Raw genomic sequence first — 57671 nt, 5'->3', positions numbered from 1 at the left:
AATCACCAAAAAGGCCTCCGCCAAATCGTCTGGGTCAAACCGCTTTTTCTTCCAAACGATCATCCCCCCCGCGGCCAACGCTTGAAGCTCCGGCTCCGCTTCAGGCGCAATCATCACGATTTCCGCCCCTGCCTCTAACAATCCATGAATTTTCCTTGCCGCCACCTTCCCGCCGCCGACAACGACCGCGCGGCGGCCGCGCACATGAAGAACAATCGGATACCCCACGGCGCAACCCTCCCATTCCAGCATCAGGCAGACTGAGTCGGTTTCTGCGCAAAAACAGGCGCAATCTTCCCGGACTGCCTGCCTTGGCAGACAACCAAAAGGCGTTTCCAACCAAAATGTAAAAAAAGAAGCCGTGCATTGAACACGGCCTTTTTCTTCATTATATCATCCTTGTTTCACTTCCTGAAGCCATTTCGCCAACCGTTCATTTTTCTTTTTCATATGCTCAAGCCATTGCGGAAGCAGCTTTTTCATCGCCTCCTGGTCGTTGTTCTCCATCGCTTGCCTCGTTTGTTCATGAAGCTGGTGAAGCTGTTGTTTTTCTTCTTTCGTCATCCACCGTTTCTTTTTATGCAACTGTTTCAGCTCTTGTTTAAACTGTTCTTTGGTGATTTTTTTATTGGCCAGCTGGTCGATGAGCCGGTCAAGCGCTGCTTCGCGCTCTTTTTTCATCTTTTTGCACTTTTCTTTGATGGCCTGTTTCACATTTTCATCGTTCAACTGCTGACGCAACGCGTTCCGCTCATCCAGCACTTTTTTCCATTCTTCTTCCTGCTCAGGCGTATATTTTTGGACCATCTCCATCCACTTTTGCTCGTCAAGTCCCTCATGCTTCCACATATGGCCGACCGGCAAATGCACATCGGCCCCCCCGCCTGCATGGCTTCGAGCAGACACCCATGACGGCATCGCCAGAACGAGCGAAGCAAAAAAGGCAACCCATAATTTTCTCATCATGTGCACTCCTTTTTTCATTTCGTTCACGATCCATCAACGACTAGACAGCTGGGATCAATCATTCTTTATTTTCCCTCCTTTGCGCTGCCTCCTTTCCGATCATTTACTCCTTCCTTATTTTCCCCGTTTTTTGGACATCTTTGCATAAAAAATGAGGAAACCCGCAAAACAATCGTGTTTCCTCAAGATATGAAGGAATCGTCTAGCGAAATTTCTCTTCAATGCGCCGCCCGTAGTCGCGCAATGCCTTCGAGTTTGTCTGCCCCCGTTTCTTCATCAGTTCCGCAAACCGAAGCTGTTTTTCCGTCCGCTTTTTCTCCAGCTCCCGTTTTTCCTCATCATCCTCGCAGCAACGAAGCAAGTCCTCGAGCGTCAAAAGTTCTTTGCGCAACTCCGCTTCTTCCCTCACATAGCCGGCGTTTTTCAGCAACAAATACCCGAGCCGCAGCTCCTCTGGAATGCGGGAAAGGTCTTCAATCTCAAGCGGTTTGCCGAAGCCGGGCAAGTTGTCGAACTCGCCGTTTTTCATCGCCTCGCGAATTTTCTCCTCGGCGATGCGCCAAAATCCGTCCATGTTACCTCAGCTCCTGCGCCTGCCGCCTCACGCGCTGCTCGTTTAAGAACCGGACGAGCTCGTCATACGGAAGCGGCGGGGAAAAATAATAGCCTTGCGCCTCATCGCACCGTTTTCCTTGCAAATAAGCCGCTTCGGTCTCCGTTTCGACCCCTTCAGCCAGCACCTTTACACCTATATTATGCCCGAGTCGGATGATCGCCGGCAAGATGACATCTTTTTTTCCTTGAATATGCTGAACAAACGAACGGTCGATCTTCAGCCGATCGATCGGCAAATCCGTCAAGTAGCTGAGCGAACTGTAACCAGTGCCGAAATCATCCATGCTGATCGTCACACCAAGCCCCTTCAGCTTTGACAAAATATCGAGCGCACGCTCCGTATCCATTGTCATTCGTTCCGTAATTTCCAGATCTAAATGGTGCGGCGGCAGCCCGGTGTCGGCGAGCAGGCCGGCGAGCTTATCCACAAATCGGCGGCTTTCAAACTCGTATGGCGACAAATTTACCGAGACAGACAAGTGCGGAAACCGGTCAAGCAGCTGTTTTGTTTGCCGGCAAGCCGTGCGGATGACCCATTCATTGATCGGAATGATCATGCCGGTCTGTTCGGCAACCGGGATAAACAATGACGGCGAAACCATCCCTTTTTCCGGATGGCGCCAGCGAATCAACGCCTCCATGCCGATCACTTGCCGGTCGTGAAGCCGAATTTGCGGCTGATAGTACAATTCAAATTCCTCATGTTCAAGCGCACGCCGCAAGTCGCGTTCCATCGCCATCTTTTCATTGAGACGAATCGCCATCGGCTCCGTGAAAAAGAGAAAATCGCTCGCCGCTTTTTTTCGCGCCTCGTAGCGGGCAATATCCGCCTTGCGAATCAACGTTTTTGCATCCTCCCCATCTTTTGGGTAGACGCTGATGCCGATGTTCACGGTCACATATAGCTCAAGGCCGTTGACAACGATCGGTTCGTCAGCAGCTTCAATCAACCGTTTCGCTGCTTCCTCCGCTTTTTCATTGGCGCTATCCGGCAGCACAGCGATAAATTCATTTCCGCTCCAACGTCCAACCATAATTCCTTTCTGTTCTCGCCAAAGGCGGGCCAGCTGGAGCAAGACCTCATCTCCAACAGCATAGCCGTAAAAATCGTTGATCGTCTTAATGCCGCTCACTTCCAAAAACATGACAGCCGCTTCTTGGCCATTCCGTTTAGCGCCGGCGAGGCATTGTTCGATCTGTTTATACATCGCTTCCTTGTTCGGGAGACCGGTCAGTTCATCATGGCTGGCAAAGTATTGCAGCCGCCTTTCGTTTTGCTTCTGCTCGGTCAAGTCGCGGACGGCAGCAACCATCACATTTTGCCATTCGTAATCGTAACGGCGCTGCAACACTTCCGCCGGAAACACCGTTCCATCCTTTCGGCGCAGTTCGATTTCAAACCGCTTGCGCTCCCCATCCGAGCGAGCTTCTGTCATCGACCCTTGAACTACAAGATCATCTACAGGCAAATGAACCAATTCACTTTCTGTATAACCAAGCAAGCGACACGCCGCCTCATTGACTTCGATAATTTTGCCGCCCGCATAGACGATCAAGCCTTCCATCGTCATTTCCGCCAGCCTCCGCAGTCGATGCTCGTTGGATGCGAGCGTTTTTTTATAGACAGCCAACGCCTTCCGTTCCATTTGTTGATGCAAAGCGAGCAAATAGGCAACCGCTGACGCCAAAAACATGGCCATCATCGTCCACAGGGCCTTTTTCCGTCCTCGTTGCAAATGTTGCTCATACGTTTTGGCATCAAAATCGATGCCAACAACCGCATCCACTGTCCCGTCCGATTGACGAATCGGCATAAACGCGCTGATGCTCCTTCCCCATTCATCCGTTATCGGATGCTGTTCCATCGCAAACCGGCCGTGGAACGCCTCTTCGATCTCTGGAAAATGGCGGCGGTAAACTGTCCCAGGTGGAACCGCTTGTTCCTTTTCGCCGTCGATGCGGCCGTTCCGATTGTAGTCAGTCGCTGGCGCTGCCACGAAATATAGCTCACCGTGTTCATTCTTTTTTAACGTATACACGCTCAACACGCGGCCATAATGTTGCCAACGCTCCAGCACCGCCATCACCGTGTGATACGCAGGCAGATGTTCCGCCCTTTCATCGAGCTGTTCGTGCCCCATGGCGGCCAAATCGCCGGCGATCATGCCGGCGATTTGCTTTGTGGCTTCCTCATATTCACGATGTTCTTGTTTTTCAGCATAATGGATATAGATCATCCCTGCCCCTAAAAAAAGCAAGGAAACGGTGGCAAACACAACAGTCAGTCTCGGCGCCGCCAGCCATGGGATGCCTCCCCAGTGCCGTTTTGCCATCCAATGGCCGTATACATAGACACCGCCGACCGTTAAAAAAAGGCCAAAAATATACAAGATATATTCCAGTTGATTCGACATCCTCCATCACCGTCATCGATTCTTCGACGCTTTGCTTTCATTATAAGACGACCATTCTTCGCTCTGCCTCCCTCCACCGTTCCTATTTGTTCGACAGCTTACGACATTCATCTACCGGTCATAGGACTCGGGTATGAGACACCGTTTCCACGCTTACGACCATAAAGCCAGGTCGGCCGAAACGAAAAGATCTATCTATTGGTATAAGCCTTTAGGACGAGGTGCTATATTTGTAACGGCGCTGTAACATTATTTAATCCAACTGTAAAAAACAAGTCTAGTTTCCTCTGCTATACTCTAGTTGAGAGACGTCGAATCGGAAAAGATTTTGTCGGGGGTTAGGGGAAATGAAAAAATGGTATTCTCTCCTGTTCGTATCCATGATCGTTCTATTTTCCTCCTTCTTTGTAAGCACTTCCAGTTCTGACGCAGCCGCCAACAAGACGAGGCTGATCGCCGAGGCCAAAAAACTGGTCGGCACTCCGTATCGGTATGGTGGCACAACGCCAAAAGGATTTGACTGCTCGGGATTTGTTTACTATACCCATAAAAAAGTCGGCGTCACGTTGCCTCGTACTTCGCGAGAAATGTACAAAGAAGGTGCATACGTACATAAGTCCCAATTGCAGCCGGGAGATTTAGTGTTTTTCGACACTTCCAAACAGACGAAAGGGGTCTCCCACGTCGCGATCTATATTGGCAACAACCAAGTGATTCATGCCGTTTCCCGCGGTGTCAAAATCGACAGCTTAAACAGCAGCTATTGGAAAACAAGATATGTCGGAGCCAAGCGTCTGTAGCGGTTCATTGCAAAAGCTCTCTGTCATATTAAGCGCGCTTAATAGGCAGGGGGTTTTTATTATGCAAAAAAAAAAAAAAAGCGGCCCTCCGAAACCGAAGGGCCCAATATATATTCATAGGGGATCGGGGGAATACTTGGAAAACGTTACGCTATTATTCATTTCCTCCCTTTTCGTCTTTTATACATGAAAACAAAAAAATTTTTTATGATCCCCAGCCGCAACAGCTTCTCCCTCTCGTTTCGACAATGTGGACATAAAACCGCCGTTCTTGTCGAATGGTATAGATGATGACTGGTTGTCCGTTCATCGATTTTTGACAAAGGCAGGTGTTTCCGTTGTTCGCTTCCTCACAGCTGGGCGTTGATTTAGGGACGATGAATGTCAGGCTGTTCAGCCAGACGAAAGGGCTTCTGTTTGACGAACCAGCAACAGTCGCCTATAACCGCCAGGCGGACAAGCTCATGGCAATCGGCCAAAAGGCAAAACAAATGATCGGCAAAACTCCGCCCCATGTTGAAGTGACGTATCCATTGCGAAACGGCGTGATCGCTGATTTTGACCGCGCCAAGGCGCTGTTGCAGCAAGTCTTTAAACAATCAAGCAAACAGCTCGGCCTCGCTTTCAAAAAACCAGACGTCGTCATGAGCGTCCCATTCCACGCCACCTCCGTCGAGCGCCGCTCTTTTTACGAAATCGCCAAACATTGCGGAGCAAAGCATATTCAGTTTATTGAGGAACCCGTCGCAGCCGCCATCGGCGCAGATTTGCCGGTCGGCGAGCCAGTCGCGAATGTCGTCGTCCATTTAGGGGCCGGCAAAACAGAAGCCGCGATTATCTCGTTTGGCGGCGTTGTTGCCTGCCGCTCGCTTCGCATCGGCGGCAACCAGCTTGACGAAGACATTATGCAATATGTCCGCCAGCACTACAGTTTGCTAATCGGCGAACAGACGGCCGAACAAGTGAAAATCGAAATCGGCAGCGCCCCGGGAACGGTCATGGAACAGTCGGTGACGATCCATGGCCGCGATTTTGTCACCGGCTTCCTCAAAGCGGTGTCCTTGGACCCAACCGAAGTGCAAACGGCCATCAAAGAATCGCTTTGGCAAATCGCCGAAGCCATTCGCGCTGTTCTTGAAGAATGCCCGGCCGAACTGAGCGGCGACATCATCGACCGCGGCGTCGTGCTCACCGGCGGAGGCGCCTTGCTGCATGGCATCGAGCAATGGCTGAGCACGGAACTGCACGTGCCCGTGCATGTCGCGCCCAATCCGGCTGAAGCGGTCGCCATCGGCACAGGGAAGGCGCTTCGGGCGATGCCAAAGCGCCTCGATGCAGCGCTGTAGCTTATTTCCAACTCCCAATCATGGAAGCAACTCAAAGCCCCCGCGTCATCGCGGGGGTTCTTGTTAGACCGGCTATGGACATCCCTGGCGCGCAAGAGGCCGCTCACTGTGGTGTTAGGACGTCTGCCAAATGCGCTCCTCCCCTTGCGCTGCCTGTGCTCCCTCGGCGGCCTCAAGCAGCAAGTCCACAATATGGACGGCGCGGACGCTTCCTGACAGCCCGGCCCGTTCAATGCCAAGTTTCATTTGCAGCAAGCAGCCTGGGTTCGCCGTCACGATCGTCGTCGCTTTCGTTTGTTTCGCCATTTCCATTTTGTAGTCTAAAATTTGCATTGACATCTCCGGTTCCACAAGGTTGTAAATGCCGGCCGATCCACAGCAGCGGTCAGCATCTTTCATCTCGCGGAACTCGACGCCGTCAATCGCCCGCAACAAACGGCGCGGGGCTGCCGCTGTTTTCATAACGTTGCGCAAATGGCACGAATCTTGGTAGGTGACCGTTTGCGGCGCCACGCGGAGCGGCCGTTGATGAAATCCCAGCTCGACAAGCACTTCGGAAATATCTTTCACTTTCGCCGCAAACGCCGCCGCCCGTCCGCGCCATTCGGGATCGTCTTTTAGCAAATGTTCATATTCCAACAAAAACGCCCCGCAGCCGCCGGCGTTCGTCACAATGTAGTCGACGTCGAGCTGCTCAAAAGCGGCAATGTTTCGCTTTGCCAGCTCTTTCGCCATCTCCTTCTCCCCGCCATGCCCATGCAATGCTCCGCAGCACCCTTGGGACGGCGGAATGATGACTTCGCAGCCGGCGAGCTGCAACAGACGCAGCGTCGCATCGTTTGTCGCCATAAACATCGTATCCATCAAGCAGCCGGCGAAAAAGGCGACCCGTTTTTTCACCGCATCATCTGGGTTGAAGCGATGCGGCCGGTTTTTCATCTCTTTTGCGGTCGGCACGTCCGGCAACACGCGCTCCATTTGCCGGAACGAGGCCGGAAGCAGGCGAAGCAGCCCGGTTTTGCGGGCAAGCGTCCGCAAGCCGGAGCGCTGATACCAACCGAGAAGCGCCGTCGCCTTCCGCATCCGTTCTTGATGCGGAAACAGTCCGGCAAACACAAGCTTGCGGATGAGGCGAACCGGAAGCGGCATTTTTTTATGCTGGGCGATAATGTCACGCGCCTCTTCCAACAGATGGCCGTAGCGGACGCCGGACGGACAGACTGGTTCGCACGCCCGGCATCCTAAACATAAGTGGAGCGCTCGTTCCACTTCCTCGTCCGGTTCAATCAAACCGTCCACGACCGCTTTCATCAACGCAATCCGCCCGCGCGGCGATTGGGCTTCTTGCCGCCCCGATTCGATGTACGTCGGACATGATGGCAGGCAAAAGCCACAGCGCATACAGTTCATCAGTTCATCCTCATCCATCCGTTCTTGAAACGCTTTCTGAATGAGCGCTCGTTCTATCTTCGTTGTCATCGTGTCACCACCACCCGTTTTCTCGTGCTTTTGGCGAACACTTTGCCCGGATTCATAATATTGTTCGGGTCGAGCGCCTGCTTGACCGCTTTCATGGCAGCGATGCCGGCCGGACCGAGCTTCCATTCCAAATACGGCGCTTTCATCACCCCGACGCCGTGTTCGCCGGTAATCGTGCCACCCAATTCAATCGCTTTGGCGAAAATTTCTTCAAACGCTCGTTCCACCTGCTCCATTTCTTCACGATTGCGGGCGTCGGTCGGACAGGTCGGGTGCAAGTTGCCGTCGCCGGCATGGCCGAACGTACAGATCTTTACTTGATACTTCTCGGCAATTTCGTTGATCGCTTTGACCATTTTGGCGATTTCCGAGCGCGGCACGGTTGCGTCCTCTAAAATCGTCGTCGGTTTCAAACGCGCCAGCGCCGACAGCGCCGCCCGCCGCGCCGTCCGCAGCGCCTCTGCTTCTTCCTCCGAGCGGGCGAGCTGAACGGACACCGCCTGCTCGGCCCGGCAAATATCGGCCATCTTTTTCATATCGCGCTCTACCACTTCCTTCGGTCCATCCTGCTCAATCAGCAGCACGGCCTTGACATTGGTCGGCAAGCCGATGCGGGCAAAATCTTCGACCACTTCCAATGTCGGCTGGTCCAAAAACTCGAGCGTCGCTGGAATGATCTTGTTGGCGATGATTTTCGACACCGAACGGGCGGCCGCCTCCAAATCTTGATAAAGAGCGAGCATCGTCTGCTTCGTCTCTGGCATCGGAATAAGTTTTAACGTCGCTTCGGTGACAATGCCAAGCGTTCCTTCCGATCCGACAAACAGACGGGTTAAGTCATAGCCAGCTACATCTTTTGCCAGCTTGCCACCGGTGCGGATGACATCGCCGTTCGCTAGGACGACTTCCAACCCGAGCACATAGTCGCGCGTCACCCCGTATTTCAGACCGCGCAAGCCGCCTGAGTTTTCGCTGATGTTGCCGCCAATCGTTGAAATTTTCATCGACCCCGGGTCCGGCGGATAAAACAATCCTTTTTCTTCAACGGCTTTCGCCAAATCAAGCGTCACCACTCCCGGCTGAACAGTCGCGGTTAAGTTTTCCTCATCAATTTCCAAAATGCGGTTCATATGGTTAAACAGAAGAACGATCCCGCCTTCGACCGGACACGTGCCGGCGCAAAGGTTCGTGCCCGACCCGCGCGGCACGATCGGGATGCGATACTCGTTGCAAATTTTCGCGATTTCCGCCACTTCCTGGGTAGTTCGCGGCGCAATGACCGCATCGGGGAGCGACTGAAACTGCGGCGTGGCATCATACGAATAGACGAGCCGCCCCGTTTTCGTGTCATCGTAGTTTTCAGCTCCCACGACTTGAATCAACCGTTTTTTCGCCTCATTTGGAATCAATGGTCTCACCCTTTCCACATCGTCTGCATTCGTCGACAGTGGAAAAGGGGCCGGGCTTGGCGCCCGTTTCCATCCCGGCCAAGCCTCGTCCCCCCTTCGTTGCCGTTACGGAATCATCCACGACAATACCGTCGATTGCAAGTAAACAAGAATGCCAATCAAGATGATTAAGAACACGCTATGTTTGACCGTGAAGCGGAACAAGTCGGATTCTTTGCCGGTCAAACCGACGGCCGCACAGGCGACCGCGATCGATTGCGGCGAAATCATTTTCCCGACAACGCCGCCTGATGAGTTGGCCGCCAACGCCAGCACCGGATCCATGCCGATCGATGCCGCCGTCACTTTTTGCAGGTTGCCGAACAACAAGTTCGACGACGTGTCGGAACCGGTGATAAACACGCCGAGCCAGCCTAAAATCGGCGAGAAGAACGGGAACAACGGGCCTGTTTTGGCCAACGCCATCCCAAGCGTCGTGCTCATGCCTGACGAGTTGGCAATGTAGGCAAAGCCGACGACCGAAGCGATCGTCACAATCGGATATTTCAATTCGTTAAGCGTTTCCACAAACGTGCGGCCCCACTCTTTCCACGAGATGCCGATGATGAACTTGGTGACGACCGCCGCCAGCAAAATCGCCGTCCCAGCCGCGCCGAGCAGCTCAAGCTTATACACCGCAGCGATCGGTTGGCCGCTTGGGTTCAAAATTTGGTTGTTGAGCCCCGGCACCGGCGGCATAAACGTCAAGTGGACGCCGATAGCGTTGACCAACTTCAACAAGCCGTTTGTCCCTTCATAATGGCCGGTGAGCGCCGCTTTCACTTGCGGGATGCCCCAAAGCGAGATCAAGGCCGTCAGCACAAGAAACGGCGACCAAGCGCGGAATACTTCCCCGCCGCGATGCGAAATGCGAGCCATTTGACCAGCGGCCGCCACTCCGACTCCGTTGCAAAGCGGAATGTGCTTTTCGGCTTCCAATATTTCAAAAAGACAGCCAACGCGACGATCGAAACGAGCGAGGACAAAATGTCCGGCAGCTCCGGTCCTAAAAAGTTCGAGGTGAAATATTGCGTCAGCGCAAACGAAACGCCGGAGACGATAATGGCCGGCAACACTTCGACTGTCTTTTTCCATCCTGCCATAATCAAAACGAGATAGAACGGAATGAACACCGATAAAAACGGCAGCTGCCGCCCGACCATTTTCGAAATTTCCATCGCCGGCACACCGGTCGGCCCTTCCATCGAGATGATCGGAATCCCGACCGCCCCGAACGCCACCGGCGCTGTGTTGGCGATCAAGCAAATGCCCGCGGCATACAGCGGGTTGAACCCCAACCCGGCAAGAAGCGCCGCTGAAATCGCCACCGGGGCGCCAAACCCAGCTGCTCCTTCCAAAAAGGCGCCAAACGAAAAGGCAATCAGCAGCGCCTGCAGCCGCCGGTCTTCGGTGAGCGAGACAACCGAATTGCGGATAATGTCAAAGTGGCCTGTTTTCACCGTCAGCTTGTATAAAAAGACAGAGGTGATGATGATCCAGCCGATCGGGAGCAGCCCGTACACCGCCCCTTGCGTCACCGACATGACCGCTTTGCCGGCCGGCATCCTGTAAGCGATTACAGCCAACACCAAAGCAAGCAGCAACGTCGTCAGCCCGGCGACATGCCCTTTCATCCGCTTGACAGCCAGCGCCCAAAAGAAATACAAAATCGGAATGAGTGCAACAATGGCCGATAACCAAAGCTGGTCGGCGATTGGCGTGAAGTCCTGCTTCCACATGCGGTTTTCTCCTCCCCTTTGCGCCTGACTTCGCGGCGTTTGCGAGATCGTCCGCCCATCCTTTTCATTCTAGTCTTCTAGTCATCAGATGACCGGATAAGAAACGCCGTCTGTCTCACATTATAAAAGTACTCAACAAAAAAGACAATAGTATTTTTTCATTTTTCTAACTTTTTCTCTTATCCCCTTCTCCTTTCCGTCCGCAAAAAAGCGCTTGTCCTTCCCCTTTATGCTGTATCATAATAGACAGTGCGGATGCATTGCTTTTGAAAACGGGAAATCCATTCTTCCGAACATTGAGGTGGAACCATTGGCATTTAAACGAATCAAAACGAAAAAAATCTATGAAGAAGTGGCCGAAGCGATTTTTGATATGATCAAAAACGGCGAGCTGAAACCCGGTGACAAACTTGATTCCGTCCAGCAGCTCGCTGAGCAATTTCAAGTTGGGCGCGCCGCCATTCGCGAGGCGCTCACTGCCTTGAAAGCAATGGGGTTGATCGAACTGCGGCAAGGAGAGGGGACGTACGTCCGTGAGTTCGATCCGACGATGATGACGTTTCCGTTATCCATGGCGGTCTTAATGAACAAAGAAGATATTTGGCATTTGCTTGAAGTGCGCAAGCTGCTTGAGGCAGGAGCCGCCTCGCTCGCCGCCTCCAAACGGACAGAGCGCGACCTTGAGGCGATGGCACAAGCGCTTCGGCAAATGAAAGAAGGCATCGGCAGCGGTGAGCTTGGGGAGAAGGCCGATTGGGCGTTTCATATGGCCATCGCCGAGGCGTCGCAAAATCCGATGCTCACAAGCATCATGAACAGCGTCTCCGGCATGATCGTTGAAACGATGCGGGAAACGCGCCGCATTTGGCTGTTTTCGAAACAAACGACGACCGAAAAGCTGCTTGCCGAACACCAAGCGATTTTCGAAGCCATTCGCGACCAAAATCCGGACGCCGCCCGGGCGCGCATGCTTGAACATTTGACCAATGTCGAAAACGTATTGCGCCGCTACATTCGCACTCAGCAGCCAAACTGAGTGCGTTTTTTGCAAAAAAGAGCTACGAATCTGAAAAAATGGTTTATAATAGACATATAGTCATCAGATGACCTGCTCACCCATCCCCAAAAAACAGGAGGGAGAAGAAGTGAAAGTATCGTTGTTTGTCACTTGCCTCATCGACCTCTTTTACACGAATGCCGGCAAAGCGACCGTCGAACTGCTCGAGCGGCTCGGCTGCGAGGTTGATTTTCCGGAGGCGCAAACGTGCTGCGGCCAGCCCGCGTATAACAGCGGTTATGTCAAAGAGTCAAAAGAAGCCATGAAACAGATGATGCGCGCGTTCGCCCACGCTGATTACGTCGTCACCCCATCCGGCTCGTGCGCGGCGATGTTAAAAGAATATCCGCACATTTTCCACGGCGACCCGGAATGGGAAGCGGAGGCGAAACGGCTCGCAGCGAAAACGTACGAGCTGACGCAATTTCTCGTTGACGTCCTGAAAGTCGAAGATGTCGGCGCCTCGCTTCACGGGCGGGCGACGTACCATACGTCTTGCCATATGACCCGCCTTCTTGGCGTGAAAGACGCACCGCTCCGGCTGTTGGAACATGTCAAAGGGCTTGAGCTCGTTCCGCTGCCGAACGCCCACCAGTGCTGCGGGTTTGGCGGCACATTTTCTGTCAAAATGGGGCCGATTTCCGAACAAATGGTCGATGAAAAGATCGGGCATATCGAAGAGGTGGAAGCAGACTATTTAATCGGCGCCGACTGCGGCTGTTTAATGAACATCGGCGGCCGCATCGGGCGGCTTGGCAAACCGATTCGCGTCATGCATATCGCCGAAGTGCTCAATCAACAAAAGTAAGAGAGGGGGACTCGGACATGCCGATGAAAATTGAAAACGGTCCGTTTTGGAAGCGGGTCGAGGAAAACTTGCAAAATGATTTTATGCGCGGGGCGGTCGCCGGCATGCAAGACCGCGGCTATGTGCGGCGGCTTGGCGTCATCGAAGAGCTCGGCCATTGGGAGGAGTGGCGCTCGCTCGCCGAACAAATCCGAAAGCATACGCTGGAAAACTTGGACTATTATTTAATGCAGCTCAGTGAAAACGTTGCCAAACGAGGCGGCCACGTTTTTTTCGCCCAGACGGCCGAAGAAGCGAACGACTACATCCGCCGCATCGCCTTGGAAAAACAGGCGAAAAAAATCGTCAAATCGAAATCAATGGTGACAGAAGAAATCAACTTAAACCCGGTGCTCGAAGCCATCGGCTGCCAAGTGGTCGAAACGGACCTTGGCGAATACATTTTGCAAATCGATGACCATGACCCGCCGTCGCATATCGTCGGTCCGGCGCTCCATAAAAACAAGGAGCAAATCCGCGACGTCTTCCGCCGCAAGCTCGGCTATACGAAGTCGTCCGATCCGGTTGAACTCGCCCGCCATGCCCGTGAGATGCTGCGGCGCGACTATTTGACCGCTGACATCGGCATCACCGGGTGCAACTTCGCCATCGCCGAATCGGGCTCGATCACGCTCGTCACGAACGAAGGCAACGCCGACTTGGTGACCGCATTGCCGAAAACGCAAATTACCGTCATGGGGATGGAGCGGATCGTTCCGACGTTTGAGGAGATGGAAGTGCTTGTGAGCATGCTGACACGCAGCGCCGTCGGGCAAAAACTGACGAGCTACATCACCGTTCTCACCGGTCCGCGCGACGAAGGAGACGCTGACGGTCCGGAAGAATTCCATCTCGTCATCGTTGACAACGGACGCTCCTCGATTTTAGGGACGGAATTCCAGCCCATATTGCAATGCATCCGCTGCGCGGCTTGCGTCAACGTTTGTCCAGTATATCGCCATATCGGCGGCCATTCGTACGGCTCGATTTACTCCGGCCCAATCGGAGCGGTCTTGTCGCCGCTGTTGGGCGGCTACGACGACTACAAGGAGCTTCCGTACGCCTCCTCGCTGTGCGCCGCCTGTACCGAGGCGTGCCCGGTGAAAATCCCGCTTCACGAGCTGCTCATCAAGCATCGCCAAATCATCGTCGAGCGGGAAGGAAAAGCGCCGGTCGCAGAAAAACTGGCGATGAAAGCGTTCCGCCTCGGGACAGCCTCATCGTCGCTGTACCGCTTCGGCACGAAATTCGCACCGAGCGCCTTCGCTCCGTTTGTAGAGGACGGGCGCGTCACAAAAGGACCCGGGCCGCTGAAAGCATGGACGGAAAGCCGCGAATTTCCGGCGCCGAGCAAAGAACGGTTCCGTGACTGGTTCCAAACACGCCAAAAAGGAGGGAATCCATCATGACGCGTGGCACCATTCAAAACCGCGATGCGTTTTTGCAAACCATCGCCGAGCGCCTTGGGAGAAGCCCGCGCCTGTCCGGCGTCTCCCGGCCGCAATGGGACTGTGCGCCGCAATGGACGGTGTTTGCCGGCTATAGCCAAGACGACTTGCTGAACGTGCTGCAAAAACAATGCGGATTGATCCATACCGATTACATCGAGACGACAAGCGCCGAACTTGCCGGCGCACTGAGGCGGCAAGTGGCCGCCTACGGCGGCGGTCCGGTCATCGTGCCGGATGACCCGCGCTTTGCCGAGTACGGGCTGTCCGCCTTGCTTCGCGACGAATGGCCCGCGGAACAAACGACCGTCCATATTTGGAATCCGGCGCTTGGACGCCAAAACATTGACGCCGCCGAGCAGGCGAACGTCGGCATCGCCTTCAGCGACATCACGCTCGCGGAATCAGGGACAGTCGTGTTGTTTTCGCGCAATGAACAAGGGCGGGCCATTCACTTTTTGCCGAAAACATATATCGCCATCGTCCCGAAAAGCACGGTCGTGCCGCGCATGACGCAAGCGGCGGCGGTCATTCACGAGCAAATCGAAAAAGGCGGGCTCGTCCCGTCGTGCATCAACTTCATCACCGGCCCGAGCAACTCGGCCGACATTGAAATGAACTTAGTCGTCGGCGTTCACGGCCCGATGAAAGCGGCGTATATCGTCGTCACCGACCGCTGACCAAAACGAAACGGTGCCCTTTCTTGATCATGGGGCACCGTTTTTTCTTCAATATTGCCGGCTGACATCGACCGCATTGGCAAGCGGTTCGCCGGTTTCGATGCAGCGAAAATGGTTGTTCGCAACGGTTTGACGTCTTGATCAATTCGGATGGAACGGACTGACAGACACTTTCGCGTGATTTTTCACATCCGTAACGACCAGCAAAATCAGCCTTCCCTTCTTCTCATACACAAAAGCTGACCCCCACCGGTCAACTTGAGTCCATTGACGTTTCTCCAATTCGTCAAGATAATAGTCAGCCACTTCCTCCGCCGAAGAAGACGCAACAACAAACTCCACCCGTTCATCCACCGAACGAATGTCACTCGCCTTTGGGTGCAGGGGAATATCGTCATACCCTGGGACCGTCTGTTGTTGCTCACAACCTGAAAAGAAAATCATGACAAGGAGCAAAACTAGCGGGATGCCTATACGCACTTCATCCCCTCCCGTAGAATACTAGCTTTGGAATTAGCCCGTTGACGGCCAAATGGATTGATCATCCATCGCGATTTCCCATTTAGTTCACCCAATAGTAATCTGTCACATGGAGGAACCGGGTCGTCTTGGCCCCCAAATCCCAATAGCGATGGTACGTATCATTGGTATGATAGTTGACATACGGTTGACCATTCCTGATCTCAACGACAATCGCGCTGTGGTCCAAGATGCCATCACCGTCAAAATCGTAATATATGCTGTCACCCAATTGCAAATCAGTTGCCCTGGAAACGTATGTGCCGCGATGCTCATCTGTCTCATTGTTGCGGGAAAGATGATACGCTTGATCGTGGGCCACGGACCAGCTGTAAGTCCATGCGTCATCCCCGGTCCCTGAAGTTCCTTTGGTATTGTACCACCAAACATACGGTTCCGCCCAAGCTTGCCGAGCGGAGCCTCCTTCGTAGAACGACTGAGACACGAAATTAGCGCAGTCATTCGAAAAAGATCGGTATTTCGGGTTACGCCCATTCCACCATCGATTCGCGTAGTTGACAGCTCCTTGGCGAGAGTAGTAGGTGTAAAAACCTTGAATGACAACATCGCCTCCAGCGATTGAGATAGGTGGAGTCTCTGAACCCGATGCCCCAACCTTCCGCACGTTTTCCTGTCCTCTTTTCGAATACGTATCTTGGTAGTTCATCCCAACAATCAGCCAATCTCCATCACGTTTGATCAATGTAGCCGAATAAGGAATGTTAGCCTCTTTGGTGATCACAGATTCATTCGATCCCGGAAACACGGACTCATACTCAACAGAAACCAGGGCCCGGACCTTAGCCATTTTACCATTGATCTCAACACTTTCAAAAACAGGGTGAACCTCCACATTTGAATATCGAAATCCAGCACGATAAGCAGGTTCCAAGTAGTGCCTTCTTACGTAAGCACGCTCACGGCTTTCCTCTTGTTCGGAAACACTCGGATCATAAAACCGTTTCACGTTCACTTGCGGATCAATCATCAACTGCCATCGAGCCTCTAAAGCATGGACAACCTTCTGCTTCACAGCAGCAAGATCACTATCATTTGAAGGATTTACCACTAAGTTAGCAGCTCCAGCCAAGCTGCCTCCTGAAATGAACAGACTCGTTAGTCCTCCTACGAACACAATCAGTGAAATGACCAATCGTTTCAAGTGTAATGGGTGAAACATAACCTTCACTCTCCCCCTCTACACCATTTTTCATCACCATATCAACACCAAGTCAGTTTATAAAAAAGATATCTCGAAGTCACCCTAATTTATCGATCCCCCTTCCTTAGTGGTTTAATTTTTAATATAAATCAACACGATCATTTTTTCACCGCCAATTTGTGTCGGAACCCCGCCATTTTTTGGCGGAATACCGACACGAAATGGCGGACTTCAAAAAGAAAACTCCCTCACCTATCAGATGAAGACGTTAACAACATATGAAGTTCTGGAATGAACCCTAATTGTTTTGCTTTTTCCACGGCTTCTACCCTCGAAGATACATGCAGCTTCGTGAAGATGCGCGATAAGCGTCTTTCTATCGTTCGTTGGCTCGTGTGATGTTTTTTGGCAATGTCTTTATTGCATGAACAAATTTGGCAACTTTCGTTAGGTTGTGCCGCTCCAGCCTGAGTGTAATCGTGGGCATGGCTTCGCCCCCTTTTCTTTTGAGATTCCACACCGAAAGAGAAAAATGGTGGCTCGAAGCCATCCTCTTGAGGGATTGCCGAGCAATGCCGGCTTTCATCCCTCGATTGAAACCGTAGGCTTTTAGATGGCTTTTTCTGTAAATTTCAACAGGATTTCTAACATTCCTTCTTCTTTTCACAATGATGCTATAGAAAAAAGGCGTCCCATTGTTTTTGAGACACCTTTTTCCTTCAATATTGCCGGCTGACATCGACCGCATTGGCAAGCGGTTCGCCGGTTTCGATGCAACGGAGCGTGTCTAAAATGCTTTGGGCGGCGTCTTCGGCTGACGTGAGCGCCGCGATATGCGGGGTGATGATGGCGTTTGGATGGGCCCATAGCGGCGAGTGCGGCGGAAGCGGCTCTTCTTCAAACACATCAAGCACCGCGAGGCGGACGTTTCGATTTTCGAGCGCGCCGACAAGCGCCGTCTCCTCGACCGTCGCCCCACGCCCAACATTGATAAAGCCCGCGTTGTGCAAACAGGCAAAAAACGTCTCGTCAAAGAGATGATGCGTTTCCTTGGTGAGTGGAAGGGCCGCGATCACCCAATCAGCACGGGCAAGCGCTTCCCCCGCCTCTTCATGGCGGTAAACAACCGAAAACGGCGGCGTGTCTCGGCCGCTTCGCGAGACGCCGATCGGGGAAACCCCAAATAAACGAAGCGTTTCCGCGATGCGCCGGCCGATTTCGCCTGTCCCGTAAATGACAACCCGCTGTTCGCCAAGCCGCTTCGGAGCGAACGGCTTCCATTGCCGCTGCTCTTGATGCCATGCATACACGTCATGGCATTGGGCGTCGCGCAGCAAGTAGCTGAGACAATATTCGGCGATCTGCTCGCCGAACGAGCCGACCGTCCGCGTCAACAGCACGTCCGTCTTCCATTGTCGCCTCCACAAAAACGCGTCAACACCCGCGCCGAGGGAATGCACCCAGCGGAGCGAGGCGAGCGAAAACGGCCCGGCCGGACGAAAGCCGACGTACGCATCCGCCCAGGCGAAATCATTGGCCGTCAATTCTTCTTCCGCCACAAAGCGAAACGCTTTATCGGGCCGCTTGTCCGGAAGAAGGGCGGCAAGCTCGGCATAAAGCCTTCCTGTCACAAGAATGCGTTGGATGTCCATGACGTCAAACCACCCCTCAACCGTTCAAATCAATGTACCTTCCTCACGCTCAGCTCTTTTATTCGTGATATAGCCGGCCGCCAATACCACAATTGTCACGCCGGCGGCAACCACATAAACGAACGGGCCGTAAGAAAGATGAAGCCAATGAAGCACCCCTTCATCCCCCGCCATCATCTTTCCGGCCGTCCACGCCAAAATGCCGGAGCCGACATACGCGATCCAGCGGTGTTTTTCCATAAGACGCACGATCGCTTTTGAGCCAAAAATCATGATCGGGATGCTGATGGCGACCCCAAGCGCAAGCATACCCAGATGCCCTTCCGCCGCCCCGGCGACGGCGACGACATTGTCCAAGCTCATGACCGCATCGGCGATGACGATCGTCATGATGGCTTTCAACAACCGGTCTGCCGCTCGAACGTTGGCCTCCTCCTCCCGCTCAACAAGCACTTTATAGGCGATCCAGACAAGCAGCAACCCTCCGGCGAAGTGAACGAACGGGATGTTGAGCAAAAAGACGATGACCGCCGCAAACAAAATGCGCAGCATCACTGCCCCGGCCGTTCCCCAAAAGATCGCCTTGTTTTGCTGGTCTTTTGGCAGCCGGCGCGTCGCCATCGCAATGACGACCGCATTATCCCCCGACAAAATGATATCAATTGCAATAATCTTCCATAACGCCAACAGCGCCGCGGCAGAAATGGTCAACAAAAGCCCCCCTCCCCTTTGCCTTTCTTCTTCATCATACTGCAAATTCGACTGGGGGACAACTGTCGAATAGTCTGTCCATGCTCTCGCCCTAACCAATATGGGAAAGGCTCTCTGCATCGTCCGAACTTCGCAGAAAAAGTAAAGGAGGCAAACCATCTTCACTGATGACTGCTTCCCTATCTCTAGCGGAAAAGGTCTATATCACTGCCATTTTTTCAAACACCTATCCTTGAACGCTCCCATGCCTCTACGCCCACTATGCTTTGCCCTTCTTGAAAAAGCTGGTGATTCAAGGGGAAATGCTGTCCCCCAACAGTATTTCTCAAGTTGAAAAACCTTGCAACCCCACAACTTCCTGGCTCTTTCTCACTAGACTTCTAAGCTTTCGCTTCATCGCGGAGGGAGTGATGTTTTGCCCTTTCGCTCAACCACGCAGCCACCGCTTCAATGTCATTGGAAAAGACGCGGTCAGCTGTAATGGAGGAAACCATGCGGCGCGCCTCATGGTAAAACCGCCGCGTTGACGGGGCCATGCGCTCGATGCCGCGTTCCTCCACCGCCTGCAAAGCGCAAATGAGCTCAATCGCCAACACTTTTCGAGCGTTTTGCACGATCATGTGCGCATGGCGGGCGGCGGTCGTTCCCATGCTGACATGGTCTTCCTGGTTGGCCGATGACGGAATCGAATCGACGCTGGCCGGATGGGCGAGCGTCTTGTTTTCCGATACGAGCGAAGCGGCGACATATTGCATAATCATTGCTCCCGACTGCAAGCCAGGCTGTGGGCTTAAAAACGGCGGCAAGCCTTCGCTAAGCTGCGGATTGACGAGCCGTTCGATGCGGCGTTCGCTGATGTTGGCCAGCTCCGCCACCGCGATTTTCAACAAATCCATGGCGATCGCAACGGGCTGGCCGTGAAAGTTGCCGCCAGAGAGCACCGTCCCGTCCGCAAAAATAAGCGGATTGTCCGTAGCAGCGTTCATTTCGATTTCAAGCGTTTCCTTCACATAACGAAGCGCCCTAAGCGACGCTCCGTGCACTTGCGGGAGGCAGCGGATGGAGTACGCATCTTGCACGCGCCGCTCCCCTTGCCTTGTTGTGAGTTGGCTGCCAGCTAAGTAGCGGCGCAGCCGTTCCGCCACCTCGGCCTGTTCCTGAAACCCGCGGGCTGCGTGGATGCGGGCGTCAAACGCGTCCACAATGCCATAAAGCGCCTCAGTCGTCAGCGCCGCGATCCATTCACTGTCATACGCCAGTTGTTCCGCCTCTAAGTAAGCAAGGGCTCCGACGGCCGTCATCGCCTGCGTGCCGTTAATAAGCGCCAGCCCTTCCTTCGCTTGCAAAGAAAGCGGCGAAATCCCTGCTTTTGAGAGCGCCTGATGAGCAGACATCCGCCGCCCTTCGTACATCACGTCACCCTCGCCGACCAGCGCCAGCGCCAAATGGGCGAGCGGCGCTAAATCGCCGCTCGCGCCGAGGGAACCTTGCTGCGGCACGATCGGATGGATGCCGGCGTTCAAAAACGCGAGCAGCTGCTCAATGACCGCCGGACGCACGCCGGAATACCCTTTCAACAACGCATTCGCCCGCAAAAGAAGCATCGCCCTCACGACATCTTCGGCAAATGGCTCGCCGACCGCGCAGGCGTGCGAGCGAAGAAGATTGATTTGCAGCTGTTCAAGGTCGCTTCCTTCAATGCGCACATCGGCGAGTTTGCCAAAACCGGTATTCACGCCATAAATCGTCCGGCCGTTGGAGATCGCTTGCTCCACTGCCGCGCAGCTTTTCTCGACAGCCCTCATGCTTTCCTCCGCAGCCGCCACCCGCTCCCGCTCATAGACAACACGTCTTACCTCATCGATTGTCAATGTATGTCCGGTCAATACGATCATCATTCCATCCCCTTCGTTTGTTTTCCTAATCGAACGCCTGGGCAAATAAAAAGGAGGCGGCCTGCCATATGGCAGTGTTCGCCTCCTCATGACTCATCGCTCTAGGCATGGAGCGTGCTTATATATGATTGATTCCAAGCCCCGCCGCCTCGTGCTCAAGCCCGCGCACCGGGGCACCGATCGTCCCGTACAAGGCGACAGCGATCCATTCCCCTTCGTTCGGTTGTTCATACGGCATGCCGCGCACGACGGCGAAACGAAGGCCAGCGGTTCTCAACAAATCTCCCAGCTCTACCTGCCCTCTCGTCACGCCATGCACCGCCTCTAAAATCGCATGGTATAAGGCGTGCATCTCGCGGTACAAGCCGCCGTCCACCACTCCATGCCGCTTTGCCGCCGTCTCAATCGCCGCGACGATTTTTTGCGGCTCCATCGCCCCGACCCGCCCTTGGCAATAGCGCCAAGCGAGCGCCTCAAGCTGGTTGAGGATCAGGTCTTCCTCTCCCTCGTCCAGCATCGCCAGCAGCAATGCCAGCCGGCCGATGCGCGCTTGTCGTGTTTCCATGGCTTCTACACACCTATTGGTCTTTTTTTCTATTGTATGATGACAATGAAAGCGATGTCAATGATAAATTTCCATTTTTTAGTTCATTAAAACAGTAACAGGCTGAACGATCGCCTTTATGCTTCTGGATGGAAAATAGTTAGAAACATCTGCCTCGTGGCGAACTATGGGCGACTCCCTCTTCTCGTCTTACCATGATCAATTCCGGTTTCCATTTTTTTGATTATATGATATCATATAAGTATCAAATTGACACTATTAGGGGGATAGGTTATGAGAGAACAAGAAGCATGGCGCATGGATGGATTTATCGGCATCGGATGCATCGCTCTTTTCGTTCTGGCTGGTTTTGTCAGCCTCATTCAAGCGCAGCTCTTATTGGCCGTTTTCTGCTTCGCCCTTGCCGCCTTCTTGGCGACTGGCATCACGATCGTTCAGCCGAATCAAGCAAAAGTGATCATTTTTTTCGGCCGCTACTTTGGCACGATTCGCGACAGCGGGCTGTTTTTCACCGTGCCGCTCACCGTTCGCAAGAAAGTATCGCTGCGCGTGCGCAACTTCACGAGCAAGAAGCTGAAAGTGAACGATGTTCAAGGCAATCCAATTGAAATCGCCGCCGTCGTCGTCTTTCGCGTCATCGATTCAGCCAAGGCGGTGTTTGACGTTGATGATTATGAACAATTTGTTGAGATTCAAAGCGAAGCGGCCATCCGCCATGTCGCAACGAAATATCCATACGACACGTTTGAAGACGACAACGAGATCACGCTGCGCGGCAATGCGGATGTCATTTCCGATGAGCTTGCCCAAGAATTGCAAGAACGGCTGCGCATTGCCGGAGTCGACGTGATGGAAGCGCGCCTCACCCACTTGGCCTATTCGCCGGAAATCGCAGGCGCCATGCTCCAACGCCAGCAAGCCGCCGCCATTTTGGCCGCCCGGAAAAAGATCGTCGAAGGCGCCGTCTCGATGGCGCGCATGGCGATCGAACAGCTTGACAAAGAAAACGTTTTAGAGTTAGATGATGAACGAAAAGCCGCAATGGTGAACAACTTAATGGTGGCGATCGTCTCCGAGCGCGCCGCCCAGCCGGTGATCAATACCGGCAGTCTATACTGATGGTTGTGGAGTGCAATGACAAAGAAAAAACAATTCCCTTTGCGCATTGATTATGACCTGTACGCCATACTAGAGCAATGGGCGCAAGACGAGTTTCGCAGCGTCAACGCCCAAATCGAGTATTTGCTGCGGGAGGCGGCAAAGCGCGCTGGACGGCTCGGAAAAGGAAAAAACGATCCAAAACAAGGAAGCTAGCCGATGACGGCTGGCTTCTTTTGTTTTTCAGTCATGGGCATTTGTTGCCGAAATATAATGATAGTAGAGCTCTTTTTCGAAAGAGGGACGACCTAATGGCCCACCTGCTGTCGCCGCTTACAGCCATTACGAAATTTTATGGATCGTCCCGCCGCGCTTTCAACAACTTAGCCGCCTTTGGCGCCATGCGGAAGGAGGATGAGCATGGAAAGCTACTATGCTGTGCTCGAAGCGATCGCCGGCGCACCAGGCGACGGCGTGTTAGCCATCATCATCAGTGTGGAAGGCTCGGCTTATCAAAAAGAAGGAACATGCATGTGGATTGGCGCAAACGGGGAAACGGTCGGGCTGCTGAGCGGCGGATGCCTCGAAGAAGCGGTGGCGGCCTACGCGCGTGAGGTATTGGCGAACCGCCAGGCAACCGCTGTTTCGTTTGACTTGCGGACTGAGGATGATTGGTCGTGGGGGCAGGGCGCCGGCTGCAACGGCCTCGTCCACATTTGGCTCGAGCCGGTCACAAGCGACGCAAAACTCGATTGGCTGGCGCTCAAGCGTTGCCTTGACCGCGGCGAACATGTACTGATGGTCCGAAGCATCATGTATCCAGACGAGCGGCCGTTTTTCCAAAGCGAAACAGGCGAACAATTCGGCGGTTGCCGTCGGACGCCGCATCGGGAATGGCGCGAATGGCTTCACAAAACGCCGTTTTATCAAGGGCGAAGCGGTTTGTACGAAGTGGACGGGGAAACATTTTACGTTCAGCACTTTTGGCCAAAACCGCGCCTTGTCGTATTCGGCGCCGGATCAGACGCCCCGCCGCTCGTCTCAGCCGCCAAAGCCGCCGGGTTCTCCGTCACCGTAAGCGATTGGCGTCCGGCGTTTTGCCATCCATCCCACGTGCCGGACGCCGATGCCTTCGTCATGGGCTTTCCCCATGAAACTGTTCCGCGGCTTCGCCTAAACGAGCGCGACTTTGTTGTCATCATGACCCACCAGTTTGAACGCGACCGCGAACTCGTTTCCTTGTTAGCCGACATGCCACTCGCTTATCTCGGTGTGCTCGGTCCGCGGCGGCGCACGGACCGCCTCTTTCCTTCCGGCTCGACGCCTCCATTTGTCCGTTCGCCGGCAGGGCTTTCCATCGGCGCACGCGGTCCGTATGAGATCGCCGTCAGCATCACTGCCGAATTGATCAGCGTCCTTCGCAGGCGGTCAACGGAGAGAGTATGATGAGTCGCCCAACCATCGCTGGCATTTATTTGGCGGCTGGAGAAAGCCGGCGGATGGGAACGGATAAACGCGCTTTGCCCTGGGGGGAAAGCACGCTGGGCGCTGCCGGCCTTCAGGCTGCGCTTCATTCTTGCCTTGCGCCCGTCATCGTTGTCGTCCCTCCAGACGATGCGCTCGCGTGGCTTCCGGCTGAACTTCGGAATCATAAAAAGTGCCGCTTCGTCCGCTGCGCAGCCCATCATGGCGGTCAAGCGCATTCGCTTGCCTGCGGCCTGCAAGAAGCAGTCGCTAGCGGGGCCGACGCCGCCGCTGTGCTGCTCGCCGATCAGCCGTTTGTCACGTCTGAAACGATTGAGGTGCTGGCCGGCCTTTATCGCCGCCACCGTCCTGATTACGTCGCCTTCGCCCGCTTCGGCACGCCGATGCCCCCAGTCATTTTTGGAAAACAAATGTTTCCTTCCCTGCTTTCTCTAAAGGGCGATGCCGGCGGGCGTGCGCTCCTTCGCGACCCCCACTGGCGCGGCCTTTTGTATGAAGGCGGCGAAACAGCCAGCCTCGACATTGACACGAAAGATGATTATAAACATGCCGTCATCGTTCGAGAAGAAAAGGAGGGACGCCCCCATGGCCGTCGGTAAAAGCATTATCCGCAAAGAAGCGTGGGATAAAGTGACCGGCCGGGCGAAATATACGAACGATTTCAAAGAACAGGGGATGCTTCATGCCTCTTTGGTGACAAGCCCATACGCCCACGCGCGCATCCTCTCGCTGGAGGCACGCCGCGCGCTCGCCGCCCCCGGCGTCCATGCTGTTGTGACCGGTGAAGGGCTTCCGCTCACCGGTGAAGACATGCGCGATCGTCCGCCGATCGCCGTCGACAAAGTGCGCTACTATGGCGAAGTCGTCGCCGTCGTCGTAGCCGATACGCTCGCGCAAGCCGAACAAGCAGCCCGCCTCGTCCGCGTCGTTTACGAACCGCTTCCAGCCGTCGGCTCGCCGCGCGAGGCGTTGAAAGAAGGCGCTCCATTATTGCATGAACATCTCGACCGCTATGAAAAAAACAAAACGACTCATCCTGAGCCAGGGACAAACGTCGCCCACCGGACGAAAATCCGAAAAGGCAACATTGAACAAGGGTTTGCTGAAAGCGACGTCATCGTCGAAACAAGCGTATCGTTCGCCCCTTCCGATCATATCGCGATGGAAACACGCTGCGCCACGGCAGAAATTTGGCCGGACGGCACGATCCATATTTCCGCCTCCTCACAGTCACCGTTTATGATCAAGAAGTTGCTTCATACGTATTTTGGCGAAGAAACCGGCAAAGTCATCGTCCATACGCCGCTTGTCGGCGGCGCCTACGGAGGAAAAGCGCCCGTCCAGCTTGAGCTGCTTGCCTACCTTGCCTCCAAAGCGGTCGGCGGCCGAAAAGTGAGCGTCTGGAACAGCCGCGAGCATGACATGGTCACTTCGCCCGTCCATATCGGTTTGGAGGCAACCGTCAAAATCGGCGCGACAAAAGAGGGCTTGTTCAAGGCCATGGAAATCTTATTTCTATTTGACGGCGGGGCTTATTCCGACAAGGCGATCGATGTCAGCCGCGCCGCAGCCGTCGATTGCACCGGCCCGTACCATGTCGAAAACGTCTTTTGTGATTCATTGTGCGTCTATACGAATCGCCCGTACGCGACGCCGTTTCGCAGTTTTGGCCATTGCGAACAGGCATTTGCCGTCGAGCGGGCCATCGATGAATTGGCACGAACGCTTCAACTTGACCCATGGGAGGTGCGGCGCAAAAATGCCATCCGCCCGGGGCATACGACCCCGACGCAAGTGCGGCTCACGAAAAGCAACGTCGGCAACATATCAGCCTGCCTCGACCGGTTGCGCGAGCTGATGCGCTGGGACGAGTGGCAGCGCGTCGAAGTGGACGCTTATACGGTAAGAGCAAAGGGAATCAGCAGCGGCTGGAAAACATCGACGATCGACACAGATGCTAGCTCGGGCGTCATCTTAACGTTCAACTCCGACGGCAGTGTCAACGTCATCTCCGGCGTCGTCGAAATCGGAACCGGAACGAAAACGGTGCTCGCGCAAATCGTTGCTGAACGGCTGAAGATGGACGTCGATTGTGTCCATGTCAAAATGGATATTGATACGCAAACGACGCCGGAACATTGGAAAACAGTCGCCAGCCGCGGGACGTTTATGGCCGGACGTGCGGCGCTTGCCGCTGCCGACGACGCCATCCGTCAGTTAAAAGACATCGCCGCCTGCGTCTTGCGGGCCTCGCCGGACGATTTGGAAGTCGGGTTCGGGCGCGTCTTTTTGCGCGATGACCCGGCCATCTTTCTTCCGATCAAAGACATCGCCTATGGCTACAAGTTTCCGAACGGCAACGCCATCGGCGGGCAAGTGATCGGGCGCGGCCGCTACATTTTGCGCCACTTGACCCCGCTTGATCCGGAGACCGGCGCCGGCAAACCGGGACCGGAATGGGGCGTATGCGCCGAGGGAGTGGAAATTGAGTTCAACCGCCGCGACTACACGTATCGCATTGTCAAAGCGTATGCGGTCATTGATGCCGGCAAAGTGCTCAACCCAAAGGCAGCGCTTGGCCAAGCGATGGGGGCGATGAGCATGGGGCTAAGCTTTTCCAGCCGCGAAGGGTTTCTTTTTGACAACGAACAGCGCGTGTTAAACCCACAGTTGCGCACATACCGGCCGATTCGCTTCGGCGAACATCCAGAGTACATCGTTGAGTTTGTCGAAACGCCGCAAATCGATGCCCCATACGGCGCTCGCGGCATCGGCGAACATGGCTTGATCGGCATGCCCGCCGCCTTGGCAAACGCCTTGTCTCTCGCTGCCGGCGTGCCGCTCAATGAACTGCCGCTTGTGCCTGAACTCATTTGGCGGACACAGAAAGGGGACTCCTATGGTTCCGTTTGACTTTGCCTACTACCGGCCGCAGTCGATCGCCGAAGCGACAGCGCTGTTTGCGGCGCTCGAGCGGGATGGAAAACGACCGCTCTACTACGGCGGCGGCACGGAAATCATCACGTTGTCTCGGTTGAACCTTGTCCGCACCGCGGCCGTCATTGACATAAAATCGATCCCTGAGTGCCGGGCGCTTGAGGCGAGCGCCGATCCTCTCGTGCTTGGAGCGGCGCTCTCCCTCGCCGAGCTCGAAGAAGCAAATCCGTTCCCGTTATTGACAAAAGCGGCGCGAGAAGTCGCCGACCGGACAGCGCGCAACCAAATTACGCTCGGCGGCAACATCTGCGGACAAATTTTTTACCGTGAGACCGCACTGCCGCTATTCGTCGCCGAGGCGGATGTCATCATCGCCGGACCATACGGCATCAGGCAATGCCGCTTCCTTGACTTGTTTCATCAACAGCTGCAGCTTGGCCGCGGTGAATTTGTCGTCCAGTTCAAGGTTGACCGTGCCACCGCCACCCTGCCCCATTTCCACCGCAAGCGCCGCAAGCAAGGGGAAGTCGGCTACCCGCTTGTGACGATTGCAGCGCTGAAAAAAGACGGGACGGTTCGCGTTGCCCTAAGCGGCATCTGCCCGTTTCCGTTTCGCTCGGCTGACGTTGAGGCGCACCTCAACGACCGGAACCGCCCAGTTGGTGAACGAATCCAAGCAGCGGTTGACGCCTTCCCGCGCCCGATTTTGCACGATATTGAAGGCTCAGCAGACTACCGGCTGTTCGTGGCCGCCCAGCTGCTTGAAGATATGCTTCGTGAGCTCGGAGACGGAGAAACCGTCTAAACAGGAGGTGAGCATGCGGACATGGAGGAAACGACAAAGCGGGAGCTTGTGCTGCACGTTAATGGAGAACGAAGATCGATCGTCACTCGCCAAGCCGAAACGCTGCTGTTTGTTTTGCGCGATGGGCTGGGGCTGACCGGGGCCAAGCCAGGCTGTTTGAACGGCGACTGCGGCGCCTGCACCGTCTTAGTCGACGGCACGCCGATCAAATCATGCATGATGCTGGCTATCGAAACGGTCGGCAAAGAGATCACCTCGATCGAAGGGCTTGATGATGCCCCCATTCAGCACGCCTTCGTCCGCCACTTCGCCTTTCAGTGCGGCTATTGCACTCCTGGGTTCATTATGAACGCCCACGCGCTCATCGAGCGGCACCCAAACGCCGATGAGGCGACGATTCAAGAATGGCTGGAGTCGAATATTTGCCGCTGCACAAGCTATCAAGAAATTGAAGCGGCGGTCAAAGAAGTGCTCGAAGCCAAAAAAGCAAAACCAACAGATCCTTGACGAGCAATGGATATCCCGCACCCAATCGGGATATTCTTTTTTGATGCGGTATACATCTCATCGAAAAGGCTGGTGATTTACTAGGGCAACAGCTTCCCGGAATCGCTTCTCAAGTAGAAAATCCTTGTAGCATCAGCCCCTATTTTCACACGTTCACCCATCGATCAAGGAAAACAGCGGTTTTTCACCGGCCTTCTAAATAGCTATTGACAAAAATATAACGTTAACGTTAATGTTATGTTTGTAAAACAGATCGTTCACTGTGATCACGGGAAAGCGAGGGGCCCCGAATGGAGCGATTCAAAATCGATGACGTCGCCAAAGCAACCGGCCTAACAAAACGGACGATTCGCTATTATGAGGAGATTGGCTTGATCAAGCCGCCGGCGCGCAGCGAAGGCGGCACACGCCTTTATACAGCTGAGGACATCGAACGGCTGAAAAACATCGTTGCCGCGCGCGAAGTGCTCGGCTTTTCGCTGCAGGAGCTGCAGCATTTTTTGGCGCTGAAAGAAACGATGGAGACGCATCGGGCGGAATATCGACATGCGGCTGCTGGGAGCGAAAAACGGCGTGAACTGGAACAAATCAGCGCTGGATTGCGTCGGCAAATCGCCATGCTGGAAGAGAAAATGAAGAAGATGGCCATGCTGAAGCAAGAGCTGGAACAAATGGCAGAGCGGGTAGACGCCCTCTTGCAAGAAAGGAGAGAAGAATAGTGGAGGAAGGGAGAAAAACAAAGGCGCGATGGATTACCGTCGCCGCCGCCTTTTTAGCGTTTATGGGCATCGGGATCGTCGACCCGATTTTGCCGGTCATCGCCGAAAGCATCGGCGCCACCCATTGGCAAGTCGAAATGTTGTTTACCGCCTACATTTTGACGATGGCGGTCATGATGATCCCGGTCGGTCTTGTTGTCAACCGTATCGGCGATAAACAAATGATGGTGATCGGGCTTGGCCTCGTTACGATTTTTTCGTTGTTGTGCGGCTTTGCTTCTACTATCCCGCAGCTGTCGCTCTTTCGCGCCGGCTGGGGATTGGGCAATGCGACGTTTTTCGCCACAGCCATGACGTTGTTGATCGCGTTGACGCCGCAGGCAAGCACCGCGGTCGGCCTGTATGAAGCGGCGATCGGCCTCGGCATGGCCGGCGGTCCGCTCGTCGGCGGACTGCTTGGCCAACATTCATGGCGCTATCCGTTTATCGGCACGAGCGTCTTGATTTTCATTGCCTTTTTACTCGTCACCTTTTTCGTCTATGATCCGAACAAAGGAAAGCCGAAAAAAGCGGTCGGCCTGCAAGAAATGCGGCGGTTGCTTTCGTTCCCGCCATTTTTAAAAGGGGCGGTCGGCGGCATGCTTTACTATTACGGCTTTTTCGTCGTATTGGCGTATTCGCCTTTGATCATTGGACTGTCGGCCATCCAAATCGGCCTCGTTTTCTTCGGCTGGGGGCTCTGCCTTGCTTATGGCTCAGCGGTGCTCGCCCATCAGCTTGAGAAACAATATGAACCAAGGGAAATTTTGCCATACGGTTTGCTGATGTTCGCAGCCTTATTGCTGCTTCTTGTAGTCGCCAAGCCGACATGGCTTATGGTAACGCTCATCATTTTGTCTGGGCTCGTCTCCGGACTCAACAACGCTTTGTTTACAAGCTATGTGATGGAAACATCGCCATATGAGCGGGGAGTGACGTCCGGCACGTACAACTTCGTCCGCTGGCTCGGAGCGGCCATCGCTCCGGTGCTGTCCGGCATCATCGGCCACACCATTTCCTCAAAAGCACCGTTTATGGTCGCCATGGCGCTGGCGCTCATCGCCTTTCTGTTCCTTTCTTGGCGCAAGCGCAAGACTTCGGCACCCAAAACGGCATAGCCGTAAAAAAAACAGGCGATCACAATCATTTCGCGTCTAAAATCAGAAAACGCCCGTTCCAGACGGGAACGGGCGTTGTTCACAATTCGCTTCCCGGCCGCAGCCATTTTGTCATCGTGTTCGCGGCGGCGAAGCATTGCCCTTTTTCACGAAACTGCTTCCATCCTCCTGCTTATGGCGCTCGCTGTTCAGCTATGAACCGTCCGCTTCTCGCTGATAAGAACGCCGCGTTTTTTCATCTCGTCCATATACACATCCCCCGGAACGATTTGCTCCGGCGGATAGACGCCGCGCTTTGTGATCACCCCGCGGCCGATGAGCTGAGCGACAGCAGAAATCGTGTAGGCCGTCGTGCGCGCCATCGCCGTTACCTTGTTTTCGCGGTCATTAAACGTGACGGTCTCGTATTCCAATACCGTTTCCTTCCCGCCTTTTCGGCCGCCGACGATGACCCGAAGCAACACCACATCATCTTTTCCTTTCAAATCAAGCAGCGGCTTCAGGACGGAAAGCAGCACATCGCGCGGCTTGACTCTGCATCCATTGATCTCAACTTCCACATCGTTGCGCGTCAAATTCAAATCGACAAGCAGCTTGCATTTTTCCGCATGGCCGCGGTAGCGGATCGTTTTGTACTCGAGCCGCTTCAAGTTCGGAAACGAGCGCGAGAGCGTCGACGTCCCGCCTGAGGTGTGAAACGCTTCAAGCGGCCCGAACCGGTCAAAATAAATCGGCTCGACTTCCGAAAGGGACGGCACTTCCTGCTTTTGGCCGTTGCGGATGATCAAGGCCGGATCGGTGTAATGGTCAAGCAGCCCCTCGAGCGAAAACACATGGTTGTACTCCAGCGGCGGTTCGGGGCGGACGGGGATGCCGCCAACATACAGCAAGATGGATTCCACCTCATCGAGTTGACTCGCCCCATAGCCGGATAAAATGTTGATCATCCCCGGCGCGACGCCAAGGTCGGGGATGATGGTCACCCCAGCGGCTTGAGCTTGTTCATGCAGCTCAAGCACCCGGTCGGTGATATGGCCGATATGGCCGCCTAAATCAACGGAATGAACACCCGTTTCGATCGCTGTTTTCGCCACCGTTTCATTGAAGCGGTAAAACAAGGCATTGACGACGACATCATGCCCTTGCATGGCCGCTGCCAGTTGTTGCGGATCGCCGGCATCCACCCGCACAGCGGCAAGCTTTTTGGAATGAAGCTGCCGCACCGTCTGCTCCGCCTTGGCCAAATCGACATCCGCCAACGTCACCGCCTCAACATCTTGGCTTTGCACTAAATCGCGCGCCGCTTCTTTGCCCATCAGCCCCGCTCCAAGCACGAGCACTTTCATCGTTCTTTCCCCCTCTGTCACCGATTCTTTGCCATACGCTCACATGACAGCCGCTTTTTTCACATCTTTGCCGCGGCCGCTGCTTCGATTCACGATATAGGTTCCACGTTGATCTTCGCTTCTCTTTTGCCGACCATGTTGCAAGCGACAGCCCGGTTCAATCATCGGTATCGATTTGCGCCCGTTGCAGCTTGCCGCTGAAATCGACATAAATGCTCCGCCATTCGGTGAATACGTCAAGCGCAGCGACGCCGGAGTCGCGGTGGCCGTTGCCCGTCCCTTTCGTGCCGCCAAACGGCAAATGAATTTCCGCTCCCGTTGTGCCGGCGTTGACATACACGATGCCGGTGTCCAAATCGCGCATTGCTCGGAAGACGCGGTTGACATCGCGTGTGAAAATGGCGCTTGACAGCCCATAATCGACGCTGTTGTTGACGGCGATCGCTTCTTCCAAACTGCGGACGGACATGATCGATACAACCGGGCCGAAAATTTCTTCGCGGGCGATGCGCATATTCGGCGTGACATCGGTGAAAATCGTCGGCGCGTAATAAAAGCCGCGCGCATAGTCGCCCTCGCGCAATATATAGCCACCCACAAGCAGTTTCGCCCCTTCTTCTACGCCAATGCGCACGTAGCGGTCGATTTTTTGCAGCGCCTCTTCATGGATGACGGGTCCGACTTTGACCGTTTCATCCAACCCGTTGCCGATTTTCAATGCTTTCACGGCTTCAAGCAGACGCCGCTCAAGCTCCTGTTTCACCCGCTCATGGACGATGACCCGGCTGCACGCCGTGCACCGCTGGCCTGATGTGCCGAACGCACTCCAGATGATGCCGTCAACCGCCAATGTCAAATCGGCATCATCCATGACGATCACCGCGTTTTTCCCACCCATTTCGAGCGACACTTTTTTCAACAGCCGTCCGCATTTTTCCGCAATCACCCGCCCGACTTCATTCGATCCGGTAAATGAGATGACCTTGACATCAGGATGCTCGACGAGCGCATTGCCGACTGTCGGCCCGTCACCGTGGACCACATGAAACACTCCCGGCGGCAAGCCCGCTTCTTCAAAAATGCGAGCTAATTCCTGCGCCATGATCGGTGTCTCGGGCGCTGGCTTCCATACGACCGCATTGCCGGCCACAATCGCGGGGAACGACTTCCACGTTGCGATGGCAATCGGAAAGTTCCAAGGAGTGATGATGCCGACAACCCCCACCGGCACGCGGACGCTCATGGCAAATTTGTCTTTCAGTTCAGACGGCGTCGTATCGCCGAACAGCCGCCGCCCTTCCCCCGCCATATAAAACGCCATATCAATGCCTTCCTGCACTTCGCCGCGCGCTTCCTCGATCACCTTGCCCATTTCCATCGTCAACAGCCTTGCCAATTGTTCTTTCCGCTCCTTTAGCAGCATGCCGACTCGATATAAAACTTCCGCGCGTTTCGGCGCCGGCACGAGGGCCCACTGTCTTTGCGCTTCTTTGGCTGCTTGAACGGCCTCGTCAATATCGTTTGGCCCGGACATCGCCACCTCGGCAATCGTTTCCCCCGTCGCCGGATTGATCACCGGCGCAAATTGCCCGGTGCTTGGCTCCTTCCATTCTCCATTGATATAGTTTTGGATTTTCACTGTATACTCCCCCCCATTTTTCCAGATGATTTATTGAGATAATTTATACATTGAACGCCGAGCGATGATCGTCAGGACTTCCTCTTGGCCCGCAAGTCCTGGATCGTGGCGGCCACCGAAATGTGGTCCGGATCGGCCAACACCTCAATCACCGTCGGCTTCTTGGCCTCAAGCGCCAACAGAAGCGCTTCCGTGAACTGTTGTTCCGTCTGTACTTGGAACCCGCGGCCGTTTAGGCATTCTGCCAAACGGGCAAACGACACGCGGCCTAAATCGGTGCCGATGACCCGCCCCGGAAACTGCAATTCTTGATGCATGCGGATGGTGCCGTACATATGATTGTTAAACACAATGCTGATGATCGGAATATCGTATCGAGCGGCCGTTTCCAACTCCTGCACCGTCATCATAAAGCCGCCATCCCCGGATAAAGAAACGACGGTCCGGGCGGGAAAGGCCAGTTTCGCGCCAATGGCAGCCGGCATGCCATATCCCATCGCTCCTGACGTCGGGCCGATGTACGTGTGCCCATCCCCAAACGGGAAAAAAGCATGAAGCCAACCGGCGAAATTCCCGGCATCGTTCGTAATGACCGCATTTTTTAGCAAATGGCGCGCCAAACTGGCCATCACAGCTTCATAGAGATTGCGATGTTCCACCGGCAGCCTGGCCGTTTGTTCGTACCGTTTCCTCCGTTCAGCCGCCCATTCTTGCCAAGACGGCCGCACCGCGAGATCGAGCAAACGGGACAGCACTTCCTGACAGTCAGCCCAAACCGCGAGATCCGGTGCATACACTTTTCCGAATCCATCGCTGTCGATATCGATGTGAATCAGCGTCTGATTGGGAGAGAGCAAACGGTAATCTTGTGTCGTCACTTCCGATAGCCGCGTTCCCAACGCCATCACCACATCCGCCTGCTCGGCCGTTTCCATGACCGCTTTGTGCGCCCCTAGACCTAGGTGCCCGACATAGCACGGATGGTTGTGGGGAAACACGTCATGCCGCCGGAACGCCGCCATGACCGGAAGTGCATACTTTTCCGCCCATAAGCGCAGCAACTGCTCGGCTCCCGACCATTTAACGCCGCCGCCGGCAATCACGAGCGGCCGTTTGGCGCGCTTCAGAATCTCTTCAATGTTCTGTATATCCTCTTGCCTTGGTGCCGGCTTCGGCACATCAGTCTCGGCTATCACTGCTTCCGCTATCGTTTTGGAAAAGACATCTTCTGGCAGTGAAACGACGACGGGGCCGGGCCGCCCTGTTTTCGCGGTGCGAAACGCCCGTTGCACCAGCTCTGGCACCCGCTCGGCTTCGCGAATTTCGACCACCCATTTGGCAATCGGACGAAAAAACGCTTCCATATCGACTTCCTGAAATCCTTCACGCCCTAGGAAGCGGCTGTTCACTTGCCCCAAAAACACGACCATCGGAGTGGAATCTTGCCTCGCGGTATGGACGCCAATCGCCAAATTCGCTCCGCCAACCGCCCTTGTAGCCAGCACGACGCCGCACTTTTGCGACGCTTTCGCATACCCTTCCGCCATAAAGGAAGCACCCCCTTCATGGCGGGCGGAGATGAACTCGATGGATGGCTCATCATAGATGGCATCAAGCAGGGGCAAATAACTTTCCCCCGGCACACCAAACACATAACGGATTTGTTCCTGTTTGAAACATTCGACGATGGCTTGAGCCACCGTGATGTGACGCATCGTTCTCTTCATGGCGCCGATTCCTCCCAATCCACTTGCTTCCATCGTTCAACGGCTTGCTCTAGACGCTCCATCGGCGCTGACAGCGATACGCGGACATATCCTTCCCCTGCGGATCCAAACGCTGTTCCCGGTGTTACGATGACTCCCGCTTCTTCCAGCAGTTTGGCGGCAAATCGTTCGGACGAGTATCCGTCATAGACCGGGATCCACAAGAAAAAGGTCGCTTTCGGCCGCTGCACGTCGATGCCCAGTTCTCGAAGTCTCTCGGCCATCATATTCATGCGTTGTTCATAAATGCGGCTATTTTCTCGAATAAACGTCCGTCCGTTCGTCAAAGCGGCCACCGCCGCCTTCTGGATCGGAATAAACTGGCACGTATCCGTGTTGCTCTTGATCACCGAAAGCGCTCGAATCATGTCCCGGTTTCCGACTACGTATCCGATGCGGCAGCCGGCCATGTTATAGCTTTTGGACAACGATCCAAATTCCACCGCCACTTCCTTTGCCCCGTCCACCTGCAAAATGCTCGGCGCTTGAAAACCAGCAAACGTCACGAACGAGTAGGCCGCATCATGAGCAATGAACATCCGGTGGCGACGGGCAAGTGAAACGGCTTCGGCCAATACATCCAAATCGACAGCGGCGGCCGTCGGATTGCTCGGATAATTGAGAAACATGATTTTCGCTTGGTCATAAACGGACGAGGGAAGCGCATCAAACCGAGGAATATAACCATGTTGCGCATCGAGCGGCAGCGATCGGCTCTGGCCGCGGGCAAAATGGACGGCCGTCCGGTAGACAGGATAGCCCGGATCAGGCACTAAGGCGAGCTCGCCGGGATTGAGAACGGCTTGCAGCAAATGGACGATTCCTTCTTTCGAGCCGATTAACGCCAACACCTCGGTCTCCGGATCGAGCTTGACGCCATATTCCCGTTCATAAAAACGCGCGACCGCTTCCCGATACTCCCTGCAGCCGCCATACGGCGAATACGTATAGTGTTCTGGCGCATCGAGCGCTTCTTTCAACGCTTCGATGACAAAGGAAGGGGGCGGCAAATCGGGGGCGCCGATCCCTAAATCAATGACATCGACCCCGAGCTTTAGCAGTTCTTCTTTTTTCTTCTGAAATCGGGAGAACAAATATGGCGGCATCGTCTGCACAATATCGGAAAATGTGTTCAATCCCATCCCTCCTCATGGCCCTTCGTTTCAGTTTATGCGCACGCCCATCACCCTCATGCCCGTCTCACGTTCAAGAAGCAGCCTATAATACCAATGGCTTTCTCACATCAAGACATCATCAAAATCTTTTTTCTCGAATAGCAGGCTTTTTCACGAAGCTGCTAGAAGGCCGGTGATTTACTGGAGCAACAGCTTACTGGAATCGCTTCTCAAGTAGAAAAAGCTTGTAGCATCGACCCTATTTTCACACGTTCACCCATCGATCAAGGCAAACAGCGGTTTTTCACCAGCCTTCTGGAAAAACGCGATCCAACCATCTGAAACCCGACCCTTTCGCCATAAAAAGAAGCGGCCGGCATCATCCACGGTTCGATGACGCAACTGGCCGCTGTCTATGGAAGCGAAGCGCCGGCGAAGGCGTCGCGATAGACTGCGCAGTTTTCCCCTCATGATCATTCTATGATTCAAAATTTGCACCTTATGCCATTATCATAATCCATCTGAAACGATTTGTAAATATATTTTTTGAAAATTATATATTTTAAAAATAATAAAGAACCACACCAATTTGCACAACAAACAAGAGGGGCGATGAACGTTCGCCCCCCTCCGCTGCTTCGATCAGCACTGAGCGCTTTCCAGCTCATGCTTTTTCCGTTGATCGAACTTCCATATCCTCTCCACCATGCCGAGCATCGCAGCCCGCTTCTTGTCATTGATACAGCGATGACCCTTGCCGAATAAATTGTTGCGCTTTTTCTTTCATCCCCTCCTCTTTGATTTTCCGTTGCAGTTCATGTGAAATGTTCATGGAACAAAATTTCGGCCCGCACATCGAACAAAAATGAGCCGTTTTCGCCGCCTCAGCCGGCAATGTTTCATCATGGTATTCGCGGGCCCGTTCCGGATCGAGGGATAAATTGAACTGATCGTTCCAACGAAATTCAAAGCGCGCTTTCGAGAGCGCATCGTCACGCTGCTGAGCGGCTGGATGCCCTTTTGCCAGATCAGCCGCATGGGCGGCGATTTTATAGGCCACGACCCCGGCGCGTACGTCCTCTTTATTCGGCAGCCCTAAATGCTCTTTCGGCGTTACGTAACAAAGCATCGCCGTTCCATAAGCGCCGATGATCGCGGCGCCAATCGCTGACGTAATATGGTCATACCCGGGCGCGATGTCGGTGACAAGCGGCCCTAACGTATAAAACGGCGCCCCGTGGCAAATTTCCTGTTCCTGCTCGACATTTTCGCGAATTTTATGCATTGGAATATGTCCGGGCCCTTCGATCATCACCTGCACATCATGCTTCCAGGCGATTTTCGTCAGCTCGCCGAGCGTCTTGAGTTCCGCAAACTGCGCCTCATCGTTCGCATCGGCGATGGAGCCGGGACGCAAGCCGTCGCCAAGGGAGATCGCGACATCGTATTGTTTCAAAATCTCGCAGATTTCTTCAAAATGCGTATACAAAAAGTTTTCTTCATGGTGGGCCAAACACCATTGGGCGATGATCGAGCCGCCGCGCGAGACAATTCCGGTCGTCCGGTTGGCGGTGAGCGGAATGTAATGAAGCCGCACACCGGCGTGGATCGTCATGTAGTCGACTCCTTGTTCAGCCTGCTCGATGAGCGTCTCGCGGTACACGTCCCATGTCAGCTTCTCCGGCACCCCTCCTACCTTTTCGAGCGCCTGATAAATCGGCACCGTTCCCACGGGGACCGGCGAATTGCGGATGATGTACTCGCGCGTTTCATGAATGTGTTTGCCGGTCGATAAATCCATGACCGTATCGGCGCCCCAACGCACCGCCCAAAGCAATTTTTCCACTTCGTCTTCAATCGATGAAGAAACAGCCGAGTTGCCGATATTGGCATTAATTTTCACATGGAAACGACGGCCGATGATCATCGGCTCACTCTCGGGGTGATTAATGTTCGCCGGAATGATCGCCCGTCCGGCCGCTACTTCCTGGCGAACGATTTCGGGGTCGATTCGTTCACGGATGGCGACGAACTCCATCTCTGGTGTGATGATTCCCCGTTTGGCGTAATGCATTTGTGTCACGGTTTTTCCGGGCTTTGCCCTCAATGGACGGCGCACGAACGGCAGCGGGCGGACGCCGGCGGTCGCTGATGGCTTCACTTCTTCGACATCGCCGCGCTCGACAATCCAGCGGCGGCGAAGAGGAGGCAAGCCTTTCTCCACGTCCGGTTCAAAATCGGGATCCGTATACGGGCCCGTCGTATCGTAGACGCGCACCGGTTTGTTTTCCACCATTCCTTGCGGCGTTTTCGTTGGCGACAAAGCAATTTCTCTCATCGGCACGCGCACATCCGGACGCGACCCTTCGATGTACACTTTGCGGCTTTCCGGAAACGACATAAACGAGCGGATGTTTTCCATGCGGCTTTCCTCCTTTGAAATGGTGGTTGAGACCTGCAGCCGCACCAGCAAAAGAGAGGCAAAAACGGGGGATATTTACGCAAAAACGGGTTCCGCAAAACGAACGGAACCCGATCAAGGCAAAAAGGCCAAATGAACAGCCTGTGCGTCCATCTGTTCCCGCTGCCTGCTTCCCTACGCTGGCATGACCCAGATCAGGTTCAAAGGGTCAAAGAACTTCATCGCGTTCTTTTCTCAGCCCGGCTCTCGGACTCCCCCAGCAGATAAGCGTATCACAATGATGACTGACTTTTTTTATTTTATCAGGCAATTGGCAAAGATGCAAACCATTTTATTCCAAACGTTGACTCCCACACGTCGTTTGAAAGCCCCTCTTTCTCGAAGAAAGCGTCCTTTTCCTCACTCACACAGAAAATTTCTTCAGCATTGCCCGCATCTCGTCCGCCATTTGACCGAGCGATGTCGACGAAGAGGCGATTTCCTCGACGGAAGCCATTTGTTCCTGCGTCGCTGCCGATACGTTGGCCGCACCGGACGCTGACTGTTCGACAATATTGGTCATCTGTTGGAGTGCGTCGTTCACTTGGCGGGCATGCTCCGTCATTTGCTCGATGGCGGACGATACTTGTCCAATTTGTTTGCTCACTTGGCCGACCTCCTCGCGAATATGGGCAAATGATTGGCCGCATGCCGCCGCCACGTTCAATCCTTTCGCCACTTCGGAGATCACCTGTTCGGCAGACGCAACCGCCCGCTTCGTTTCTTCTTGAATGTAACCGATCAGCTCGGAAATTTGTTGCGCTGAGCGCGCTGATTGTTCTGCGAGCTTCCGCACTTCATCCGCGACAACCGCAAACCCTTTCCCTTGCTCGCCGGCGCGCGCCGCTTCGATCGCCGCATTGAGCGCCAACAAATTCGTCTGCGACGCAATGCCGGTGATCGCTTCCGTAATCTGTCCAATCTCGTTGGAGCGCTCCCCAAGCCCTTTCACCACCTGGCCGAGCGTTTGCACATGATCGTAAATGAACTGCATTTGCTCGGACATTTGTCCGATTGACTGCTTGCCGTCCTCTGCTTTCGCCGATGTTTTCTCAGCCCGGTGCGCCACTTCTTTCGTATGGAAAGCGACGTCGCTCAATGTTTGGGAAATATCATGCACGGACGCGGCGGTGGTGCGGACAGCATCGGCCTGCTCCTCCGCACTTGCCGCAAGCGTTTCCATCGTTGTCGCAATTTGCTCTGTCGCTTTCGTCGTCTGTTCGGCGACGGCGGCAAGCTGCTGAGAATATTGCGCTACTTCTTCGGCATGATGTTGGATTTGCCCCATCACACTTTGCCAAGCGTTTGCCATATCGTTTAACGACGCCGCAATCGGCCGCAGCTGCTGCACGCGATCAAGCGGTATGCGCGCCGTCAAATCTCCGCCTGTCATCTTGCCTAAATGTTCGTTAATAACGGCAATCGGGGCAACAAACCGTCGATAGTTGAGCGTTGCCGAAACGAAGCCGAGCATCGCGCCAAACAGCACCGTAGCAACAAGCGTCCACCAAAATGCCGCCCCGCGAATGCCGTTGACCAGGCATGTGGCCATGCCGATCGCCGCTGTGCCAGGGATGACGATGAACATGGTGCGGATGATATAACTTGCTAATGACAAAACGCTCTCCTCCTTTTGCCATGATGCAAACACCTTTCTTATTTCTTTACCACATAAATAGATTCGTGAATGAACGTTCATTTTCCTTCCTAGCCCTAATCATGAATAGGGGTGGTTGCAAAGTTTTCTGATCTAACAAGGACCCGCTCAAAAACATCATGCTTTTGATCGCCTATAATCGGTGACGAAAATAAGAAAAGGCGCCCCGTTCGATTGGGGCACCACCTGTTGTTTTCCGCTTTACACCGCCGGTTTTTCCGTTGTCACATACGTTCCAGCGATAAAATCGTGAATGGAGCGTTTGTCTTCTCTCGCCGCGACCATAATCGCACTAATGATGAGACCAATGCCGAACGTGATAAAGTATACGAGTCCGCCAACGAACGAGCGCAAAAACATCGTGCCGATGCCGACTTTTCCGCCGTTGACTTTCGCAATCCGGATGCCAAGCATCCGCTTGCCGACCGTATATCCGTACCAAACAGCCGGAACGATTAACGCGTAAAGGATGTTCGCTAATGACGTAAACCAGTTCGTTTCCCAACTGCCAGTGATGAAATAGCCGATGATCGAAATCGGAATACCGACGACAATCGCATCCAACAAGTTAGCCAACAGCCGCTTCCAAAATCCAGCCGGATTTGTCACCGCCATATGCCTTCCCTCCTGTTGCCTTTTCTATATTGTATTCTCCATTAACAGTATAATTGTCTTCATTTTACCGTAAATGGCGTATAAAAGAAAATCGGTTTTTTCGACATCACATCGATTTTTTGCTTCGATGCGGTGGTCCCTGCTGCACACGCTCAAGATGATGGAATCGATCTTCTTGCAGCAATTTCTTTAGCCCAGCTTCGCCACCACAGCCGAAAAATCGTCTGGAAGCGGCCCTTTTTGCGCAAAATGGCGGCGCAGATGGTCCAAAAGCACTTGCTCGTCCAATAAAATATGCGGCGCCAGCGCATCGCGGAACGCTTCAATCTTTTGCCGGACGGAACCCGTTTCCCCTTCGATCGCCCCGTCGGAATACAACACAAGCGTCGCCCCCGGCTCGTAGCGCAACCGGCCGCTGTCGACAAAAAGGCGCGGAAGCAGCCCGATCGGCGCGCAGCCGCGGTCCAACTCCGCCACCGTTCCATCCGGTTGGAACAAAAACCCCGGCGGATGGCCGGCTGATGCATATTCAATCATCCGTTCCTTGACATCCACCAGAACATATACGGCGGTGAAATAATACGTCATCCGCCCGTTTTCATGGTACAACTGGCGCATATGGCGGTTCAACTCGCGAAACACTTCCGTCGGAACGATCCCTTTGCGGATGACGCCGTTTAAGAGCGAGCGGACCGACATGCAAATGAGCGAAGCCGCTGCCCCATGACCCATCACATCCATTAAAAAAATGCCGTACCGCTGTTTGTCGATCGGATACCAGGCGTACATATCGCCACCCAGCTCCCGCGATGGGATGTACGTTCCGGCAATCTGGATTCCTTTGGCCGACAACGGCTTGCTCAACACGCGCTTTTGCACCTCGCGGGCCAGCCGCAAGTCATCTTTCATCGCTGCGATGTATAGGTTCTCGTAAGTTGGACCGGCAAATAAAAACAAGTAAAACGCGATTTCTCCATCATGGCCGGGCACAGCCCGCACCGTCGTCTGCCTGACATAGACCGAACCGTTTTTCCGCCGCCAGCGCACCCACCCCCTCCATTCTCCACTTTCCCCAGTGCTCGCTTGAATCACCTCATAAAGCCAGGCCTCGTAATAACCCGCGTAAAGCGTATGCAACGGCTGACCGACAATCTCTACATCATGACCAGTGATTTTTGTGAACGCCGGATTGACAAACTGAACGACAAACTGGCCATCGGTGACGAGCATCGCCTGTTCCATCGCTTTGTACACTTGTTCAGCGAGCTGTCGTTCATTCTCGTTTCGCTTTGCTTCTGTCAGATCAGCGACAAACCCGCTGACGAGCCTCACTTCCCCGAATTGATCAAGCACAGGAAACGTCCGTTCAAGCACCCAACGGACAGAGCCATCCCGCTGATTGATGATGCGATACGTCTGGGCGCCCGCATCCGCTCCTGAAAGAAGCGACCATTTTCTTTCCGCCTTGGCGCGGTCATCTGGGTAAGCCACCTTTGCCCATATGTCTTGATCGTGGTAAAAGTCGTCCGGAGGTAGGCCGTACAGCTGCTCGCATGATGACGAAATGAACAAGAGCCGCCTTCGTTCCGGCGTTGCGAGCCAATACACATAGTCGCCCGGCCCAACGAACACATTCATTTTTTCCAAGCCGAGAAGCAACTCCCGCCACGCGAGGTGGTCATAACGTTGAACATGTTCCCAAAACCCATCCACCATAGAACGTCATTCTCCACTGAAATAATCCATGGCTTCCTTCTCTGTGGCAAATAGTTTGATAAACGAAGAAAATTTGACAATATGGAAAATTTCTGCAAGCGACCCTTCCACTCCGGCAATGACCAACTCTTTTTGTCGGGCTCTCGCCTCCATGACGCTGTCAGCGATGACACCGAGTCCGGCGCTGTTTATGTAGTTGACCCCCTCCATGTTGACGATCAATTGATCCGCCTGTTTGTCCAGCAGCCTTTCCAGCGCTTGACGGAACGATTCGACGTTGTTTAAGGTAATATCTTCTGCCCATGTCAGCGCGCAAATTGCCCCTTGTCTCATCCTCATCTTGCTTCCTCCAATGGTCACTCATTTTTTTGCATTTGCACATGCAAAACAAGACGTTGTTTCCCGCTCGCTTCACGTATACATCGTCGACAATATGGGTGATCAGCTGCAGCCCTCTGCCGCGCGGCCCTGTGTTGACGACATCGGTTTGGGCTACGGAGAAGCATCCTCCTCGCTGTTTGACAATGATCATAAACTGTCTCGCTTCCATTTTCCAAAATATCCTAAATGGCAGTTTTCTCGTTTTTTGACAATATTCATACGCATTCGTGCACGCTTCCTCTGTCGCGAGCCGAAGAAAAAGGCAATCACGCGGCAAAAACCCCATTCTCTTCGCCAGTTCCTCGGTAATGTCCATCGCTTTTAAAATGTCCGCCGTTTTCATGATCGCCATCGTTCGGATCATGGTCCTGGGCTTCATCGGCATTTCCCCTATCTTTGTTATGCTTATACACCGGCCAAAGCAACATGGCAGCTTTTCCACTATCGCACGTTCCAGCGCTGGGGAAAACGGATTCGAATGCTATTTTTCTCCTTTATTGTTCCATCTATCGAAAAATAGTTCTTATTTACTACAATTCATTATAATACAAAATGGGGCTCATTCCAATTTCCTACATCCAAAAAAAAAAGACATCATGGCACCCATCGTCCAATGATGTCCCCCTTAACGGCGCTGCCGGCGGTGGTTTAGTTGATACACAAGGGCAATCAACTGTGACCGATCGTTGACGCCAATTTTTTGAAAAATGTTTGTAATATGATTTTTCACGGTATGGACGCTAATGAACAGCCGTTCTGAAATTTCGCGATTGCTGCAGCCTTGAATGAGCAGCTCCAATACATCCATCTCCCGGGCCGTCAACTGCTTGGACAACATGTCGATATTGACCGTCCCATCATTCCCACCGTGAGCCTTGCCGCTGATCATCATCGCCCCAATCGCGGCCAACGCCGTCATATACACTTCCGCCTCTTTCGCTTCCCTTTCTTTCTTTATATGAACGGCGAGAACGCCATAGCGGCCATCGCTGACGAAAAACGGCACTTCCATCACCGATTTGCCCTCAACATCAAGCAGCGCCGGCACCTCGCTTTTCGCCTTCTCGCCGTGACAGCCATAGCGACGGCAGACATCATCCCGATAACGAACAGCCATTTCTACGTCCATCGCTCCTTCGCGGACAACGGCTGTTTGGCCATCGCTAGACCATACCACGCAGACGAAATCGCCGTAAGCGAGCTCCGCGGCAAATTCGGCCATCATCCGGATGATGTCTTCCTCGTTCTGCACCACACGCATGGCCCGTCCAATTTCCATCAACATCGACAGGCGCATCAAGTGGCGGTCCATTTTCATATCAACCTCTGTACATTTAGCCAGGAGCAGCCAATGTTGAACGAGGGCGGAACCGACCGAACGAAGCGCCGCCGGCAGTGAAGAGGACGCCTCGCTGCCGATCATGATCCATCCTTCCACTGCTTTCCCGTACGTCGCCGGATACGCAATCATCGCTTTCGGACGGATGCCATGGCGAACAAAAAAGGAAAAGCGTGGATCCAAAGCGGCATCTTGAACGTAAACCGAACGAAGCGGCGGCTCCGAAGACGAAAGCGGCGGAAACAACGCATCGATCATCTTGCCGCGCAGCTTTCCGGCCTTTTCCCCGCTTGCCGCCGCCACCATCCATCCTTGCGGACATTTGGCGATATACAACGCCATATCGACGCGTTCATCGAACGCCCGCAACTCAAAAAGCAGCTTGTCCACGTCCGCTAGGGCGGAGCTGTCCGCAACCACTGCTTCGAGCCGTTTTCCGTATTCACAGCATTGTTGCTTGCGGCGCTCGCCGCTGATTAATTCCCCGCATATGACCGCCATCTTTTCTATATCTTTTAACTTCGCTTCGACCGCCCGCGCCGGCAACGCCGCCACCTGTTCGATCGCTGACATCCATTCTCCAGTGTCCATCAGCGGTTGTTCGCAAATGAGCCATTTCGTTTCTTCCTCGATAAACACGCCTGCCCAAATCCAATATTCCGCCTTCTCATCGACAAACACGGGAGCGACGATGCTCTTCATGCCAAAACGCCCGACCGGCACGACCGATGGACGCTGCCATCCGTCCATGACAAGCTCCTGCGGGCAGAAAAACGATGGCGCTTCCCTTTTAGCGGCAAACAAAACGAACTCCGCCAACTCGGTCATATTCGATACTTTCGTCACGGGAGCGCCGTGATCATCGACGATCAGCATGCTCAACTCCGTCAATGCCGCGTATGCATCTTGAATATATTGCAACGATTCACGGATCACCACGCCTTCAACTCTCCTACAATACATTTTTATCCTTATCTATTATGGACAAACCATTTGCAAGAAATCAAGCATGAGCCCCCTCACAACAAAAATAAACCGGCGTGGGAGCCCTACGGACGACCCACGCCGGAACAAATCTTTTGAAACGGACAGAGGGCGACAAGCGCAGACCATTCGGAGAAAAGGCGTCACCAGTCAATGCGCAATTCAAGGGTGGCGAGGCAATCAGCCAGCTGCCGCTTAATCTCCGCCAATGCAGCCTCCGTCTTGGCTTCTGCACGCAACACAAGAATCGGCTGGGTGTTCGACGGCCGCACCAACCCCCAGCCGTCTGGGAACTGAATGCGGGCGCCATCCACATCGACAACAGGGAAACGGCCGGCAAATTTCTCTTTTACTCTGGCAATGGCAGCCGCTTTTTTCTCTTCCGGGCAAGCAACTCGCGTCTCCGGCGTCGCCGCGTACCGCGGCACATCGGCAAACCACTCGGACAGCGGGCGCTCATCGTGCGACAGTAATCGAAGCAGGCGCCCAGCGGCGTACAGCGCATCGTCATAGCCGTAAAACTCATCATTGAAGAACAAATGACCAGACATTTCACCGGCAAACGGGATCTCCGGACGACGGCGCAACGTCGCTTTGACGTGCGAATGGCCGGTGCGATGGAAGAACGGTTTCCCGCCGAGCCGCTCAATTTCCTCAACAAGCGCTTGCGAACATTTCACTTCAACGGGCGCGTCGGCTCCCGGATGACGCTTAAGAATCTCGCGCCAGAACAGCACCATCAGTTGGTCGCCCCAACGGATCGCACCCGTTTCATCCACAACCCCGATCCGGTCGCCGTCGCCGTCAAACGCGATGCCAAGATCAGCCTGCTCCTTGCGCACCATCTCAATCAAGTCCGTTAAGTTCTCCGGCACGACCGGGTCCGGATGATGGTTCGGAAACGTCGGATCGGATTCACAGTAAAGCGGGACGACATCGCACCCCCATTCTTTGAGCACTTGTGGCGCAATGATCGATGGGGTGCCGTTGCCGCAGTCGACGACGACCTTCAGCTTGCGCGGACCGAGCTTAATTTTCTCCTTCAACATCTTGATATAGGCCGGAGCAAGGTCAAGCGTTTCCTCGCGCCCGCGCGCTGTTTCAGGACGCGGCTGTTCCTGGCTGAGCCGCTCCATCGCCCGCCGCAGCGCTTGGATGCGCTCGCCATAAATTGTCGTTTTTCCCATGGCAATTTTAAATCCGTTCTCATCCCCTGGGTTATGGCTGGCGGTGATGATCATGCCGCATGGAATATTCGTGTAGAATAAGCTGTAGTAAAACATCGGCGTCGTCGAAAGCCCAATATCGACGACATCGCAGCCGCCATCGAGCAGCCCATCTTTGAGCGCCCGATGCAAGCCAGGCGATGACAGACGATTGTCATGACCGACAACCGCCCTCTTCTCGCCTTCCTTTTGCATCATGTCGGCAAAGGCCCGTCCGAGCCAATACGCGAACGACTCATCGAGCTCCTCACCGGCTCGTCCGCGGATGTCGTATTCTTTAAACACGTGTGCCGGCCATGCGAACGGTTTCGTTGTTGACGTATTCATCGACAACCACCTCCACCGAAATCGATTGAGCGATTGCTGCTGTTAACAAGTACGACAATGTTGACTCCGCCCCCCGATTCGGGTTCGGGCCGTTCGGGCCAAGCCCGTCGCAGCAACTGCCGTCGCTTGGGTCCGCAAGCGGCGCGTTGCCGTCGTTTTGTCCGTAAAACCAAGCGAGGCAGCGGCGGACGACGCCGCGATAACGCTCGTCGTCCGTTGCCCAATACGCTTCGCGCGCCGCCAAAGCGAGCTTCATCACATCAAGCGGCTGTTGATCCCAATCAGCGCGGTAGCGGCGGCTGCACCAGCCGCGGTTGCCGACCGGACGGATGACACCTCCCGGTCCGCTCATTTTTTCAATAAGGAAAGCAAGGCTTTTTTCCGCCACTTCCTTCACCTCATCCCGCGGCGCGCGCCGATATGCCGTCCAAAGCGACCACGGCAACACCCCGTTGGCGTATGTCAGCTCCGGTTCGTACCAGCGCCAGCTGCCATCCGCGTGCGTTTCGTAGGCCTCAAGCAGCTGACGCTCAAACCGCCCCGCCAACGCGGCCAACTCCTTCTTGTCAACGCCGGGCACCCCCTCCTCTTTAAGCGACCCGCTGCACGCCGCCAGCCCCCAAGCGATGCCGCGCAGCGAGCGAAGCTCCCATGCCGCCGGCAGCGCCCGCCTCAACATGTCCGCAGCCGCCTCGCGCCGCGCCGCGTCATCCAATTGCCTATACGCGATCGCCGCCGCCCAAAACGACCGCCCGAAGCAGTCGTCTGAGGGCGTCTCTTCCTCTTTCGTCCGATCGAAGAAAAAGTTGTTATGGAACGTCCCGTCATCGTTTTGCGCCCAAAGCAAAAAGGCCAAATATCGGTCAAGCAGGCGATACAGCCGCTCCTTCGTTTCTTGATCGTCGAGCAACGCCAGCCACTCGAGGCACGCCCATATGGCGCGGGCGTTGTCATCGGTCGAATACCCTTCGCGCCGCCGCGGAATGCGGCCGAGGCTATGCTCAAGCAACCCGGTGTCGTCAGTCATGCGCTCGAGATGGTCGAACTTAATGACTGACGGTGCCAATGGTCTTCACCTCCCCACGTTTCGCGGCGCACATGCGCGCAAACAAGGCGACATGCTGTTCGCCGACGCGCGGCCAATGCGTGTTTGCCCCGATTTGGCGCACCTTTTCCTCCCATCGCTTCAGCGCCGCCTCGTCGGCCAACAGCTGCCCGAGCCGCTCTTCCCAGGCGGTCGTATCGCCATACGGCAACAACAGCTCTTCACAACCTTGCAACAAATCGCGCGCATGCTCATACGGCGTCGAAACGACCGGACGGCCGACGCCGACCGCATAGGCAAGCGTGCCGCTTGTAATTTGCTGCATGCCCGGGTACGGGGTGACGTACAAGTCGCATGCCGTCAAATAATCAATCAGCTCTTCCTCGCTGAAATACCGGTCCTCCATGCGAACATGGCCATCGAGCCCGAGCCGATGAATCAACGCTTTCAGCTCATCGCGATACGCCTCCCCTTCCCGCTTTTTCACTTCTGGGTGCGTCTGTCCGGCAATGACATACAGCGCTTCCGGCACCTTGCGCACGACGCCCGGCAATGCGGCCAAGACCGATTCAATCCCTTTGCCGCGGCTTAGAAGCCCGAACGTCAACATCACTTTGCGGCCGCTGAATCCGAGGCGGCGGCGAAGCGAATCGCGATTTTCGCTGCTTGGGCCTGGAGCACCGTGCGGAATGTAGACAATTTTTTCTTCCGGCAAGCCAAACGCTTTGACCAAATACGGGATCGCCTGCCGGTTCATGACGATGATGGCGTCGCTTGCCGCAGCGATTTTTTCTTGAATCGGGCGGTACGGCAGCGGCGGTTCGGCAAACACCGTATGGAACGTCGTCACGAGCGGCTTTTCGAGCGCCGCGATGAAATCGAGAATGTATTCGCCCGCCTCGCCGCCGAAAATGCCAAATTCATGCTGCAGGACGACAACATCGATGTCGCTCTCATTCACCCGTTTCGCCATTTCTGCATACGCCGTGCGGTTTTGCGCCGGGAGCGGCCAATACGCCGGGTTGTGGCGATAGGCGTCATCGCCGTCGCTTTCGTTGTACAACACGATGACGCGGTCGCCATCGGACGGTCCGCGGACGCCGTCAATACTTTGCCGCAAATGTTCCGTAAACGTCGCCAGCCCGCACCGCCGCGGCGGATACGTGCTGACGTACGCGATTCGAATCATGCTTGCACCGCCTCCTTAAACTGGTTGATGATTGAATCCTCGAACACTTCTCCCGCCGTCGTCACCGTCCGGTAGCCGAAAATGCTGTTTTGCAACCGGCTGCGGTCGCGGATGACAGAGCGGTCCCAAACGATGGTTTGCGCGCAATGGACGCGGGCGCCGATTTGGCAGTGGTCACCGATGACCGCATTCGGGCCAATGACGGCCTGCGGACCGATTTTCACATGGTCGCCGATGAGCACAGGCGGCACAAACAAGACGCCAGACCCAATCTCCACGTTTTCACCGACAAACACGCCCGGTTGAATTTCACGTCTTTTGAGCGGAATCGGAAACTCCCGACGCAACGCATCCCAATGCACCTGGCGGTATCGTGCCGGCGTCCCCATATCACGCCAATATCCGTTGCTGACGATGCCATATACACCGACATTCTTCTCGATCAGCAGCGGGAATGTTTCGCGTTCAATCGACACTTCCCGCTCAGCCGGAATATAGCGCATCACGTCCGGCTCGAAAATATACATGCCGGCGTTGATCCGGTTCGATGGCGCTTCTTCCCGGCGCGGCTTTTCGACAAAGCGCAAAATTCTCCCGCTGTCGTCTTGTTCGACCACCCCATAGGAAGAAGGATCGTCTACTTCCGTTAAAACAATGGTCGCCAAACCGCCATGTTGACGATGGAAATCAAGCAGCGGGATCAATTGCGGCAAATGCACGATGTCGGCGTTAAACACGAGAAACCGTTCATCAAGCCAGCGCTCGGCGTTTTTGATCGCCCCAGCCGTTCCGAGCGGGAACGGTTCGAGCGCGTATGTAATCTTGACGTTCCAGCGCTTCCCATCTTCGAAATAGCGACGGATCACTTCTGAACAATGATGTGCGGCGATGACAAATTCGTTGACTCCTTGGTCGCGAAGATGAATGATGAGGTGCTCAAGCCATGGCCGATTCGCAATCGGGGCCATCGGTTTGGGGATGTTTTCGGTCAATGGACGAAGACGTGTGCCTAATCCTCCTGCCAGCAACAATGCTTTCATTTCGTCATCCCTCCATACGATTTTTTTCACAAAACTAGACACGATTCTTGATGGATGAACGAGAAAATGAAAGTGATTCATAGATTGCTAGCACTCGGCTGCGATGGTTGCTAATAATAATATACATAATATTCCTTCTGTTGCGCAAGCGAAATGATTGTCGGATGGTGTCGATGAGGAATGATTGATGCTTGCAAATTTCAAAACTTTCATTTTCTCGTTCTTCTTTTTCTTTGCGGTATAATGAACATCGTTAATGCTATATATATATGTGAGGGAGGAGGAGAATACGCCATGATTTCTTCATTTTTCCGTTACCGTGTCGGCATCGCCGGTGCCGGCGCATTCGCTGAATTTCTCGCCGGCGCGCTCGCCCCGCTTCCTTCCTTCCATCTCGCCGCTGTCGCCGGGCGGACGGACGAAAAACGCCAGCGCGTCATCGACGCCTATCGCCGCCGTCAGCCGCAGGCGGGCGACGTGCGCGAATACCGCGAAGCTGAAGAATTGATCGTTGACCCGCACGTTGACATCGTCATTCTCACCACCCCGCCGCATTTGCACGCCCCGCTTGCCGAGCGGGCGCTTGAGGAAGGAAAACATGTGCTCCTTGAAAAGCCAGGCGGCCTCACCGCCGAGGCGCTGCGGGCGAACATCCAGCTCGCCGCCCGCCAAAACCGGGCGTTGGCGGTCAATCTCGTCTTGCGCTACCATCCGCTCGCAGAAGCCGTCAAGCAACTCATCCACCGCGCGCTTCTTGGCCCAGTGGACTACGCAAGCCTTCACAACGCGGCTCACCGCGTCGCCAAAGGCCATTGGTTTTGGGACGAGCGGCGAAGCGGCGGCATCCTGATCGAGCACGGCGTCCACTTTTTTGAAGTCGGTCGCGATTGGTTTGGCGAAGCGGTTTCCGCGCACGGATTCGCGTTAAGGGAAACAGACGGCACACGGCCGCGCGTCGGCGCTACGGTGATTCATGAAGGCAACGGACGGCGCATCCCCGTCCATTATTACCACGGCTTTACGATGGACCCTGCCGCTTCGGAATCGACACACTGGGACATTCATACGAAACGCGGGCGCATCGTGCTTGAAGGCTGGATTCCGACGCAGCTGTCCGTCTCCGGCCTCGTCACTGACGAGGAGGCAGCCTGCATTGACGCCTGGCTTGACGCCATCCCGACAAAGCCGTCGGCTGACGCTATCGAACAACTGCAGCAAGCGGCCGACCGGCTGTTGCCGCCCACGGAACCTTCAGCCGCTCCGCGCCGCCCATACGAGCGCACCGTGGTGCTCTCGGACCGCCACGGGTGGTACGAAGCGATCGCTCAAACGCGCTTTCTTGATTTTTGCCGTTTGATCGAGAACCCGAGCTGGCGCGTCCTCGTCACCGCCGAAGACACCGCCGCCGACCTCGCTTTGGCGGAAGCGTGTACCGTGACGGATAAAGCAGTCGACCCACTTGACATCCGCTAACTGCTGACACCAAAAGAGCCTGGTGCGGCCACATGGCAAACGGCCGCAACCAGGCTTTCTTCACCTCAATCGTCGATAGATCTCGGTCTCATCAGAACGTCCAAAACACCCTTCTGCGCTTCCCCCTCAACCAACAACGCCTCAACAGTCGGAATATCCGCCGGCGCCCACTCAAGCGAGCGCAATGCTTGAAGCGGCACCCACCGAAGCTCAGCATGCTCCCGCGCCCGCGGCTCCCCATCGACTAAGCGGGCTTCATACGTCCGCAAATGCACGATGGCGTGTTCATACTCATGGAACACATCAGCCAACAACTCACCGACCGAAATGGTGCAGCCAAGCTCCTCGCGAATTTCCCGAACTAAAGCGTCTTCGGGCCGCTCCCCCTCTTCCACTTTGCCGCCCGGAAACTCCCACACGTTGGGCAGCGACATGTTCGGCGCGCGCAACGCACATAACACATCCCTCTGTTCATTGAAGATGGCTGCCCCGACAACATGAATGACCCGTTTCATTCATGACCCGCCCTTCTCATCCATATACGCCATTTTAGCAAAAACCGTCTCGCTTTCCAAAACAGTGGAACCCCTTTAGTCGTTATGTTAACTTTAAAGAAGAGCAGAACCTTTTCACCAGGTGCTCCGTATTCTCAACTGAAATCGCTGACAAGGGGGAGAACGTGTTGTTCAAAAAACTGTTAAGTTCGATCGGCATCGGTGCCGCCACTGTTGATACGAAGCTCGCCAAAGCGCAATATGTCCAAGGCGAAACCGTCGAAGGGGTTGTCGACATTCGCGGCGGCAGCGTCGAACAGCACATTGATGAAATTTATTTGGCATTAGTCACAACGTACATCCGCGAAATCGATGATAAGAAATTTGAAGAAAAAGCCGTGCTGGCGCGCTACAAAGTGAGCGGCCCGCTGACGATCGCGCCGAACGAAACGAAAACGATCCCGTTTCAATTCGCCTTGCCGTACGACGTACCGGTCACGCTCGGTTCTTCGCGGGTATGGCTGCAAACCGGCCTTGACATTAAAATGGCGCTCGACCCGCAAGACCGCGACTATCTCACCATCGAGCCGCACCCGCTTGTCGCCGCGTTTCTCGAGGCGGCCCGCCAATTAGGTTTCCGCCTTCGCCATGTGCAATGCGAACAAGCGCCGCGCTATTGGCAACGGCGGCTGCCGTTTGTCCAAGAGTTTGAATTCAAGCCGGCAAGCGGACCGTTTAAAGGCCGACTTGACGAACTGGAGGCCATTTTCTTTGTCTCCGAGCATGGGGTTGAAGCCATTTTAGAGATTGACCGCAAAGCGCGCGGGTTTGCTGGATTGCTTTCCGAGGCGCTTGATATGGACGAAACGCTTGTCCGGTTCACCTATGGGCCGAGCGATGTCGCTTCATTGGCGCAACGGTTGGCGAATGCAATTAGCCGGTATAGCTGAGCTAAAAGGGGCAAAAAACGAAGGGGCCACTCGGCCCTTTTGTACTATGTGCTATACGGATGCAGTGAAAAGCTTGTCTATCTTCCCTGCAGTCGACCCAACTGTTCTGCAAAAACCACATTACTACAATTTCAAATTGCACCACACACTCCTTTTGTTTTATTTGATTCATACGGCTAGGATTCAGTGAGCTTTTTGCTTTGCAACCGATGTCAGCCCCATCGCGGCTGGCTTCTTTTTCGACCTTGCCATAAGCGCAAAAGGCAATGCAACGTTTGGATAATTCAAACTATTCTAATATAACAATCTATTCGTTAATCACTAATATTCATGCTAAAATAGTGTTTGTTCACCACTGGAAAACACTTGTGCATGTACGGTGAATTTCATTCTTGATCATCCATGAGTGTCAGGAGGAACGTTATGAAGCAACTCATTGTAAGGTGGAATCAGCTTAGCCTTGTCAGACGTATCCTTGTCGGTATCATCATCGGGATTGTCCTCGCCATGGCCGTCCCGGAATCAACAAAATGGGTGTCCATTTTTGGTTCCTTGTTTGTCAGCGCTCTAAAGGCCGTCGCACCCGTATTGGTGTTCTTTCTCGTGGTCTCCGCCATTTCCCGCCATCAAAGCGGCCAAAAAACAAATATCCAACACATTCTTGTCCTATACGGGGCCAGCACGTTCTTAGCCGGTCTTACCGCCGTCGTGGCCAGCTTCATCTTTCCGGTTCATTTATCTTTAGCTGAAGGGATGAAAGATATCTCTCCCCCTAGCGGCATAACAGAGGTACTTCAGTCATTGTTGCTTAATATTGTTGATAACCCTATTCATGCACTGATCAATGCGAATTATATCGGTATCCTGACTTGGGCGGTGCTGCTTGGCATCGCATTAAGACCTGCGCCGGAGACGGTCAAAAACGTCATCGCCAGTTTTTCTGACGCCATTTCAAACATTGTCACATGGGTCATCAATTTGGCACCCATCGGAATCATGGGGCTTGTTTTTGACGCGATGGTCACCAACGGGCTTTCCGCTTTCATCGAATACGGAAAGTTATTGGCCGTTCTTCTTGGGACGATGTTTTTCGTGGCATTCGTCATGAATCCGCTGATTGTCTTTGTGAACATTCGCCAAAATCCGTACCCGCTCGTGTGGAGATGCATTCGGGAAAGCGGAATAACCGCCTTCTTTACGCGCAGCTCGGCCGCAAACATTCCGGTGAATATGAATTTGGCTGAAAAACTCGGATTAAACAAAGATACGTATTCGGTCTCGATCCCTCTCGGTGCAACGATTAATATGGCTGGCGCCGCCGTTACGATTTCCGTGTTGACGCTTGCTGCGGTTCACACATTGGGGATTGAAGTCGATCTAGGTACAGCGCTGATTCTTAGCATTCTTTCCACCATCGCCGCTGCAGGGGCATCCGGCGTCGCGGGCGGCTCGCTTCTCCTTATCCCGTTGGCATGCAGTTTGTTTGGCATCCCAAATGATATTGCCATGCAAGTAGTAGGGGTTGGTTTTATCATTGGCGTGTTGCAAGATTCATGTGAAACGGCCCTGAACTCCTCTTCCGATGTTCTTTTCACCGCAACAGCGGAATATGCGAAGAGACGCAAAGAAAAAACCGCCGTCATCATCGAAGCTGAATTTCATGCAAAACGAGCGGGTGGCAACTGAAACCCTTCTTGTATAAAGCCCGTTTCCCTCTCACTTGGGGGAACGGGCTTTTCCTGATTTATGATGATTTGACAAGCAACGCACAGCACTCGACATGCGCCGTATGCGGAAACATGTCCACCGGTTGGACAGTTTTCAACACATAGCCGAACGGGGCTAGCTCCGCAATATCAGCCACAAACGTCTCCGGATTGCAGGAGACATACACCACCCGCTTTGGTTGCGCCCGGCCGATTTTGCGCATCACTTTTCCGCCTGCGCCAGAACGTGGAGGATCCAAAAGCAGCAGCTCCGGCCGCCCGAATTGCTCCAACACGTCATCAATCCCGCGCCGCGCATCCCGCGCCAAAAAGTACGTATTGTCAACGCCGTTGTCTTTCGCGTTTCGTTTCGCCGACTCGATCGACGTTTCCACAATTTCAATGCCCGCCAACGCCTTCACCCGCTTGGCGAATGGCAAGGAAAACGTGCCTACTCCGCAGAAGAGGTCAATCATTTTTTCGTGAGGCTGCGGTTTCCCCATTTCCAACGCCAGTTCGACTAGTTTGGCTGCCTGCACGGGGTTCGTTTGGAAAAACGTATCGAACCAAAGACGGTAGCGGAACCCGCACAATTCATCGTAAATGAAATCCCGTCCGGCCAGCACGTGCGTTCGTTCCGCCTGGGTGCGGTCGGCCCACGCCCGATTCTCCAGCCAAAGCAAACTTTTTACGTCCGGGATCGCCTTCGTGATCCGCTCCGTCAAATCAGCCGCCGCTTCTTTCAACTCCCCTTCCGGCGCCTCGGTCGCAAAGAGCGCCACCATCACCTCTCCTGTCGCAAACGACTCGCGCACCATGACGTGGCGAAGCAGGCCTTCATGGGTGTCTTTGTGATACCCAGGCAGCTGATGGTCGCGCGCCCAACGCGCCACTTCCATAGCGGCTTTGACGATCTTCTCGCCGGCGATGAGACATGTCTCCAACGAAATCACTTGCCGGAAATTCCCTTGCTCGTGCAGGCCAAGCAAGCCCTCAGGGGAAAACGTAAACTCCATTTTATTGCGGTAATGCCATGGATGCTCCATCCCGATCGTCTCGCGGACAACGCCAGGGTCAAATCCGTGCTCTTTCAAGAGAGTCTTGACATGCTCCGTTTTATGGCGCAGCTGTCCCTCATAGCGCCAGTGCTGCCAGACACAGCCGCCGCAGCGGTCAAAGTGCGGACACGGCGGATCGAGCCGCTCTGGATGCCGCTCGATCACTTCTTCCACTCGGGCATGGGCCCTCCGGCGTTTCGGCCAATCGATCAAAACCCGCACCTTTTCACCAGGAAGCGTGGACGGAACAGTGAGTTTGAGCTTTTTTCTCCTCCCTTCTTCTTCCTGCCAAACGACCGCTTGTCCCGCTCCTTTTTTATCCAACTGATGAATGTCCGTAATGAACGATTGTTTTCCGTTGTCTGTCAATGGCTTTCCTCCTTCCGAGATGAACGATGTTGTCACCCTTTATGTATTGTACACGATCAGTGGACGAATCCAAAGAAACTTCGCGCAGGGGAAAAGATTGGGAATGAAAAGCATTGGAAGACGGAAAAACGGAATTCACGAGAACATCCGCCGGAAGCCCACTGCTTTAGCTGTGGGAGGAAGGCGGGGTTTATATTTTCAGTATATATTGAATTTTTCGTTCAGTATAAGTACACTGGATTTAGAAAGGTAGGTGAATCAAGAATGCTCTGCACTCTCAAGAATGAACCTCCCCCACTTACGCCTGTAGGCGTTGAAGTGGAGGTTTCTTGCCTTTTTCTTTCCGGGTGTTTCACGATACACCGGGTTTCCCGTGTATCTCGTGACCAAGCACGGAAACACAACGGAAAGAAATAGCAAGCAACATCACGCCAAAGCGTGAAGGGTGGGAACTCACCATCTACTACTTCTCGCTTACGCGATCCGTAGATACTTGTGGTTTATGATTTTCATCGGTCGGAATTCTCCATATAAGTGTTTTGTAAGAATATTGCATGCCGAATGGACATCCCGATGCTGAGAATAACCACAAGCACAAATAAAATTTCTAGAAGAAGGTTTTTTCTTCTTCCCGCAAACAGGGCATGTTTGCGTGGTATAGGATTCATCCACTTTTTCAAAAGTGATGCCTTTGGCTTCTAGTTTGTATTTCAAATAGTCGTAGAGTTTGCCAAAACACCAGTTCGATAATTTTTGGTTCACCAATTTGGATCGTTTTTTCTTTTTGTTGCGCTGGACGCCTTCGACATTGCCTATGATGAAATGTTTGACGTTTTGTTCCAAACACCAATCAACCAATTGTTTGGTCGTTTTATGCAAACAGTCTTTTAATTGCGCTTCGCTTTTCGATAAAATATATTGTTTTGCTTTATTGTATTTTTTCCATTGGCGAGATCCTTTTTTACAGCGAGACATGAGTTTTTGCAGTTCTGCTAATTTTTTGTTTCTTAACCGGTGAATGGAACGCATTTTTCTTCCGGTGATGATGATGCTGCTTCCATTTTCACTGACGGCGGCAATGGTGTGAATTTCACCGGGATCCCCAGCAGCGATAGTTCCTTCTTCTTTAGGAGTTGGTTGCACACCGTCTTCATAACTGAGGCAAAGCATGAGTTTCCAATGTTTCGCATCAAAAATGAGTTCGATTTCTTTGACAATGCCATTTGGAATTTGTTCTTTATCGATTTTGACTACAATAGGAGGTTGGTTTTTTCTTTTCCAACGACCCATTTTCAGTTCAATGGTCCCATTTGAGTGAATAACAAACCCATTATTTGCCCATTTCGTGTTGAAATATTTTTTCTTTTTATACGGATATTTATTGTCGAGCCCTTTTTGTTTGGCTTTTTTGGCGCTGTCTCTGGCGTGCAAATATTTATGGCATACCGCTTGAATGCTTTGGCTGTGAATCGGGTATTTGCCCTTCGTTTGTTTTTGAAGTTCGGTTTGGTTGATCCATTTTCCATTGTTCTTTCGTGCATAGTTTTTGGCAATGACTAAACAGTCATTCCAAATTTGAGCCGATATTCGGTTGCATTCGAATAATCGATCGATATCTTTTTTTGATGCTTGAAAAGGGATTTTGACCGTTCGATACATCCTTTCACCTCCTTATTTATAACTGTAGATGAGCAAATTCACTAACATAAATTGACAACCAAACA

At 54.0% G+C, this 57671-nt stretch carries 48 protein-coding genes, 3 pseudogenes and 1 riboswitch (1 of these 52 running past the window's edge); of the genes and pseudogenes, 18 read left to right on the top strand and 33 right to left on the bottom strand.

Going from position 1 to position 57671, the window contains the following annotated elements:
* The 4 genes from ETR37_RS13355 to ETR37_RS13340 form a co-directional block, all read right to left on the bottom strand.
* Positions 1-228, bottom strand: the start of a protein-coding gene (locus tag ETR37_RS13355; protein ID WP_129447379.1) for a precorrin-2 dehydrogenase/sirohydrochlorin ferrochelatase family protein. It extends 414 nt beyond the left edge of the window; 228 of the gene's 642 nt are visible here — the first part of the coding sequence; its start codon is at positions 226-228; its stop codon lies off the left edge, out of view.
* A 165-nt stretch (positions 229-393) separates the two neighbouring features.
* Positions 394-963, bottom strand: a complete 570-nt coding sequence (locus ETR37_RS13350) for a PX domain-containing protein (protein WP_015373923.1) — start codon at positions 961-963, stop codon at positions 394-396.
* A 205-nt stretch (positions 964-1168) separates the two neighbouring features.
* A complete protein-coding gene (locus tag ETR37_RS13345; protein ID WP_013144260.1) occupies positions 1169-1540 on the bottom strand; it encodes a DnaJ family domain-containing protein in 372 nt (123 codons plus the stop codon).
* A gap of 1 nt (position 1541) precedes the next feature.
* On the bottom strand, positions 1542-3995 hold the full coding sequence (locus ETR37_RS13340; RefSeq protein WP_129447378.1) for a putative bifunctional diguanylate cyclase/phosphodiesterase: 2454 nt from the start codon (positions 3993-3995) through the stop codon (positions 1542-1544).
* Between the two features lie 347 nt (positions 3996-4342).
* Here ETR37_RS13340 and ETR37_RS13335 point away from each other — a divergent pair, with 347 nt between their 5' ends.
* Together ETR37_RS13335 and mreBH are read left to right on the top strand one after the other, a co-directional pair.
* Positions 4343-4795, top strand: a complete 453-nt coding sequence (locus ETR37_RS13335; protein ID WP_020754354.1) for a C40 family peptidase — start codon at positions 4343-4345, stop codon at positions 4793-4795.
* A 338-nt stretch (positions 4796-5133) separates the two neighbouring features.
* Complete coding sequence (gene mreBH / locus ETR37_RS13330) at positions 5134-6141, top strand: rod-share determining protein MreBH (protein WP_015373920.1); 1008 nt, start codon at positions 5134-5136, stop codon at positions 6139-6141.
* A 114-nt stretch (positions 6142-6255) separates the two neighbouring features.
* Here mreBH and ETR37_RS13325 read toward each other — a convergent pair whose 3' ends face one another.
* From ETR37_RS13325 to ETR37_RS13315, 3 genes and pseudogenes are all read right to left on the bottom strand, one after another.
* Positions 6256-7620 (bottom strand): (Fe-S)-binding protein, encoded by a 1365-nt coding sequence (locus tag ETR37_RS13325; protein ID WP_020754357.1) that lies wholly within the window; start codon positions 7618-7620, stop codon positions 6256-6258.
* Positions 7617-9029 carry a glycolate oxidase subunit GlcD gene (glcD, locus tag ETR37_RS13320; protein WP_060788166.1) on the bottom strand — a complete coding sequence of 471 codons (1413 nt, stop codon included), beginning with the start codon at positions 9027-9029 and terminating at the stop codon, positions 7617-7619. The genes ETR37_RS13325 and glcD overlap by 4 nt, the downstream gene beginning before the upstream one ends.
* A gap of 105 nt (positions 9030-9134) precedes the next feature.
* Positions 9135-10807: pseudogene (locus ETR37_RS13315) on the bottom strand (L-lactate permease).
* Positions 10808-11117: 310 nt separating this feature from the next.
* Between ETR37_RS13315 and ETR37_RS13310 the strand changes: the two are divergent.
* From ETR37_RS13310 to ETR37_RS13295, 4 genes are all read left to right on the top strand, one after another.
* Positions 11118-11843, top strand: coding sequence for a FadR/GntR family transcriptional regulator (locus ETR37_RS13310; RefSeq protein WP_033024674.1), 726 nt, complete (start codon positions 11118-11120; stop codon positions 11841-11843).
* Between the two features lie 109 nt (positions 11844-11952).
* Positions 11953-12672, top strand: a complete 720-nt coding sequence (locus ETR37_RS13305) for a (Fe-S)-binding protein (RefSeq protein ID WP_015373915.1) — start codon at positions 11953-11955, stop codon at positions 12670-12672.
* 17 nt (positions 12673-12689) lie between these two features.
* Positions 12690-14120, top strand: a complete 1431-nt coding sequence (locus tag ETR37_RS13300; protein ID WP_020754364.1) for a LutB/LldF family L-lactate oxidation iron-sulfur protein — start codon at positions 12690-12692, stop codon at positions 14118-14120.
* Positions 14117-14839 carry a LutC/YkgG family protein gene (locus ETR37_RS13295; protein ID WP_129447377.1) on the top strand — a complete coding sequence of 241 codons (723 nt, stop codon included), beginning with the start codon at positions 14117-14119 and terminating at the stop codon, positions 14837-14839. The genes ETR37_RS13300 and ETR37_RS13295 overlap by 4 nt, the downstream gene beginning before the upstream one ends.
* A 141-nt stretch (positions 14840-14980) precedes the next feature.
* Here the strand turns inward: ETR37_RS13295 and ETR37_RS13290 are convergent, their stop codons facing one another.
* From ETR37_RS13290 to hutP, 7 genes and pseudogenes are all read right to left on the bottom strand, one after another.
* Complete coding sequence (locus ETR37_RS13290) at positions 14981-15319, bottom strand: hypothetical protein (RefSeq protein WP_020754366.1); 339 nt, start codon at positions 15317-15319, stop codon at positions 14981-14983.
* Between the two features lie 82 nt (positions 15320-15401).
* The gene (locus ETR37_RS13285; protein WP_033005045.1) at positions 15402-16538 is read right to left on the bottom strand and encodes an amidase domain-containing protein; all 1137 of its coding nucleotides are present in this window, start codon (positions 16536-16538) and stop codon (positions 15402-15404) included.
* Positions 16539-16768: 230 nt separating this feature from the next.
* A pseudogene (locus ETR37_RS13280) lies at positions 16769-16945 on the bottom strand (response regulator transcription factor); the annotation flags it as partial.
* Positions 16946-17239: 294 nt separating this feature from the next.
* Complete coding sequence (locus ETR37_RS13275; RefSeq protein WP_129447376.1) at positions 17240-18172, bottom strand: D-2-hydroxyacid dehydrogenase; 933 nt, start codon at positions 18170-18172, stop codon at positions 17240-17242.
* Between the two features lie 24 nt (positions 18173-18196).
* Positions 18197-18883, bottom strand: coding sequence for a TerC family protein (locus ETR37_RS13270; RefSeq protein ID WP_033005053.1), 687 nt, complete (start codon positions 18881-18883; stop codon positions 18197-18199).
* A 380-nt stretch (positions 18884-19263) separates the two neighbouring features.
* Complete coding sequence (gene hutH / locus ETR37_RS13265) at positions 19264-20778, bottom strand: histidine ammonia-lyase (RefSeq protein WP_129447375.1); 1515 nt, start codon at positions 20776-20778, stop codon at positions 19264-19266.
* A 118-nt stretch (positions 20779-20896) separates the two neighbouring features.
* Positions 20897-21343 (bottom strand): histidine utilization transcription antiterminator HutP, encoded by a 447-nt coding sequence (gene hutP, locus ETR37_RS13260; protein ID WP_060788169.1) that lies wholly within the window; start codon positions 21341-21343, stop codon positions 20897-20899.
* Positions 21344-21616: 273 nt separating this feature from the next.
* Between hutP and ETR37_RS13255 the strand changes: the two genes are divergently transcribed.
* From ETR37_RS13255 to ETR37_RS13215, 9 genes are all read left to right on the top strand, one after another.
* Complete coding sequence (locus tag ETR37_RS13255) at positions 21617-22462, top strand: SPFH domain-containing protein (protein ID WP_060788170.1); 846 nt, start codon at positions 21617-21619, stop codon at positions 22460-22462.
* 15 nt (positions 22463-22477) lie between these two features.
* A complete protein-coding gene (locus ETR37_RS13250) occupies positions 22478-22657 on the top strand; it encodes a type II toxin-antitoxin system antitoxin (protein ID WP_013522935.1) in 180 nt (59 codons plus the stop codon).
* Positions 22658-22861: 204 nt separating this feature from the next.
* On the top strand, positions 22862-23887 hold the full coding sequence (locus ETR37_RS13245; RefSeq protein ID WP_033006560.1) for an XdhC family protein: 1026 nt from the start codon (positions 22862-22864) through the stop codon (positions 23885-23887).
* Positions 23887-24525 carry a xanthine dehydrogenase accessory protein PucB gene (gene pucB / locus ETR37_RS13240; RefSeq protein ID WP_033006561.1) on the top strand — a complete coding sequence of 213 codons (639 nt, stop codon included), beginning with the start codon at positions 23887-23889 and terminating at the stop codon, positions 24523-24525. The genes ETR37_RS13245 and pucB overlap by 1 nt, the downstream gene beginning before the upstream one ends.
* Positions 24512-26839: a xanthine dehydrogenase family protein molybdopterin-binding subunit gene (locus ETR37_RS13235; protein WP_060788171.1), complete on the top strand. Its 2328-nt coding sequence runs from the start codon at positions 24512-24514 to the stop codon at positions 26837-26839. Before pucB ends, ETR37_RS13235 begins: the two co-directional genes overlap by 14 nt.
* Entirely contained in the window at positions 26826-27668 is an 843-nt protein-coding gene (locus ETR37_RS13230) for an FAD binding domain-containing protein (protein WP_129447374.1), read from the top strand. Before ETR37_RS13235 ends, ETR37_RS13230 begins: the two co-directional genes overlap by 14 nt.
* A 21-nt stretch (positions 27669-27689) precedes the next feature.
* Positions 27690-28175 (top strand): (2Fe-2S)-binding protein, encoded by a 486-nt coding sequence (locus ETR37_RS13225; protein ID WP_020756509.1) that lies wholly within the window; start codon positions 27690-27692, stop codon positions 28173-28175.
* A gap of 290 nt (positions 28176-28465) precedes the next feature.
* Positions 28466-28894: a MerR family transcriptional regulator gene (locus ETR37_RS13220; protein WP_015373901.1), complete on the top strand. Its 429-nt coding sequence runs from the start codon at positions 28466-28468 to the stop codon at positions 28892-28894.
* Positions 28894-30051, top strand: coding sequence for an MFS transporter (locus ETR37_RS13215; protein ID WP_015373900.1), 1158 nt, complete (start codon positions 28894-28896; stop codon positions 30049-30051). The genes ETR37_RS13220 and ETR37_RS13215 overlap by 1 nt, the downstream gene beginning before the upstream one ends.
* A gap of 188 nt (positions 30052-30239) precedes the next feature.
* On the opposite strand, the gene ETR37_RS13210 is transcribed toward ETR37_RS13215, so the two are convergent.
* The 16 genes and pseudogenes from ETR37_RS13210 to ETR37_RS13140 all read right to left on the bottom strand — a co-directional run bounded on the left by ETR37_RS13210 (position 30240) and on the right by ETR37_RS13140 (position 49897).
* The gene (locus ETR37_RS13210; RefSeq protein WP_129447373.1) at positions 30240-31397 is read right to left on the bottom strand and encodes a saccharopine dehydrogenase family protein; all 1158 of its coding nucleotides are present in this window, start codon (positions 31395-31397) and stop codon (positions 30240-30242) included.
* A 157-nt stretch (positions 31398-31554) separates the two neighbouring features.
* Positions 31555-33036, bottom strand: a complete 1482-nt coding sequence (locus ETR37_RS13205) for an aldehyde dehydrogenase family protein (RefSeq protein WP_129447372.1) — start codon at positions 33034-33036, stop codon at positions 31555-31557.
* Positions 33037-33107: 71 nt separating this feature from the next.
* Positions 33108-34763 (bottom strand): thiamine pyrophosphate-binding protein, encoded by a 1656-nt coding sequence (locus tag ETR37_RS13200; protein WP_129447371.1) that lies wholly within the window; start codon positions 34761-34763, stop codon positions 33108-33110.
* Positions 34760-35938 (bottom strand): aminotransferase class I/II-fold pyridoxal phosphate-dependent enzyme, encoded by a 1179-nt coding sequence (locus ETR37_RS13195; RefSeq protein ID WP_122983778.1) that lies wholly within the window; start codon positions 35936-35938, stop codon positions 34760-34762. The genes ETR37_RS13200 and ETR37_RS13195 overlap by 4 nt, the downstream gene beginning before the upstream one ends.
* Before the next feature lie 712 nt (positions 35939-36650).
* Positions 36651-38339, bottom strand: coding sequence for a phosphomethylpyrimidine synthase ThiC (gene thiC / locus ETR37_RS13190; protein ID WP_060788177.1), 1689 nt, complete (start codon positions 38337-38339; stop codon positions 36651-36653).
* Between the two features lie 154 nt (positions 38340-38493).
* Positions 38494-38607: riboswitch (TPP riboswitch) on the bottom strand.
* 135 nt (positions 38608-38742) lie between these two features.
* The gene (locus ETR37_RS13185) at positions 38743-39996 is read right to left on the bottom strand and encodes a methyl-accepting chemotaxis protein (RefSeq protein WP_060788178.1); all 1254 of its coding nucleotides are present in this window, start codon (positions 39994-39996) and stop codon (positions 38743-38745) included.
* 240 nt (positions 39997-40236) lie between these two features.
* The gene (locus ETR37_RS13180) at positions 40237-40650 is read right to left on the bottom strand and encodes an RDD family protein (protein WP_015373893.1); all 414 of its coding nucleotides are present in this window, start codon (positions 40648-40650) and stop codon (positions 40237-40239) included.
* Between the two features lie 189 nt (positions 40651-40839).
* Entirely contained in the window at positions 40840-42366 is a 1527-nt protein-coding gene (locus ETR37_RS13175; RefSeq protein WP_020754985.1) for a PP2C family protein-serine/threonine phosphatase, read from the bottom strand.
* 6 nt (positions 42367-42372) lie between these two features.
* Complete coding sequence (locus ETR37_RS13170; RefSeq protein ID WP_033005556.1) at positions 42373-42705, bottom strand: STAS domain-containing protein; 333 nt, start codon at positions 42703-42705, stop codon at positions 42373-42375.
* Between the two features lie 106 nt (positions 42706-42811).
* Positions 42812-43033 (bottom strand): annotated as a pseudogene (locus ETR37_RS19815) (ATP-binding protein); the annotation flags it as partial.
* On the bottom strand, positions 43014-43175 hold the full coding sequence (locus tag ETR37_RS19810; protein WP_223810967.1) for a hypothetical protein: 162 nt from the start codon (positions 43173-43175) through the stop codon (positions 43014-43016). The pseudogene ETR37_RS19815 and the gene ETR37_RS19810, both read right to left, overlap by 20 nt.
* A gap of 197 nt (positions 43176-43372) precedes the next feature.
* Positions 43373-45025, bottom strand: a complete 1653-nt coding sequence (locus tag ETR37_RS13160; protein ID WP_015373888.1) for a helix-turn-helix transcriptional regulator — start codon at positions 45023-45025, stop codon at positions 43373-43375.
* 188 nt (positions 45026-45213) lie between these two features.
* Positions 45214-46623, bottom strand: coding sequence for a phosphomannomutase/phosphoglucomutase (locus tag ETR37_RS13155; protein WP_129447370.1), 1410 nt, complete (start codon positions 46621-46623; stop codon positions 45214-45216).
* A complete protein-coding gene (locus ETR37_RS13150) occupies positions 46574-47689 on the bottom strand; it encodes a glycosyl transferase (protein ID WP_129447369.1) in 1116 nt (371 codons plus the stop codon). Before ETR37_RS13150 ends, ETR37_RS13155 begins: the two co-directional genes overlap by 50 nt.
* On the bottom strand, positions 47670-48857 hold the full coding sequence (locus ETR37_RS13145; RefSeq protein WP_020754992.1) for a glycosyltransferase family 4 protein: 1188 nt from the start codon (positions 48855-48857) through the stop codon (positions 47670-47672). Before ETR37_RS13145 ends, ETR37_RS13150 begins: the two co-directional genes overlap by 20 nt.
* Positions 48854-49897, bottom strand: a complete 1044-nt coding sequence (locus ETR37_RS13140) for a nucleotidyltransferase family protein (RefSeq protein ID WP_129447368.1) — start codon at positions 49895-49897, stop codon at positions 48854-48856. The genes ETR37_RS13145 and ETR37_RS13140 overlap by 4 nt, the downstream gene beginning before the upstream one ends.
* Before the next feature lie 294 nt (positions 49898-50191).
* On the opposite strand from ETR37_RS13140, the gene ETR37_RS13135 reads away from it, so the two are divergent.
* Positions 50192-51370 (top strand): Gfo/Idh/MocA family protein, encoded by a 1179-nt coding sequence (locus tag ETR37_RS13135; protein ID WP_129447367.1) that lies wholly within the window; start codon positions 50192-50194, stop codon positions 51368-51370.
* Between the two features lie 65 nt (positions 51371-51435).
* Here the strand turns inward: ETR37_RS13135 and ETR37_RS13130 are convergent, their stop codons facing one another.
* The gene (locus ETR37_RS13130; protein ID WP_020754997.1) at positions 51436-51885 is read right to left on the bottom strand and encodes a (deoxy)nucleoside triphosphate pyrophosphohydrolase; all 450 of its coding nucleotides are present in this window, start codon (positions 51883-51885) and stop codon (positions 51436-51438) included.
* A gap of 164 nt (positions 51886-52049) precedes the next feature.
* On the opposite strand from ETR37_RS13130, the gene ETR37_RS13125 reads away from it, so the two are divergent.
* Both ETR37_RS13125 and sstT read left to right on the top strand, forming a co-directional pair.
* A complete protein-coding gene (locus ETR37_RS13125) occupies positions 52050-52814 on the top strand; it encodes a sporulation protein (RefSeq protein ID WP_020754998.1) in 765 nt (254 codons plus the stop codon).
* 423 nt (positions 52815-53237) lie between these two features.
* The gene (gene sstT / locus ETR37_RS13120) at positions 53238-54500 is read left to right on the top strand and encodes a serine/threonine transporter SstT (RefSeq protein WP_033005564.1); all 1263 of its coding nucleotides are present in this window, start codon (positions 53238-53240) and stop codon (positions 54498-54500) included.
* Between the two features lie 58 nt (positions 54501-54558).
* Here the strand turns inward: sstT and rlmD are convergent, their stop codons facing one another.
* Together rlmD and ETR37_RS13110 are read right to left on the bottom strand one after the other, a co-directional pair.
* Positions 54559-55947, bottom strand: coding sequence for a 23S rRNA (uracil(1939)-C(5))-methyltransferase RlmD (gene rlmD / locus ETR37_RS13115; protein WP_129447366.1), 1389 nt, complete (start codon positions 55945-55947; stop codon positions 54559-54561).
* A 474-nt stretch (positions 55948-56421) separates the two neighbouring features.
* Positions 56422-57606, bottom strand: a complete 1185-nt coding sequence (locus ETR37_RS13110) for an RNA-guided endonuclease InsQ/TnpB family protein (RefSeq protein WP_129447365.1) — start codon at positions 57604-57606, stop codon at positions 56422-56424.
* Positions 57607-57671 lie beyond the last annotated feature (65 nt).

This window comes from Geobacillus sp. PK12 (assembly GCF_004123125.1).
GTDB lineage: Bacteria > Bacillota > Bacilli > Bacillales > Anoxybacillaceae > Geobacillus > Geobacillus zalihae.
This window is presented reverse-complemented; position numbering and strand designations above follow the sequence as displayed.

Excerpts from the sequence above, each read along its gene's own strand:
- ETR37_RS13350 (WP_015373923.1), bottom strand. The coding sequence starts at position 963 with ATGAGAAAATTATGGGTTGCCTTTTTTGCTTCGCTCGTTCTGGCGATG.
- ETR37_RS13345 (WP_013144260.1), bottom strand. The coding sequence starts at position 1,540 with ATGGACGGATTTTGGCGCATCGCCGAGGAGAAAATTCGCGAGGCGATG.
- ETR37_RS13340 (WP_129447378.1), bottom strand. The coding sequence starts at position 3,995 with ATGTCGAATCAACTGGAATATATCTTGTATATTTTTGGCCTTTTTTTA.
- ETR37_RS13335 (WP_020754354.1), top strand. The coding sequence starts at position 4,343 with ATGAAAAAATGGTATTCTCTCCTGTTCGTATCCATGATCGTTCTATTT.
- ETR37_RS13325 (WP_020754357.1), bottom strand. The coding sequence starts at position 7,620 with ATGACAACGAAGATAGAACGAGCGCTCATTCAGAAAGCGTTTCAAGAA.
- ETR37_RS13300 (WP_020754364.1), top strand. The coding sequence starts at position 12,690 with ATGCCGATGAAAATTGAAAACGGTCCGTTTTGGAAGCGGGTCGAGGAA.
- ETR37_RS13295 (WP_129447377.1), top strand. The coding sequence starts at position 14,117 with ATGACGCGTGGCACCATTCAAAACCGCGATGCGTTTTTGCAAACCATC.
- ETR37_RS13285 (WP_033005045.1), bottom strand. The coding sequence starts at position 16,538 with ATGTTTCACCCATTACACTTGAAACGATTGGTCATTTCACTGATTGTG.
- ETR37_RS13275 (WP_129447376.1), bottom strand. The coding sequence starts at position 18,172 with ATGGACATCCAACGCATTCTTGTGACAGGAAGGCTTTATGCCGAGCTT.
- hutH (WP_129447375.1), bottom strand. The coding sequence starts at position 20,778 with ATGATCGTATTGACCGGACATACATTGACAATCGATGAGGTAAGACGT.
- hutP (WP_060788169.1), bottom strand. The coding sequence starts at position 21,343 with ATGGAAACACGACAAGCGCGCATCGGCCGGCTGGCATTGCTGCTGGCG.
- ETR37_RS13255 (WP_060788170.1), top strand. The coding sequence starts at position 21,617 with ATGAGAGAACAAGAAGCATGGCGCATGGATGGATTTATCGGCATCGGA.
- ETR37_RS13250 (WP_013522935.1), top strand. The coding sequence starts at position 22,478 with ATGACAAAGAAAAAACAATTCCCTTTGCGCATTGATTATGACCTGTAC.
- ETR37_RS13245 (WP_033006560.1), top strand. The coding sequence starts at position 22,862 with ATGGAAAGCTACTATGCTGTGCTCGAAGCGATCGCCGGCGCACCAGGC.
- pucB (WP_033006561.1), top strand. The coding sequence starts at position 23,887 with ATGAGTCGCCCAACCATCGCTGGCATTTATTTGGCGGCTGGAGAAAGC.
- ETR37_RS13235 (WP_060788171.1), top strand. The coding sequence starts at position 24,512 with ATGGCCGTCGGTAAAAGCATTATCCGCAAAGAAGCGTGGGATAAAGTG.
- ETR37_RS13230 (WP_129447374.1), top strand. The coding sequence starts at position 26,826 with ATGGTTCCGTTTGACTTTGCCTACTACCGGCCGCAGTCGATCGCCGAA.
- ETR37_RS13225 (WP_020756509.1), top strand. The coding sequence starts at position 27,690 with ATGGAGGAAACGACAAAGCGGGAGCTTGTGCTGCACGTTAATGGAGAA.
- ETR37_RS13220 (WP_015373901.1), top strand. The coding sequence starts at position 28,466 with ATGGAGCGATTCAAAATCGATGACGTCGCCAAAGCAACCGGCCTAACA.
- ETR37_RS13210 (WP_129447373.1), bottom strand. The coding sequence starts at position 31,397 with ATGAAAGTGCTCGTGCTTGGAGCGGGGCTGATGGGCAAAGAAGCGGCG.
- ETR37_RS13200 (WP_129447371.1), bottom strand. The coding sequence starts at position 34,763 with ATGAAGAGAACGATGCGTCACATCACGGTGGCTCAAGCCATCGTCGAA.
- thiC (WP_060788177.1), bottom strand. The coding sequence starts at position 38,339 with ATGGAAAACATCCGCTCGTTTATGTCGTTTCCGGAAAGCCGCAAAGTG.
- ETR37_RS13180 (WP_015373893.1), bottom strand. The coding sequence starts at position 40,650 with ATGGCGGTGACAAATCCGGCTGGATTTTGGAAGCGGCTGTTGGCTAAC.
- ETR37_RS13175 (WP_020754985.1), bottom strand. The coding sequence starts at position 42,366 with ATGGTGGATGGGTTTTGGGAACATGTTCAACGTTATGACCACCTCGCG.
- ETR37_RS13170 (WP_033005556.1), bottom strand. The coding sequence starts at position 42,705 with ATGAGGATGAGACAAGGGGCAATTTGCGCGCTGACATGGGCAGAAGAT.
- ETR37_RS19810 (WP_223810967.1), bottom strand. The coding sequence starts at position 43,175 with ATGTTGCTTTGGCCGGTGTATAAGCATAACAAAGATAGGGGAAATGCC.
- ETR37_RS13155 (WP_129447370.1), bottom strand. The coding sequence starts at position 46,623 with ATGAATACGTCAACAACGAAACCGTTCGCATGGCCGGCACACGTGTTT.
- ETR37_RS13145 (WP_020754992.1), bottom strand. The coding sequence starts at position 48,857 with ATGATTCGAATCGCGTACGTCAGCACGTATCCGCCGCGGCGGTGCGGG.
- ETR37_RS13140 (WP_129447368.1), bottom strand. The coding sequence starts at position 49,897 with ATGAAAGCATTGTTGCTGGCAGGAGGATTAGGCACACGTCTTCGTCCA.
- ETR37_RS13135 (WP_129447367.1), top strand. The coding sequence starts at position 50,192 with ATGATTTCTTCATTTTTCCGTTACCGTGTCGGCATCGCCGGTGCCGGC.
- ETR37_RS13130 (WP_020754997.1), bottom strand. The coding sequence starts at position 51,885 with ATGAAACGGGTCATTCATGTTGTCGGGGCAGCCATCTTCAATGAACAG.
- sstT (WP_033005564.1), top strand. The coding sequence starts at position 53,238 with ATGAAGCAACTCATTGTAAGGTGGAATCAGCTTAGCCTTGTCAGACGT.
- ETR37_RS13110 (WP_129447365.1), bottom strand. The coding sequence starts at position 57,606 with ATGTATCGAACGGTCAAAATCCCTTTTCAAGCATCAAAAAAAGATATC.